This is a genomic window from Ornithinimicrobium pekingense DSM 21552, from assembly GCF_000421185.1.
Taxonomy (GTDB): Bacteria; Actinomycetota; Actinomycetes; order Actinomycetales; family Dermatophilaceae; genus Ornithinicoccus; species Ornithinicoccus pekingensis.
The window spans coordinates 229,379-283,924 of the sequence record NZ_ATWJ01000013.1; the positions used below are offsets into that span (position 1 = coordinate 229,379).

General features: G+C 73.7%; 53 protein-coding genes (1 of these 53 running past the window's edge). 22 read left to right on the plus strand and 31 right to left on the minus strand.

The features are described 5' to 3' along the window. The 4 genes in view from K330_RS21720 to fdh are tightly spaced (at most 48 nt apart) and all read right to left on the minus strand, a layout consistent with a single transcriptional unit that may run on beyond the window. A protein-coding gene (locus tag K330_RS21720) for an L-lactate MFS transporter (protein ID WP_022922711.1) crosses the window boundary here: on the minus strand, window positions 1-499 show its 5' end (the start). The gene continues 893 nt to the left of window position 1, outside the view; 499 of the gene's 1,392 nt are visible here — the first part of the coding sequence; its start codon is at window positions 497-499; its stop codon lies off the left edge, out of view. A gap of 48 nt (window positions 500-547) precedes the next feature. After that, a complete protein-coding gene (nrfD, locus tag K330_RS0115400; RefSeq protein ID WP_022922712.1) occupies window positions 548-1,690 on the minus strand; it encodes an NrfD/PsrC family molybdoenzyme membrane anchor subunit in 1,143 nt (380 codons plus the stop codon). Beyond that, window positions 1,687-2,838: a 4Fe-4S dicluster domain-containing protein gene (locus tag K330_RS0115405; RefSeq protein ID WP_022922713.1), complete on the minus strand. Its 1,152-nt coding sequence runs from the start codon at window positions 2,836-2,838 to the stop codon at window positions 1,687-1,689. The genes nrfD and K330_RS0115405 overlap by 4 nt, the downstream gene beginning before the upstream one ends. Beyond that, window positions 2,838-6,215 (minus strand): formate dehydrogenase, encoded by a 3,378-nt coding sequence (gene fdh, locus K330_RS21725; RefSeq protein WP_084617638.1) that lies wholly within the window; start codon window positions 6,213-6,215, stop codon window positions 2,838-2,840. The genes K330_RS0115405 and fdh overlap by 1 nt, the downstream gene beginning before the upstream one ends. A gap of 169 nt (window positions 6,216-6,384) precedes the next feature. On the opposite strand from fdh, the gene K330_RS0115420 reads away from it, so the two are divergent. Continuing rightward, window positions 6,385-6,816, plus strand: coding sequence for a pyridoxamine 5'-phosphate oxidase family protein (locus tag K330_RS0115420; protein WP_022922716.1), 432 nt, complete (start codon window positions 6,385-6,387; stop codon window positions 6,814-6,816). 118 nt (window positions 6,817-6,934) lie between these two features. Next, entirely contained in the window at window positions 6,935-8,116 is a 1,182-nt protein-coding gene (gene metB, locus K330_RS0115425) for a cystathionine gamma-synthase (RefSeq protein ID WP_022922717.1), read from the plus strand. A 47-nt stretch (window positions 8,117-8,163) separates the two neighbouring features. On the opposite strand, the gene acs is transcribed toward metB, so the two are convergent. After that, entirely contained in the window at window positions 8,164-10,149 is a 1,986-nt protein-coding gene (gene acs, locus K330_RS0115430; RefSeq protein WP_022922718.1) for an acetate--CoA ligase, read from the minus strand. Window positions 10,150-10,570: 421 nt separating this feature from the next. Between acs and K330_RS21730 the strand changes: the two genes are divergently transcribed. Then, window positions 10,571-11,734, plus strand: a complete 1,164-nt coding sequence (locus K330_RS21730; RefSeq protein ID WP_051145636.1) for a ScyD/ScyE family protein — start codon at window positions 10,571-10,573, stop codon at window positions 11,732-11,734. A 73-nt stretch (window positions 11,735-11,807) separates the two neighbouring features. On the opposite strand, the gene K330_RS0115440 is transcribed toward K330_RS21730, so the two are convergent. The 5 genes from K330_RS0115440 to K330_RS0115460 are packed head-to-tail and all read right to left on the minus strand — an operon-like array spanning window position 11,808 to window position 16,374. Further along, on the minus strand, window positions 11,808-12,383 hold the full coding sequence (locus K330_RS0115440) for a DinB family protein (RefSeq protein ID WP_022922720.1): 576 nt from the start codon (window positions 12,381-12,383) through the stop codon (window positions 11,808-11,810). 10 nt (window positions 12,384-12,393) lie between these two features. Further along, window positions 12,394-13,908, minus strand: coding sequence for a sodium/solute symporter (locus K330_RS0115445; protein WP_022922721.1), 1,515 nt, complete (start codon window positions 13,906-13,908; stop codon window positions 12,394-12,396). 5 nt (window positions 13,909-13,913) lie between these two features. Then, window positions 13,914-14,306: a hypothetical protein gene (locus K330_RS0115450; protein WP_022922722.1), complete on the minus strand. Its 393-nt coding sequence runs from the start codon at window positions 14,304-14,306 to the stop codon at window positions 13,914-13,916. Then, window positions 14,303-15,130, minus strand: coding sequence for a LytR/AlgR family response regulator transcription factor (locus K330_RS0115455; RefSeq protein ID WP_022922723.1), 828 nt, complete (start codon window positions 15,128-15,130; stop codon window positions 14,303-14,305). Before K330_RS0115455 ends, K330_RS0115450 begins: the two co-directional genes overlap by 4 nt. 35 nt (window positions 15,131-15,165) lie before the next feature. Continuing rightward, the gene (locus K330_RS0115460) at window positions 15,166-16,374 is read right to left on the minus strand and encodes a GAF domain-containing sensor histidine kinase (RefSeq protein WP_022922724.1); all 1,209 of its coding nucleotides are present in this window, start codon (window positions 16,372-16,374) and stop codon (window positions 15,166-15,168) included. Between the two features lie 117 nt (window positions 16,375-16,491). Here K330_RS0115460 and K330_RS21735 point away from each other — a divergent pair, with 117 nt between their 5' ends. Next, entirely contained in the window at window positions 16,492-16,860 is a 369-nt protein-coding gene (locus K330_RS21735) for a carboxymuconolactone decarboxylase family protein (RefSeq protein ID WP_022922725.1), read from the plus strand. Between the two features lie 124 nt (window positions 16,861-16,984). On the opposite strand, the gene K330_RS0115470 is transcribed toward K330_RS21735, so the two are convergent. From K330_RS0115470 to K330_RS21745, 3 genes are read right to left on the minus strand one after another with little or no spacing between them, the layout of a single operon-like run. Continuing rightward, window positions 16,985-18,196, minus strand: a complete 1,212-nt coding sequence (locus K330_RS0115470) for an alpha-amylase family glycosyl hydrolase (protein ID WP_022922726.1) — start codon at window positions 18,194-18,196, stop codon at window positions 16,985-16,987. Further along, the gene (locus tag K330_RS21740) at window positions 18,196-20,262 is read right to left on the minus strand and encodes an MDR family MFS transporter (RefSeq protein WP_022922727.1); all 2,067 of its coding nucleotides are present in this window, start codon (window positions 20,260-20,262) and stop codon (window positions 18,196-18,198) included. Before K330_RS21740 ends, K330_RS0115470 begins: the two co-directional genes overlap by 1 nt. After that, window positions 20,259-20,711 (minus strand): MarR family winged helix-turn-helix transcriptional regulator, encoded by a 453-nt coding sequence (locus K330_RS21745; protein WP_169448595.1) that lies wholly within the window; start codon window positions 20,709-20,711, stop codon window positions 20,259-20,261. The genes K330_RS21740 and K330_RS21745 overlap by 4 nt, the downstream gene beginning before the upstream one ends. A gap of 155 nt (window positions 20,712-20,866) precedes the next feature. Here K330_RS21745 and K330_RS21750 point away from each other — a divergent pair, with 155 nt between their 5' ends. Together K330_RS21750 and K330_RS0115490 are read left to right on the plus strand one after the other, a co-directional pair. Further along, window positions 20,867-21,349, plus strand: a complete 483-nt coding sequence (locus tag K330_RS21750; RefSeq protein WP_022922729.1) for a VOC family protein — start codon at window positions 20,867-20,869, stop codon at window positions 21,347-21,349. Beyond that, complete coding sequence (locus K330_RS0115490; protein ID WP_022922730.1) at window positions 21,346-22,359, plus strand: sigma-70 family RNA polymerase sigma factor; 1,014 nt, start codon at window positions 21,346-21,348, stop codon at window positions 22,357-22,359. Before K330_RS21750 ends, K330_RS0115490 begins: the two co-directional genes overlap by 4 nt. 106 nt (window positions 22,360-22,465) lie before the next feature. Here the strand turns inward: K330_RS0115490 and K330_RS23765 are convergent, their stop codons facing one another. Next, on the minus strand, window positions 22,466-22,642 hold the full coding sequence (locus tag K330_RS23765; RefSeq protein ID WP_022922731.1) for a hypothetical protein: 177 nt from the start codon (window positions 22,640-22,642) through the stop codon (window positions 22,466-22,468). Window positions 22,643-22,788: 146 nt separating this feature from the next. On the opposite strand from K330_RS23765, the gene K330_RS0115500 reads away from it, so the two are divergent. Then, a complete protein-coding gene (locus tag K330_RS0115500; protein WP_022922732.1) occupies window positions 22,789-23,718 on the plus strand; it encodes a LysR substrate-binding domain-containing protein in 930 nt (309 codons plus the stop codon). Between the two features lie 169 nt (window positions 23,719-23,887). On the opposite strand, the gene K330_RS0115505 is transcribed toward K330_RS0115500, so the two are convergent. From K330_RS0115505 to K330_RS22925, 4 genes are all read right to left on the minus strand, one after another. Next, window positions 23,888-24,496 (minus strand): DUF5701 family protein, encoded by a 609-nt coding sequence (locus tag K330_RS0115505; RefSeq protein WP_022922733.1) that lies wholly within the window; start codon window positions 24,494-24,496, stop codon window positions 23,888-23,890. Window positions 24,497-24,589: 93 nt separating this feature from the next. Continuing rightward, window positions 24,590-25,453, minus strand: coding sequence for a glucose 1-dehydrogenase (locus tag K330_RS0115510; protein WP_022922734.1), 864 nt, complete (start codon window positions 25,451-25,453; stop codon window positions 24,590-24,592). A gap of 50 nt (window positions 25,454-25,503) precedes the next feature. Then, window positions 25,504-27,702 carry a catalase gene (locus K330_RS0115515; RefSeq protein ID WP_022922735.1) on the minus strand — a complete coding sequence of 733 codons (2,199 nt, stop codon included), beginning with the start codon at window positions 27,700-27,702 and terminating at the stop codon, window positions 25,504-25,506. Window positions 27,703-27,794: 92 nt separating this feature from the next. Continuing rightward, complete coding sequence (locus K330_RS22925) at window positions 27,795-28,403, minus strand: LiaF domain-containing protein (RefSeq protein ID WP_156875842.1); 609 nt, start codon at window positions 28,401-28,403, stop codon at window positions 27,795-27,797. Between the two features lie 59 nt (window positions 28,404-28,462). On the opposite strand from K330_RS22925, the gene K330_RS0115525 reads away from it, so the two are divergent. After that, entirely contained in the window at window positions 28,463-29,467 is a 1,005-nt protein-coding gene (locus tag K330_RS0115525) for an aldo/keto reductase family protein (protein WP_022922736.1), read from the plus strand. A 4-nt stretch (window positions 29,468-29,471) separates the two neighbouring features. Here K330_RS0115525 and K330_RS0115530 read toward each other — a convergent pair whose 3' ends face one another. Next, on the minus strand, window positions 29,472-30,083 hold the full coding sequence (locus K330_RS0115530) for a hypothetical protein (RefSeq protein ID WP_022922737.1): 612 nt from the start codon (window positions 30,081-30,083) through the stop codon (window positions 29,472-29,474). Between the two features lie 44 nt (window positions 30,084-30,127). On the opposite strand from K330_RS0115530, the gene K330_RS0115535 reads away from it, so the two are divergent. Beyond that, window positions 30,128-31,279: a MalY/PatB family protein gene (locus K330_RS0115535; protein WP_022922738.1), complete on the plus strand. Its 1,152-nt coding sequence runs from the start codon at window positions 30,128-30,130 to the stop codon at window positions 31,277-31,279. Window positions 31,280-31,288: 9 nt separating this feature from the next. On the opposite strand, the gene K330_RS22930 is transcribed toward K330_RS0115535, so the two are convergent. Next, complete coding sequence (locus K330_RS22930; protein ID WP_022922739.1) at window positions 31,289-32,419, minus strand: zinc metalloprotease; 1,131 nt, start codon at window positions 32,417-32,419, stop codon at window positions 31,289-31,291. 77 nt (window positions 32,420-32,496) lie between these two features. On the opposite strand from K330_RS22930, the gene K330_RS22935 reads away from it, so the two are divergent. Beyond that, window positions 32,497-33,381, plus strand: coding sequence for a response regulator transcription factor (locus K330_RS22935; protein ID WP_202804536.1), 885 nt, complete (start codon window positions 32,497-32,499; stop codon window positions 33,379-33,381). On the opposite strand, the gene K330_RS0115550 is transcribed toward K330_RS22935, so the two are convergent. Continuing rightward, window positions 33,341-33,823, minus strand: a complete 483-nt coding sequence (locus K330_RS0115550; RefSeq protein ID WP_156875843.1) for a hypothetical protein — start codon at window positions 33,821-33,823, stop codon at window positions 33,341-33,343. The two genes, K330_RS22935 and K330_RS0115550, sit on opposite strands and share 41 nt — an antisense overlap. A gap of 73 nt (window positions 33,824-33,896) precedes the next feature. Between K330_RS0115550 and K330_RS0115555 the strand changes: the two genes are divergently transcribed. The 4 genes from K330_RS0115555 to K330_RS0115570 all read left to right on the plus strand — a co-directional run bounded on the left by K330_RS0115555 (window position 33,897) and on the right by K330_RS0115570 (window position 37,438). Next, window positions 33,897-34,934, plus strand: a complete 1,038-nt coding sequence (locus K330_RS0115555; RefSeq protein ID WP_022922742.1) for a saccharopine dehydrogenase — start codon at window positions 33,897-33,899, stop codon at window positions 34,932-34,934. A gap of 189 nt (window positions 34,935-35,123) precedes the next feature. Continuing rightward, a complete protein-coding gene (locus tag K330_RS21770; protein ID WP_022922743.1) occupies window positions 35,124-35,996 on the plus strand; it encodes a transporter substrate-binding domain-containing protein in 873 nt (290 codons plus the stop codon). Between the two features lie 12 nt (window positions 35,997-36,008). After that, window positions 36,009-36,677 (plus strand): amino acid ABC transporter permease, encoded by a 669-nt coding sequence (locus K330_RS0115565; RefSeq protein ID WP_022922744.1) that lies wholly within the window; start codon window positions 36,009-36,011, stop codon window positions 36,675-36,677. After that, window positions 36,674-37,438, plus strand: coding sequence for an amino acid ABC transporter ATP-binding protein (locus K330_RS0115570; RefSeq protein ID WP_022922745.1), 765 nt, complete (start codon window positions 36,674-36,676; stop codon window positions 37,436-37,438). The genes K330_RS0115565 and K330_RS0115570 overlap by 4 nt, the downstream gene beginning before the upstream one ends. Window positions 37,439-37,460: 22 nt before the next feature. On the opposite strand, the gene K330_RS0115575 is transcribed toward K330_RS0115570, so the two are convergent. Next, on the minus strand, window positions 37,461-38,258 hold the full coding sequence (locus tag K330_RS0115575; protein ID WP_022922746.1) for a PIG-L deacetylase family protein: 798 nt from the start codon (window positions 38,256-38,258) through the stop codon (window positions 37,461-37,463). A gap of 112 nt (window positions 38,259-38,370) precedes the next feature. On the opposite strand from K330_RS0115575, the gene K330_RS0115580 reads away from it, so the two are divergent. The 4 genes from K330_RS0115580 (at window position 38,371) to K330_RS21780 (ending at window position 43,068) form a co-directional block, all read left to right on the plus strand. Further along, complete coding sequence (locus K330_RS0115580) at window positions 38,371-38,994, plus strand: hypothetical protein (protein WP_022922747.1); 624 nt, start codon at window positions 38,371-38,373, stop codon at window positions 38,992-38,994. Between the two features lie 194 nt (window positions 38,995-39,188). Further along, entirely contained in the window at window positions 39,189-40,289 is a 1,101-nt protein-coding gene (locus K330_RS0115585; RefSeq protein WP_022922748.1) for an iron ABC transporter substrate-binding protein, read from the plus strand. A gap of 53 nt (window positions 40,290-40,342) precedes the next feature. Continuing rightward, window positions 40,343-41,911, plus strand: a complete 1,569-nt coding sequence (locus K330_RS21775) for an ABC transporter permease (RefSeq protein ID WP_022922749.1) — start codon at window positions 40,343-40,345, stop codon at window positions 41,909-41,911. Next, entirely contained in the window at window positions 41,908-43,068 is a 1,161-nt protein-coding gene (locus K330_RS21780; protein WP_022922750.1) for an ABC transporter ATP-binding protein, read from the plus strand. Before K330_RS21775 ends, K330_RS21780 begins: the two co-directional genes overlap by 4 nt. A 19-nt stretch (window positions 43,069-43,087) precedes the next feature. Here the strand turns inward: K330_RS21780 and K330_RS0115600 are convergent, their stop codons facing one another. Further along, on the minus strand, window positions 43,088-43,801 hold the full coding sequence (locus K330_RS0115600) for a matrixin family metalloprotease (RefSeq protein ID WP_022922751.1): 714 nt from the start codon (window positions 43,799-43,801) through the stop codon (window positions 43,088-43,090). A gap of 71 nt (window positions 43,802-43,872) precedes the next feature. Here K330_RS0115600 and K330_RS0115605 point away from each other — a divergent pair, with 71 nt between their 5' ends. Continuing rightward, window positions 43,873-44,241 (plus strand): hypothetical protein, encoded by a 369-nt coding sequence (locus K330_RS0115605; protein WP_022922752.1) that lies wholly within the window; start codon window positions 43,873-43,875, stop codon window positions 44,239-44,241. On the opposite strand, the gene K330_RS0115610 is transcribed toward K330_RS0115605, so the two are convergent. Further along, the gene (locus tag K330_RS0115610; protein ID WP_022922753.1) at window positions 44,222-44,683 is read right to left on the minus strand and encodes an NUDIX hydrolase; all 462 of its coding nucleotides are present in this window, start codon (window positions 44,681-44,683) and stop codon (window positions 44,222-44,224) included. The genes K330_RS0115605 and K330_RS0115610 overlap by 20 nt on opposite strands. Before the next feature lie 242 nt (window positions 44,684-44,925). On the opposite strand from K330_RS0115610, the gene K330_RS21785 reads away from it, so the two are divergent. Beyond that, window positions 44,926-45,879 (plus strand): type IV toxin-antitoxin system AbiEi family antitoxin domain-containing protein, encoded by a 954-nt coding sequence (locus K330_RS21785; protein ID WP_022922754.1) that lies wholly within the window; start codon window positions 44,926-44,928, stop codon window positions 45,877-45,879. Between the two features lie 133 nt (window positions 45,880-46,012). On the opposite strand, the gene K330_RS0115620 is transcribed toward K330_RS21785, so the two are convergent. From K330_RS0115620 to K330_RS0115635, 4 genes are all read right to left on the minus strand, one after another. Next, window positions 46,013-46,684: an FMN reductase gene (locus K330_RS0115620; protein WP_022922755.1), complete on the minus strand. Its 672-nt coding sequence runs from the start codon at window positions 46,682-46,684 to the stop codon at window positions 46,013-46,015. A 53-nt stretch (window positions 46,685-46,737) separates the two neighbouring features. Next, window positions 46,738-47,877 (minus strand): LLM class flavin-dependent oxidoreductase, encoded by a 1,140-nt coding sequence (locus K330_RS0115625; protein ID WP_022922756.1) that lies wholly within the window; start codon window positions 47,875-47,877, stop codon window positions 46,738-46,740. Between the two features lie 61 nt (window positions 47,878-47,938). Then, window positions 47,939-48,688, minus strand: coding sequence for an NAD-dependent epimerase/dehydratase family protein (locus K330_RS0115630; RefSeq protein ID WP_022922757.1), 750 nt, complete (start codon window positions 48,686-48,688; stop codon window positions 47,939-47,941). Window positions 48,689-48,706: 18 nt separating this feature from the next. Next, window positions 48,707-49,129: an ankyrin repeat domain-containing protein gene (locus K330_RS0115635; RefSeq protein ID WP_022922758.1), complete on the minus strand. Its 423-nt coding sequence runs from the start codon at window positions 49,127-49,129 to the stop codon at window positions 48,707-48,709. Between the two features lie 88 nt (window positions 49,130-49,217). Here K330_RS0115635 and K330_RS0115640 point away from each other — a divergent pair, with 88 nt between their 5' ends. Then, window positions 49,218-49,985: a HEAT repeat domain-containing protein gene (locus K330_RS0115640; protein WP_022922759.1), complete on the plus strand. Its 768-nt coding sequence runs from the start codon at window positions 49,218-49,220 to the stop codon at window positions 49,983-49,985. 31 nt (window positions 49,986-50,016) lie between these two features. Here K330_RS0115640 and K330_RS0115645 read toward each other — a convergent pair whose 3' ends face one another. Beyond that, on the minus strand, window positions 50,017-50,550 hold the full coding sequence (locus K330_RS0115645) for a hypothetical protein (protein ID WP_029202751.1): 534 nt from the start codon (window positions 50,548-50,550) through the stop codon (window positions 50,017-50,019). A gap of 139 nt (window positions 50,551-50,689) precedes the next feature. Between K330_RS0115645 and K330_RS0115650 the strand changes: the two genes are divergently transcribed. Then, the gene (locus K330_RS0115650) at window positions 50,690-51,901 is read left to right on the plus strand and encodes an AAA family ATPase (RefSeq protein ID WP_022922761.1); all 1,212 of its coding nucleotides are present in this window, start codon (window positions 50,690-50,692) and stop codon (window positions 51,899-51,901) included. A gap of 24 nt (window positions 51,902-51,925) precedes the next feature. Here the strand turns inward: K330_RS0115650 and K330_RS0115655 are convergent, their stop codons facing one another. Together K330_RS0115655 and K330_RS22940 are read right to left on the minus strand one after the other, a co-directional pair. After that, complete coding sequence (locus K330_RS0115655) at window positions 51,926-53,587, minus strand: bifunctional 3'-5' exonuclease/DNA polymerase (protein ID WP_022922762.1); 1,662 nt, start codon at window positions 53,585-53,587, stop codon at window positions 51,926-51,928. Window positions 53,588-53,696: 109 nt separating this feature from the next. Further along, window positions 53,697-54,546, minus strand: an 850-nt coding sequence (locus tag K330_RS22940; RefSeq protein ID WP_022922763.1) for an HNH endonuclease signature motif containing protein, incomplete at its 5' end; no start/stop codon positions are given.

The window sequence follows — 54,546 nt, forward strand, 5'->3', positions numbered from 1 at the left end:
TCATCGCCTGCGCCAGCGGCGAGGTGATGACCGCGCCGAAGCCGAAACCGCCCACGGCGATGCCGGTGATCAGGCCCCGCTTGTCCGGGAACCACTTCTGCAGCATCGAGATCGGGACGATGTAGGCCAGCCCGAGGCCGACCCCGCCGAGCACGCCATACCCGAGGATGAGCAGCCACAGGTCGCCCGCGTCGCGGGCGAGGCTGGCCAGCATGATGCCCCCGGAGTAGACCGTCACGCCGGCGAGCGCGACCGGGCGGGGGCCCCGCCGGTCCTGCAGGCGCCCGCCGAGGAAGGTCCCGACGAAGATCATCCCGATCGCGACCTCGAAGGGGATGGCGGCCTGCACCTTGCTCAGCTCGAAGGCCGACGCCTCGGACTGGAGGGCCTTGGCGAAGGTGCTCCAGGCGTAGACGGCACCGATCGCCAGCTGGACCAGCACCCCGCCGGCGAGGACCAGCCAACGATGTCCGGAGGGGGTGTCGCTCGCGTCGCTCATGCCATCTCCTGGGTGGGCGGACCGGAGGCCGTGGCGGCCGGACCGGGGTTACCGGACGGTGACGATGCTGTCGTGGACGGCACCCTGGGCCCGGCGCTGCTCCAGGCGGCGCTTCTGGGGACCGACGGTGTAGCGGGGGTCGCGCGCGGACTCCATACCGGCCTCGACGACGCCGAAGCGGGTGAGCGCCGACGCGGCGGCGAGGGCGACCCCGGAGGCCACCGACACCAGGCGGCTGCGGCCGGCCAGCAGGGTGCCGAGGCCGCCGGCGACGGTCAGGAGCCTGGCCAGGCGCAGCGTGCGGCCGGCCTTGCCGGTCTCCAGCGGCTCGACGAGCTCGAGGCCGTGCAGGTGCTGCTCGAGCCGCTGCATGGCGACGAGGTCGGTGGCCGCCCCGATGAGGGCGAAGCGTCGGGCCGGACCGGCCTCGGTCACCGGGCTGAGCGCCATCTGCACCCCGCCGGAGGCCATCGCGGCCGAGGCGACGAAGACGAAGGGCAGCTGCGAGCGGCTCTCGAACCAGACGGGCGTGACGGTGTCGGACAGCAGCACCGCCGTGTATGCGGCCAGGGGCGGGGCGAAGAGCGCCTGCCCCGCCGCCGCCGGCGCGTCCATCAGCGCGAGCGTGCGCTGGGCCGTGCCGAGCACGCCGCGCTCGGGCACGTCGACCGCCCGGGCCACCTCCGCGGCCGTCGCCACCCCGGCGAAGGCGGCGTAGCCGGACAGGATCCAGGTGCCCACGCTCATCGGCGAGGTCAGCTTGACGGTGCGCAGCATGTTGAGGAAGCGTTCGGGCCTCCCCAGGTCGGCGACGAGGGCCGCCCCGCTGAGGACCACGGCGGTCATCGCGGTGTAGCGGCTGTTGCGGCGCAGCACGTGCCGGCCGGTCGCCGCCGCTCCCGTGGCGATGAGTCCGGAGCCCGCCGCGACGCCGCCCAGGAAGAGGTAGAGCGGGATCTCGTGCTTCCAGGGCACCGGCTTGATGACCGGCTGGCCGTAGTAGTCGGAGAACTCGGCGTCGGGCACCGCCGGGGCCTCGCGGCGTCCTCCCCCGTCCCGGTTCAGCCAGCTCCGGCCGGTGCGGGCCAGGTCGCGGGCCGCGCCCGTGGCGTGGCCGCGCACGGAGCTCCGCCGGCGGCGCCGACCCCCCTCCTCCGGCGGGCGGTAGCTGTCGAACCTCGAGGTGGTCACGGGCGTCTCCCGACGAAGGCCAGCGCCGCCGCACCGAGCAACCCCACCCCGGCCAGGCCGGCCTTGCGGAACATCTCGGCCAGCTTCGCCGTGGGGACCACCGGGTCCGGCGGCAGGCCGTAGACCTCGGGCTCGTCGAGCAGGAGGAACACCGACCCGGTGCCGCCGACGCCGTCGTCGTCGTTGGCGCCGTAGAGCCGGGCCTCGGTAAAACCCTGCTCGTGCAGCTCGGTCACGCGCTCCCGGGCGATGTCGACCATCTCCTGGCGCGTGCCGAAGCGGATCGAGGTGGTCGGGCAGGTCTGGGCGCAGGCGGGCGTCTGGTCGTCGGTGAGCCGGTCGTAGCACAGCGTGCACTTCTGGGCGATGCCGACGTCGGGCACGTGCCCGTCCTCCCGCACGGAGACGGCCGCGTCGGTGCGCCGCTCGATGACCCCGAACGGGCAGGCCCCCACGCAGTAGCCGCAGCCGTTGCAGACGTCGGCCTGGACGACCACCGTGCCGTGCTCGCTGCGGAAGAGCGCACCGGTGGGGCAGACGTCGAGACAGCCGGCGTGGGTGCAGTGCTTGCACACGTCGGAGGCCATGAGCCAGCGGAAGTCCGGCAGGGCGCCGACCATCGGCGTGCCGTCGACGGTGGTCCCCGGGCTCGCCGCGCCCGAGGCGCCGGCCGTGCCGGCCGCGATGGACGTGCCGGCCCGGCTCGCCGTGCTGGACGCGAGCATGTCGCGCAGGTCGGGGCCGTGCCCGTCCGCCGGGGCGGGCGGGGTCCCGTAGCCGGCGGGCGAGCCCCCGGCCGGGGCACCGCCGACGGCTGCCGGGGGCGCCCCCATCCCCGGCATCCCCAGCTCGACCAACCGACGCCCCGACTCCCGCGCCTCGGCGATCCGCTCGCGGCTCTGCTCCACGAAGGCGACGTGCCGCCAGGTGCTCGCGCCCAGCCCGCCGGTGTTGTCGTAGGAGTTGGCGCTGAGGGTCAGCCCGTCGAGCGGGATCGCGTTCCACTCCTTGCACGCCACCTCGCAGGCCTTGCACCCGATGCAGATCGAGGTGTCGGTGAAGAAGCCCTTGCGCTCGGGAGCCTCCTGCCAGCCCGCGTCGGGGGCCGGGTCGGTCCGCCCGGCCAGCTGGCGTGCGAGGTAGCCCATCAACCCGTTCCTTCCGTGTCGGCCGTCGCGCTGGTGGAGCCGGTCTCCCCGGGAGCGCCCGCCGCGGCCCGGCGTCGCGCCATCTCCGGCGGCACCTCGTCGACGCGCTCGTGGGCGGTGGCGGCGGTGGTGCCCGCCCGGGACTGGTACTCCGAGACGAGGCGGAGCAGCTCCTCGCCGCGCGGGCGCCGCCCGGGCCGGATGTCGCAGGAGGCGACCTTGGACTCCTGGATGTGCACGTTGGGGTCGAGCACCACGCCGAGCAGGTCGTTGGCGGAGTCGCCCTCGACCACGGCGTCCCGGCCGATGCCCCAGTGGTAGGGCAGCCCGATCTGGTGCAGGGTGCGGCCGGCGATCGTCAGCGGGCGGACCCGGTCGGTGACCAGGACACGGGCCTCGATGGCGCTGCGCGCCGAGATGATCGTGGCCCACCCGCCGTTCTCCAGCCCGACCTCCTGGGCGAGCTCGGGCGAGACCTCGCAGAACATCTCGGGCTGCAGCTCGGACAGGTAGGGCAGCCAGCGGCTCATCCCGCCGGCCGTGTGGTGCTCGGTGAGACGGTAGGTGGTGAAGACGTAGGGGTAGACGTCGCTGCCCGGCTCCTCGCCCGAGGGGCTCCACAGGTTGTCCTTGCGCGGGAAGATCAGCCGGCTGGGGTTGCGCTGCTGGGCGTAGAGCGGGTTGTCGACGGGCGACTCCTGCGCCTCGTAGTGCGTGGGCAGCGGTCCGTCGACCATGCCCTTGGGCGCGAAGAGCCAGCCCTTGCCGTCGGCCTGCATGATGAACGGGTCGTCACCGGCCAGGGCGGCCGGGCCACCGTCGTCGGGGGCCGGGCGGAAGGACGGGTCGCGGTCGACCGGGAAGTCGGGGACGTCCTTGCCGACCCACCGGCCCGCCTCCTCGTCCCACCAGACGTACTTCTTGCGCTCGCTCCAGGGCCGCCCCTGCGGGTCGGCCGAGGCACGGTTGTAGAGGATGCGCCGGTTCATCGGCCAGGCCCAGCCCCACTGGGCGGCCACCTCGTCCTGCTCGTGCCGGGGCACCCGGTTGGCCGACCGGTTGACCCCGCCGGCGAAGACACCGGTGTAGATCCAGCAGCCGCCGGACGTCGAGCCGTCGGCCCGCATCTGCGTGAAGGAGCTCAGCAGCTCGCCGGCCTTCTCCCCGGTCAGGTGGGAACCGTTGATCTCGCGCAGGACGGCCTCGCCGTCGACCTCGCCGTGCTCGTCCTGGGGGTAGTCCCAGGTCAGGTCGAGCAACGGACGGTCGCGCTCGTCCGTCGAGCCGGCGAGCTTGTCGCGCATCCGCCGGCCCAGCTCGTAGAAGAAGTCGAGCTCGCTCTGCGCCTCGCCCGGCGGCCGGACCGCCTGGTGGCGCCACTGCAGCATCCGCTGCGTCTGGGTGAACGTCCCGGACTTCTCCACGTGGGTCGCCGCGGGCAGGAAGAACACCTCGGTCTGGATGTCCTCGGTGCGCACCTCGCCCGTGGCGATCTCCGGGGAGTCCTTCCAGAAGGTGGCGGTCTCGATGAGCTGGAGGTCGCGGACCACCAGCCACTTCAGGTGGCCCAGCGCGAGCCGCTGCATCCGCGCGTGGGCCGAGCCCACCGCCGGGTTCTGGCCGACGACGAAGTAGCCCTCGACCTCGCCGTCGAGCATCGCCATGGTCGTCTGGTAGGTGCCGTGGGCTCCCGTCAGGCGCGGCAGGTAGTCGAAGCAGAAGTCGTTGTCCGGGGTGGCGGCGTCGCCGAACCAGGCCTTGAGCAGGCTGGCGGTGTAGGCCGGGGACTCCGTCCAGAAGCCCTTCTGCAGCGGCGAGGCGATCTGGGACAGGTAGTCCTCGAGCGTGTCGTGCTCGCCGGCCACCGGCATCGGCAGGTAGCCGGGCAGCAGGTTGAACAGCGTCGGGATGTCGGTCGAGCCCTGGATGCTGGCGTGCCCGCGCAGGGCCATGATGCCGCCGCCGGGGCGGCCCATGTTGCCCATGAGCAGCTGCAGGATGGCGGCCGCGCGGATGAACTGGGCCCCGAGGCTGTGCTGGGTCCAGCCCAGCGCGTAGGCGAAGCAGGTCGTGCGCTCACGCCCGGAGTTGTCCGTGATCGCGCGGGCGACCTCGTAGAACTGCTCCTCGGGTATGCCGCACACGTCGCGGACCATCTGCGGCGTGTACCGGCGGTAGTGCCGCTTGAGGATCTGGAAGACGGTCCGGGGGTGCTGCAGGGTCTCGTCCCGCACCACGCGTGCGTGCTCCAGGGGGGCGCCGTACGAGCCCAGCTCCTGTCCCGCGGCCCGGGCGCGCGTGCGCGACTCCGGCTCGTCGTCACCGGCCGGTTCCTGGATCTCGCCGTCGGTGTCCGCCCGCGCCTCGTAGGCCCAGGAGGCGTTGTCGTAGGTGCCGGTGCGCGGGTCGTAGCCGGAGAACACGCCGTCGAGGTCCTCGGTGTCCACGAAGTCCTCGTTGACCAGGGTCGCGGCGTTGGTGTAGGCGACGACGTAGTCGTGGAAGTACAGGTCGTTGCTCAGGACGTGGTTGATGATCGCGCCGAGCAGGACCACGTCGGTACCCGCCCGCACGGGGACGTGCGTGTCAGCGATCGCCGAGGTGCGGGTGAAGCGGGGGTCGATGTGGATGACGCGCGCACCGCGGGCCTTGGCCTCAGAGACCCACTGGAAGCCCACGGGGTGGCACTCGGCCATGTTGGACCCCTGGATCACCACGCAGTCGGCGTTGGCCATGTCCTGCAGGGCCTGGGTCGCACCGCCGCGCCCGAACGAGGCTCCCAGACTGGGAACCGTGGAGCTGTGTCATATCCGGGCCTGGTTCTCGATCTGGATCGCCCCCGACGCCGTGTACAGCTTCTTCATGAGGTAGTTCTCCTCGTTGTCGAGGGTGGCTCCCCCGAGCGAGGCGATCCCCATGGTCCGGCGGACCCGGCGGCCCTTGGAGTCGAGCTCCTGCCAGGTGTTGCGGCGGGACTCCAGGTAGCGCTCGGCGATCATGTCGATCGCCGTGTCCCGGTCGAGACGCTGCCACTGCGTGCCGCCGGGTGGTCGGTAGAGCACGTGCGTCTGGCGGGACGGGCTGTTGACCAGCTGCTCGCTGGCGGCGCCCTTGGGGCACAGGCGGCCCCTGCTGACCGGCGAGTCCGGGTCGCCCTCGATCTGCACGACCTTCTCGTCCTTGACGAAGACCTTCTGCCCGCATCCCACCGCGCAGTAGGGGCAGACGCTCTGGACCACCCGGTCCGAGGTGGAGGTGCGTGGCGTCACCTCGCGCGTGCGGCGTGAGGTGACCGAGGCTCCCCGTCCGAGCAGGTCACCGGTCGCCAGCTGCCGCAGCACGGGCCAGCCCAGGAAGGTCGAGTCCTTGCGTGCCATGGTCACCGCCGCCTCGTGTCGTGGAACGTCCGCGTCCGACTGCCCATACCGTAGCCCGGCCCGCGACGTTCGCCACCCGAGGCGACCCGGGGCCGCCGGACCGTGCGGGCGTACGACATATGGTCGTAGAATGGGGCCACCAGCGTCCCGAAGAGAAGGAGGCGGGAGCATGCAGCAGGTGCGCCCCATGCAGATCCTGTCCGAGGCCGAGTGCTGGGCCCGGCTCGAGGCGACGGAGTTCGGCCGCATGGCCTACCACCTCGCCGACGAGGTCCACATCGCACCGGTCAACTACGCCGTCACCGACCGACGGCTGGTCTTCCGCACGGCCGAGGGCTCCAAGCTGCTCGGCGTCGTGATGAACGAGGACGTGGCCTTCGAGATCGACCGCATCGACGACGGCGACGAGCGCGCCTGGAGCGTCATCGCGCGCGGCAAGGCGCGGATCCTCGAGGGCGAGGAGGCCAGGGCAGCGGACAACCTGCGGCTGCGGCCGTGGGTGTCCTCGGAGAAGCACAACGTGGTCGCGATCGACGTCGACGAGGTGAGCGGGCGGGAGTTCCACCTGGCACGCCCCTGGCAGCACATGCTGCCGGACTAGGTGGCTACTGCCGAGGATCCTTCGTAAGCCATGGCGCGTTCGGGCCGAGCATGCTCGGATCGTTCGGTCGGTGTGCTAGTTTCGCGGCTCATCCGCCGACGCTTCTCGAGGACCGCTCATGACCACGCCCCCGACCACCCGGCTCACCCGTGCCGTCCGAGCGGGCATCGACACCGACCCCTCGGAGGGAGCGGTCATCCCGCCGCTGCACCTGTCCTCCACCTACAGCTTCACCGGTTTCGACGAGCCGCGGCGCTACGACTACTCCCGCTGCGGCAACCCGACCCGGGACGTGCTGGGCGAGGCCCTGGCGACGCTCGAGGGCGGGCACGGGGCGACCGTCACCCCCAGCGGGCTCGCGGCCGTCACCCTCGTCTGCTCGCTCCTGCTGGGCCCGGAGGACACTGTGCTCGTGGCCCACGACTGCTACGGCGGCAGCTGGCGGCTCTTCGACACCCTCGCCGCCCGCGGGCACCTGCGCTACCGCACCGTCGCCCTGGGTGACCTCGCCGCGGTCGAGGCGGCGCTGGCCGGCCCGACCCCGCCGGCGGCCGTGTGGCTGGAGACGCCGTCGAACCCGCTGCTGCGGATCACCGACATCGCCGCCGTGTCCGCGCTCGCCCACCGCGCCGGGGCGCAGGTGGTCGTGGACAACACCTTCCTCTCACCGGTCCTGCAGCGCCCGTTCGAGCACGGTGCCGACCTGGTCGTGCACTCCACGACCAAGTTCATCAACGGGCACAGCGACGTGGTGGGCGGCGCCGTCGTGGCCCGCACCGCGTCGCAGCACGAGGCCCTGCAGGACCTGGCCAACGTGCTCGGTCTCGTCGGCAGCCCCTTCGACGCCTACCAGACGCTGCGCGGCCTGCGGACGCTCCATACCCGGCTGCGGGCCCACGACGAGAACGCGCAGGCGCTCCTCGGCGTGGTGCTCGGGCACCCCGCCGTCGCGGCGGTCCACCACCCGAGCCTGCCCGACCACCCGGGGCACGCGGTGGCCGCGCGGCAGCAGGACGGCTTCGGCTCGATGCTCTCCGTGGACCTGGCCGGCGGGGTCCCCGCGGTCCGCGCGTTCGTCGACGGGCTGCGCTGCCTGACGCTGGCCGAGTCGCTGGGTGGCACGGAGAGCCTGGTCGCGCACCCGGCCACGATGACGCACGCCTCCATGACGCCCGAGGCGCGGGCCGCCGCCGGCATCGGCGAGGGGCTGCTGCGCCTGTCGGTCGGCATCGAGCACCCCGACGACCTGCGCGCCGACGTGCGGGCCGCGCTCGACCGGGCGGTGGCGGCCGCCGGCTGACCGGCCGACCGGCTAGGACTCAGCCCCGCCGGCCACTCGCGGGGCTGTCAGTCGCCCTTGTTCAACCCCGCGCTGATCATGCTCATCACCGACGAGTCGGCCAGGGTGGTCACGTCGCCGACCTCACGGTGCTCGGCGACGTCCTTGAGCAGGCGGCGCATGATCTTGCCCGAGCGGGTCTTGGGAAGCTCGGGGACGACCATGATCTGCCGCGGCTTGGCGATCGGGCCGATCTCCTTGGCCACGTGCTGGCGCAGCTCGGCGATGAGCTCGGCGCCCTCGCCCTCCTCGTCGGCCTCCGCGACCGCGTCGGCGCGCAGGATGACGAAGGCGCAGATCGCCTGGCCGGTGGTCTCGTCGGCGGCGCCCACGACCGCGGCCTCGGCGACCTTGGGGTGGGAGACCAGGGCGGACTCGATCTCGGCCGTGGACATCCGGTGGCCGGAGACGTTCATGACGTCGTCCACCCGCCCGAGGACCCAGATGTTGCCGTCCTCGTCGAGCTTGGCGCCGTCACCGGCGAAGTAGACGTTCTCGAACCGGCTCCAGTAGGTCTCCTTGTAGCGCTCCGGGTCGCCCCAGATGCCCCGCAGCATCGACGGCCACGGCTCGGTGAGGACCAGGTAGCCGCCGGACCCCTTCTCCACCGGCTTCCCGGTGTCGTCCACGACCGCGGCGGAGATGCCCGGGATCGGGCGCATCGCGGACCCGGGCCGGGCCGCGGTGACGCCGGGCAGCGGGCTGATCATGATCGCGCCGGTCTCGGTCTGCCACCAGGTGTCCACGATCGGGCAGCGGTCGCCGCCGATGACCTCGCGGTACCACATCCACGCCTCGGGGTTGATCGGCTCGCCCACCGAGCCGAGCAGGCGCAGCGAGGACAGGTCGAACTTCGCCGGGATGTCCTTGCCCCACTTCATGAACGTGCGGATCGCCGTCGGCGCGGTGTAGAGGACCGACACCTTCTTGTCCTGCACGATCTCCCAGAACCGGCCCTGGTGCGGGGTGTCGGGGGTGCCCTCGTACATCACCTGGGTGGCGCCGAGCGTCATCGGCCCGTAGACGATGTAGGAGTGGCCGGTGACCCAGCCGATGTCGGCGGTGCACCAGTAGACGTCGGACTCGGGGTGGATGTCGTGCACCACCGAGCTGGTGTAGGCCGTCTGCACCAGGAACCCGCCGGTGGCGTGGAAGATGCCCTTGGGCTTGCCCGTGGTGCCCGAGGTGTAGAGGATGAACAGCGGGTGCTCGGCGTCGAAGGCCTCCGGCTCGTGGGTGTCGGCGGCCGCCCCCAGCGCCTCGTGCCACCACAGGTCACGATCGTCGTCCCAGTCGACGTCCTGCTCGGTGCGCCGCACCACGAGCACCTTCTCGACGGGGGACTCCCCCACGGCCAGCGCCGCGTCCACGGCGGGCTTGAGCGCACCGGGCTTGCCGCGGCGCCAGCCGCCGTCGGCGGTGATGACCACCTTCGCGCCGGCGTCGTCGATGCGGCTGTGCAGCGCCTCGGCGGAGAACCCGCCGAAGACCACCGAGTGCGGGGCGCCCAGGCGGGCGCAGGCCAGCATCGCCACGACCGCCTCGGGGATCATCGGCAGGTAGATCGCGACCGCGTCACCCTTGCCGACGCCGAGGTCGGCCAGGGCGTTGGCCGCCTTCTGCACCTGGACGTGCAGGTCGGCGTAGGTGATGTCGCGGGTGTCACCCGGCTCGCCGACGAAGTGCAGCGCGACCCGGTCGCCGTGGCCCGCCTCGACGTGCTTGTCGACGGCGTTGACGCAGGCGTTGACCCTGCCGCCCACGAACCACTTCGCGAACGGGGCCTGCGACCAGTCGAGGACCTGGTCGAAGTCGGTCTCCCACTGCACGTACCTGCGGGCCTGCTCGGCCCAGAACCCCTCCCGGTCCTGCGCCGCGCGGTCGTAGAGCTCGGCCGTGCCGTTGGCCTGCGCCCCGAACTCCTCGCTCGGCGGGAAGGTCCGCTCCTCGTGCAGCAGGTTGGACAGGCCCTCGGACGTGGTCTCGGTCGACATCGTGCCTCCTTGCGTCGTTGCGTGGTCTGGGTTCGAGTATGCCGTGCGGCCGGGGTCGGTGGTCGACCGATGCGGACACCCGTGCCCGGGCAGGCTCCCGACCTCCACCTCGGCCCCGTCCCCCGGAGCACGCTGCCCGCTGGACACCGCGACCACTGTGCGGGCCCGGTATGCCGTGACGGAAGGCCTGCCGGGCCGGCCACCGGCGAGAGGCGGGCGGGGCGCGCCGAGCGGTCGTCCGGTCACGACGAGCGGCGGACCGGTGGTGCGGCGCGACGAACGGTCCCCCCGGTCCGCCGGGGCGGCAGTGTAGAGCCACCGCGCCGGCGCTGACCAGTGGGCAATATTGCCCATGTCCTCCGGCCCCCCGGCGCTCCTAGCGTGGGGACACCCACAGCCGACGACCCACCGGAGGTCCATGATGTCGTCCACGCCCACGCGCGCCCTTGTCGGACTGGCCCTGGCCGGCCTGGTGACCGCCTCGGTGGTCCCGGTCGCGACGGCCGGAGAGCGCAAGGGGGGTGATGACCGGGGCAGGGTCGTGGCGACGGGGCTGGACAGCCCGCGCCACCTGTCCGCCTCCGCACGCGGTGACCTCTACGTCGCCGAGGCGGGCGAGGGCGGCGACGACTGCGTCCTCGGCGAGGCACCGGGCGAGCCGGAGCCGGTCGAGGTGTGCGGCGGCACGACCGGGGCGGTCACCCGGGTGACCCACCGGGGCCACCAGAGCCGCGTCGTCACGGGCCTGCCGTCGTTGCGGCTGGGCGAGGACGTCATCGGCACCTCGGACGCCGAGCTGCACGGCCGGACCCTGATGATCTCCGTGGGCCTGGGCAACCCGCCCGAGACCCGGGACCACCTCGTCGAGGAGCACGGACGTGCCTACGCCCGCCTGGCCACCGTGCAGTCGGCCCGGCTCAAGGGCTCGCACACGACCAGGCTGCGCACGGAGGCCGACCTCGCCAGGTCCGAGACCCGGCGCAACCCCGACGGCGGCCTGCTCGACACCAACCCCAACTCGATCGCCCGTGACCGCGGGGGCTGGGTCGTCGCCGACGCCGGCGCCAACGACGTGCTCCGCCTCACCGACAAGGGCCGGCTGCGGCTGGTCACCGTGCTGCCCGAGGGCATGGCCGAGGCACCGCCCTTCCTCGAGCTGCCGCCCGGCACGCAGATCCCCTTCCAGCCGGTGCCGACCTCGGCCGTGCGCGGCCCGGACGGGGCGATCTACGTCAGCCAGCTGACCGGCTTCCCCTTCCCGCAGGACGGCGCCGGCATCTGGCGGGTCGGCCGCGACGGCGTGGCCCGCCCGTGGGCCACCGGCCTGACCAACGTCACCGACCTGGCCTTCGACCACAAGGGCCGGCTCTACGCGGTCCAGCTCTCCGACGTCGGGCTGCTCAACGAGACCGGCCTGCCCTCCGGGTCGCTGGTCCAGGTGCGCAAGAACGGCAACCACCGGACCGTCGTCGACGACCTCGACGCGCCGTTCGGGGTGGCGCTGCACCGGGGCGACGCCTACATCACCACGTGCACCGTCTGCGCGGACGGCGGCCAGGTGATGAGGTTCGACCTCGACCGCTGACGGCGGGGGCGCTCCCGCCGTCCGACCCGACCGGTCGTCGGTCCTCACGGGGGACCGGCGGCCGGCCGGTGCGTCAGGAACGGTTGCCGAAGCTGTCGGCGATGCGCTGCAGCCGCGCCCGGTAGTCGGCCCACCACCGGGCGTCGCCGGTGGCCATGTTGGTGTTGCGCGCGGAAAGTCCCACGGCCCCGTCCAGCTCCTCCCGCAGGATGTCGGCGTGCCCGGCGTGCCGGGCCAGGTCGCCGGTGACGTGCACGAGGACCTCGCCGAGCGTCGTCGTGGGCCTGCCCCACCACGGGACGTGGCCGGCTGCGGCCAGCGGCAGCTCGGTGATCGTCGCGTCGGCGTGCTGCTGCACGCGGGCGTAGAGGTCCAGGACGTCCTGCGTCGACTCCTCCGCGGGCACCCAGAAGTCGGCGTTGTCCTCCCCGTCCATGTCCCAGCCGAGCTCGAAGGGCACCGGCCGCCCGAAGACCAGGCCGAAGTACTCCGCCTCCACGCCCGTCGCGTGCCGCACCAGGCCCAGCAGGTTCGTGCCGGTCGGGGTCATCGGCGAGCGCACCTCGCGCTCGCCCAGGCCCTCCAGCTTCCAGATCAGGGCGTCGCGCTCGAGGCGCAGGTAGCGGTGCAGGGTGTCCTTGAGCTCCATACCCGCGAGGCTAGCGAGAGGTGATCTCCTCGGGGGTGTGCAGGCGCACCAGGGTGCGCGTGGCGGTGCGGGGTATGCCGTGCGGCGTCGCCAGCGAGACCACGACCGCCGTGAGCACGGCGGTCGGGACCGTCCACGCGGCCGGGTGGGCCAGGAGGGCCGCCGGCCATCCCGACCCCGGTCCGAGCACCACGCTGGCGACGAGCGAGCCGGTGGCCAGCACCGCCCCGGTGACCAGCCCCGCGGCCGCGCCGTGCACCGACAGCCGTGACCACCACACCCCGAGCGCGAGCAGCGGGAAGAAGGTCGAGGCGGCGACCACGAAGGCCAGCGTGACGAAGGCGGCGAGGGGGACCTCGGGGAAGAACCGGCTCACCGCGTAGGGGACGACGACCGCCACGACCGCGGCCAGGCGGAAGCCGGTGACCTCCGAGTGGTCGCCGGCGGTGACCCGGCCGAGCAGCGGGCGGAGCACGTCCTGGTTGAGCACGCCGGTGACCGCGACCGCCAGGCCGGAGGAGGTGGACAGGAAGGCGGCGAAGGCGCCACCGGCGAGGGCTGCCGTGAGCACGTCGGAGCCCAGTCCGGGCACGACCTCGGCCGGCAGCCGCAGCACGACCGTGTCGGCGCGGACCCCCGCGTCCAGGACCGGCAGGTAGGCGCGCCCGAGCACGCCGTAGACGATCGTGAAGACGTAGAACAGGCCGAGCAGCGCCAGGACGTGGACCGTCGTGCGGCGGGCGGCCGTGCCGTCGGGGTTGGTGTAGTAGCGCACCACGACGTGCGGCAGCCCGGTGGTGCCGAGCGCGAGGCCGACGACCAGCGAGAGCGTGCGGTAGAGGTGGTGCTCCTCGGGCGCGCGGCCGGTGAACGGCTGCGTCCAGCCCACCCCGACCTCCGGCGTCGGGCCCTGGGTGACCCACCACACCGCGAGGATCATCCCGGCGGGGATCGCGAGCGCGCTGAGCTTGAGCCAGTACTGCACGGCCTGGACCAGGGTGATCGAGCGCATCCCGCCGGCGGCGACGGCCAGGACGACCACGACCAGCACGACGAACGCGCCGACCCACAGCGGAGCCCCGGTGACCAGGCGCAGGGTGAAGGCGGCACCCTGGAACTGGGGGATGAGGTAGAGCCAGCCGATGAGGACGGCCAGCACCGAGCACAGGTGGCGCACCGCCCGCGACTCCAGGCGGGCCTCGGCGAAGTCGGGCAGGGTGTAGGCCCCGGAGCGGCGCAGCGGGGCGGCGACGAGGACGAGCAGCACGAGGTAGCCGACGGTGTAGCCGATCGGGTACCACAGCGCGTCGACGCCCTGGTCGTAGATGAGGCCGGCGACCCCGAGGAAGCTGGCGGCCGAGAGGTACTCCCCGCCGATCGCCGCGGCGTTGCGGCGCGGTGAGACGACACGGCCGGCGACGTAGAAGTCGCTGGTGCGCCGCGCCCACCGCAGCGCGAAGACGCTCAGCCCCAGCGTGACGAGGCAGACGGCGGCGATCGTGCCGACGGACAGCGGTCCGGCCACCGACCTCAGCGCTCCTGGGTGACGATGTCGGCGAACCGGCGCTCGGTCCGCTCGGCCTGCCGGGAGTAGACGGCGGCGGCGGCGATCATCGCCGGGTAGAGCAGCACCCCGAGGACGAGCCACGGGAAGGGCAGCGGGCCGAGGTGGAGCTCGCGGGTGGCGGGGACCGCGGCGAAGAGCAGCGGGAGCCCGAGCAGGGTGGTGGCGACCACGCCGAGCACCGCGAGCGCCAGGCGGAGCTGGGCCCGGAGCAGGCCCCGCAGGTAGAGCTCGCCGACCTCCGTCTGCTCGACGAGGGCGCTGGTCGCGGTGCGGCGCCGCGGGGCGCTGGCCCCGCGGCGGGAGGAGGTCACCCGGACCCGCTGCGTCGGCGCGCTCCTCGGCGCCCTCGAGGTCATGCCCCGAGCACCCGTTCGCGCACCTCGCGCACGTGCCGGCGGGCGACCGGCAGCTCGGTGCCGTCCGGGGCCAGGACGAGGCTGAGCTTGCCGTGGCCCTGGCGCACCTCGGCCACGTGCGCCAGGCTCACCAGGGTGGAGCGGTGGATGCGCACGAAGCCGGCGTCGGACCAGCGCTCCTCCAACGCGGCCATCGGGGTGCGCAGCAGGTGGGAGCCGGTGGCGGTGAAGAGCCGGACGTAGTCGCCCTGCGCCTGCACGTAGCGGACGGCCGAGCGCTGCACGAAGCGGGTCACGCCCCCCAGCTCCACGGGGATCCGCTCCTCCGCCGGCGGACCGCCGGGTGCGCCGGTGCCCGAGCCGCCCGTGGGAGCAGCCGGGGCGGGCCTGTCGGGACCGGTGTCGTCAGCGGCACCGCCCGGGGGTGCGCCCGGGGGTGCGCCCGGGCCCTCGGCGCCGGCGCGCGGCATACCCGCGACGACCCGGTCGACCGCCTGGGCCAGGCGCGCGGCGGACACCGGCTTCATGACGTAGTCGGTCGCGTGCACCTCGAAGGCGTCGACGGCGTGCTCGTCGTGGGCGGTGACGAAGATGATCTGGGGGCGGTCGGCGAAGCGGGCGATGACGCGGGCCAGCTCCATGCCGTCCAGCCCGGGCATCGAGATGTCGGAGAAGACGACGTCGACCGGGCCCGCCTCCAGGGCGCGCAGGGCGTCGGTGCCCGATCCGACCGCGACCACGGCCGAGAACCGCCCGTCCTGCTCGAGCAGGTAGGCCAGCTCGGAGAGGGCGGGCGGTTCGTCGTCGACGACGAGGGCGCGCATGGTGCCATCGTAGGCATCCGCCCTCCGGCGACCCGCTAGGTCGAGGGGTGCACGCCGGGCGCGTACTTCGGCACCCGGAAGCTGACCCGGGTGCCGAGCCCCGGGGCGGTCTCCACCACCAGCCCGTGGTCGTCGCCGTAGACCCGGCGCAGGCGGGCGTCGACGTTGCCCAGGCCGACCGACTCGCCGGAGCCGTCGCCCCCGGTCTCGCCGTCGAGCGCCCGGCGCACGTCCTCGGGGTCGGAGCCCGCCCCGTCGTCCTCGACGCTGATCTCGGCCAGGTCGCCGCGGTCGGTGGCGGTGATCGTCACGGTGCCCGTGCCCACCTTGTCGGCCAGGCCGTGGCGCACGGCGTTCTCGACGAGCGGCTGCACCGCCAGGTAGGGCACCGCGACGGTGAGCACCTCCGGGGCGACCAGCAGGTTGACCTGCAGCCGCTCGCCGAAGCGCGCCTGCTCCAGCACGAGGTAGCGCTCGACGTTGCGCAGCTCGTCGGCGAGGGTGGTGAAGGTGCCTCCGCGGCGCAGGGCGTAGCGGGTGAAGTCGGCGAACTCGAGGAGGAGCTCGCGGGCACGGTCGGGGTCCGTCCGCACGAAGCTGGCGATGGCGCCCAGGGAGTTGTAGATGAAGTGCGGGCTGATCTGCGCGCGCAGGCTGCGCAGCTCGGCCTCCATCGCCCGGGTGCGCTCCCGGTCGAGCTCGCCCAGCTCCAGCTGGCCGCTCACCCACGTCGCCACCTGCTCCGTCGCCCGCGCCAGCCCGGCCGACGGACGGTCGGAGTATGCCGCGAGCGTGCCGATCACGCGGTCCTCGACCACGATCGGGGCCACCACGCCGGCGCGCACGTCGCACTCCGGCCGGTCGCACGGCAGGTCGCGACGGCCCAGCACCACGACGTCACCGGTCGTCAGCACGCGCCCGGCGTGGTCGAAGGCCCGGTCGCCGTGGTGCTCGCCGTGCCCGGTCCACACGAGCAGGCCCTGGGTGTCGCAGAGGGCGAGCGCCGACCCGCCGAGCATGAGCCGCAGGTGCCGGGCCGCCTTGGTCGCGTTGTCCTCGGTCAGCCCCTCGCGCAGGTGGCGGCCGGCCTGGGCGCCGGTGCGCAGCGTCTCGTAGGTGATGCGGTCGGCCTCGGACAGGAAGCCCCGGGCCACCCGGCGGCGGCGCAGCCACAGCCAGGCCTGCAGCGCCACGAAGACGGTGGCGACGAGCAGGGCCGTCGGGAGGTGGAGGCCGTCCTGCATGGACGCAGACTAGGGCGCACGAGGCGGCGGGGCGCGCACCCGGCAGGTGACGTCATACCCCACGGGGTATGATGGCGGTGTTGTCCCCCACCACCCCGCACCACCAGGAGCGACCCCATGTCCTACGGCAAGCACACGCTCGACGACCTGCGCGGCCCGGCGCGTGAGCTGCGCTCGCGCATCCCCGAGGTCTACGCCGGCTACTCGGCGACGCACAAGGCGGCCCTGGCGCCGGGCGAGCTCGACGTCGCGACCAAGGAGCTCATCGCCCTGGCGATCGCCGTCAGCAGCCAGTGCGACGGGTGCATCGCCAGCCACGCCCGCGGCGCCGCCCGGGCCGGGGCCACGGAGCAGCAGGTCGCCGAGGCGCTCGGCGTGGCGATCCTCATGAACGGCGGGCCCTCGACGGTCTACGGCCCGCGGGCGATGGAGGCCTTCCTGGAGCTCGCCGGGCCCGCGCAGCCGCAGGAGCCGGCCTCGTCCTGACCGAGGCACCCGGTCGCACCGGCCGCACCGGTCACGTCGCCATCGCCCTTGGGCGGTGGACCTCGTCCAGCTGGGCGATGTCGACCGTCCGAGGGCGCGGTCGTCGTGCCGGGGGGAGCCTGGTTCAGCGCTCCTCGTCGGTCCACCACCCGGGCTCGCGGCCGTCCTCGCCGGCGTCCAGGGTCAGGGTGAGCCGCTCGTCGCCGGCGGAGAGCAGCAGCGCGATCCGGGTGCCGGTGACCTCGGTCACGCTGACCTGCGCACGGGTCAGCCACGGGTGGCGGCGGCGGAGCGAGACCAGGTGACGGTGGGTGTCCAGGACCTCCTGCCCCCGGCCGTCGAGCTCGTCGGGCCCGGCCGGGAAGCGCGGGCGGATCTCGTCGTCGCCGCCGGGCCGGTCGTGCTTCGTGCCGGTCATGCCGAACTCGTCCCCGGCGTAGACGGACGGCACGCCGGGCAGGAGCATGAGCAGCGCCACCGCCAGGGGCAGGTGGCGCTCGTCGTGCAGCCGGGTGGCGATGCGGGTCACGTCGTGGTTGCCGACGAAGGTCTGCGGCACGAAGGCCCGGCACAGGTCGGCGTGCCGGCCGACCGTCCACGCGAGCTCGTGCAGGTTGCGGTCGTTCAGCGAGCTCCAGACCGACTTCCACAGCTCGTACTGCGTCACCGAGTCCACGCCGGAGGCCGCCACGAAGTCCTCGTAGGGGCCGTGGATGACCTCGGCCAGGATCCACACCTGCGGGTATGCCGCGCGCACCCGCTCGACGATGCCGCGCCAGCTCTGCGCCCCCGGCGCGTAGGCGGCGTCGAGGCGCCATGCGTCGACCCCGCGGGAGAGCCAGTGCGTCATCACCTCCACCACGTGGTCGGCGACCGGGGGGTGCGTCAGGTCCAGCTCGACCAGGTCCAGGTGGCCCTCGAAGCAGAGCGGGTAGCCCTCGCTCCACCGCAGCCAGCGGCCCTCCTCGCTGTCCGGACCTGCGGCGAGGGCACGCTGCACGACCGGGTGGTCACGGCTGACGTGGTTGAAGACCCCGTCCAGGCAGACCCGCACACCGCGGGCCCGCGCCTCGCGCAGCAGCTCGTCGAGGTCGCGGTCGTCGCCGAGCCGGGGGTCGACCCGCAGGTGGTCGAGGGTGTCGTAGCCGTGCGTGCGGGAGGCGAACACCGGGCCCAGGAGCAGCCCGTTGGCGCCGAGACGGACGACGTGGTCGAGCCAGCCGGTCAGCCGGCCGAGCCGGTGCCGCACCGGCTCGTCGTCCGCGGCGGTCGGCTCGGCCCCGACGAAGCCCAGCGGGTAGCAGTGCCACCAGATGACGTGGTCGGCCCAGCCCATCAGCGCACCTGCGACGGCTGCGGACGGACGACGTCGACGAGCAGCACGGCGGACAGCTCGGTCGCGGCCTGACGCACCTGGTCGAGGTCCACGGCCGCGTGCCGCTCGGCCACCGAGGGCTCGACGCTCGTGAGCACCGCGTCACCACCGCGCTCGGCCACCCGGACGGCGAGGTCCTGGCGCAGCTGCTCGCTGAGCAGGCCGCCCTCCCCGCCCGCGCGCCGGGCGAGCTCGACGGCATACCGCTCGGCGTCGGTGACCGCCTGCTCGTCGTCGCTGGTGAGCATGAGCGCGGCACGCTCGAGCAGGCAGGTGCCGCGGCCCACGTCCCCGTCCCCGAGCTCGGCGACGGCCCGGGTGAGCAGCGGGCGGTCGTCGCGCCCCGCCTGCGCCGCGATGAGCGCCAGCTCGATGCCGAGCACCCGCTCCCGGGTGCGCGCGCCGACGTCACCCTGGCGCAGCCCGGGCGTGTAGTGCTCCGAGGGGGCGCTCTGGGCCATCGTGTCAAGGTACTCGCGCTGGGCCTCGTCCGGGGTGTGGACGGTGTCGCGCAGCGGGATCGCGCGGATCGCGAGCGTGGCGAGGAAGACGACGGCCATGATGGGCAGGCCGAGCACGAAGACGTCGTGCAGCTGGTCGGCCAGGCCGGCCCGCACGGCGGCGAGCACCTCCGGGGGCAGGTCGGCGGTGGCGGCCGGGTCGAGCGCCGCACCGGCGCCCAGCTCGTCGAAGGCACCGCCCGCCTGCTCGGCGACGTCGGCCGGAAGGCGCGAGGCGATCGCCGGGCCCATGCCGATCGTCATGACGGCGCCGAAGAGCGCGATCCCGACGGTGTTGCCGACGTTGCGGAAGAACTGCAGCGCGGCCGTGCCGACGCCCAGGTCGGCCCGGGACACGGCGTTCTGCACCACGAGGGTGTACTGCTGCATCGACAGCCCCAGCCCCGTGCCCATCACCGCGATGGCGGCGGTCAGCTGCCACTCGGTGGAGCCGGCGTCGAGCCGGGTCAGCATCCACAGGCCGACGGCGATGACGACGGTGCCCAGCAGCATCAGCTCCTTGTAGCGGCCGGTGAGCGTGACCAGGTAGCCGGACACGATGCCGATGACGATCAGCCCCAGCATCATCGGCATGAGGATCAGGCCCGACTCGGTCGCGCCGACCCCCAGCACGCCCTGGGCGTAGACCGGGACGTAGATGATCGCGCCGAACATCACCATCGCCAGGCCGAACGCCGCGACGTTGGCCCAGGTGAAGATGCTGTTGCGGAACAGCCCCAGCGGCAGCAGCGGGTTCTCCGCGCGCAGCTCGACCAGGACGAAGAGCGCCAGCAGCACGGCGCCGCCGGCGAGGAGGCCGACGATCACCGGCGAGCCCCACGGGTAGGTGACGCCGCCGAAGGAGATCGCCAGCAGCACCGCCACCAGCGCCGGGGTGAGGGTGACGATGCCGAGCACGTCGACCCGTCCCCGCGTCGCGGTGTGGTCCAGGTGCAGGAAGCGGGCGATGATGAACACCGCCGCCACCCCGATGGGCAGGGCCGCGAAGAACAGCCAGCGCCAGCCCCAGTGGTCGGTGATCCACCCGCCGGCGATCGGGCCGGCGACCGAGGTCACGCCGAAGACGGCACCCATCAGGCCCTGGTACTTCCCGCGCTGCCGGGCGGGGATGATGTCGCCGATGATCGTCTGGGACAGCGGCATCAGCGTGCCCATCCCCAGACCCTGGACCGCGCGTCCCGCGACGAGCGTCCAGAAGTTCGGCGCGAGCCCGGAGATGACCGAGCCGACCATGAAGACCACCAGACCGCCCAGGTAGAACCGGCGGCGGCCGAAGATGTCGGAGAGCTTGCCCACGATCGGGACCACGATGGCCGAGACGAGCATGGCGGCCGTGGCGACCCAGCTGTAGTGGTCCATCCCGCCGAGCTCGACGACGATCCGCGGCATCGCCGGGCCGACGATGCCCTGGCTGATGGAGGCGACGAACATGCCGAGCATGAGGCCGACGAAGACGCGGCGGTGCTCGGGCGAGAGGCGGTAGGGGGCGGGGGCGGTCGCGGTCACGGCGCGCTCCGCTCGCGCCGGTCGGCCCGGCGGGCCTCGAGCGAGTCGGTCAGCTGGGAGAGCAGGCGCGCCAGCTCGGCCCGGTCGTGCTCGGCCCAGCCGTCGAGGGCGTCGGTGACCAGGGCCACCCGCCGCGCGCGCTCGCGCCCGACGGCGGCGGCGCCGGCGTCGGTCAGGGACAGCAGCGAGGCGCGGCCGTCGGCGGGGTCCGGCCGGCGGCCGATCAGGCCACGGTCGGCGAGCGAGCCGAGGCGGCGGCTCATGGTGGAGGGGTCCAGGCCCTCGGCCCGGGCCAGGTCGCGCGAGCGCACCTCGGCCCCCTCGGTGCCGGGCAGGGCGAGCCGGACGAGCACGATGAAGTCGGTGCGGGACAGCTCCTCGCCCTGGAAGTCGTGGATGAGGCGGCCCATCGAGGTGATGGCGCGCGCCAGCTGCTCAGAAAGTTGCATGATGCACACATCATCGTCGTCCGGGCGTGGTTTATTCCGCTCCCCCTGTCCACCGGTCGGTGACGGCGATGACTTCGGGGCGCCGCCCGGGTCGGACCTGGTGACGGCGCCCGCGTCGGCGGCGCACGGCATACCCGACCCGGAGGAGACCCGACATGCCTCAGCACCACCTGCTCTTCGTCAACCTGCCCGTGGCCGACCTCGGGCGCAGCCGGGCGTTCTTCGCGGGCCTGGGCTACCCCTTCGACGAGGACTACTGCGACTCCGACGCGCTGTGCCTGCGGCTGGGCCCCACCCACTACGCGATGCTGCTGCGCGAGGACTTCTTCGCCGGCTTCCACGACCGGCGGAGGGCCCCGCGCGGCTCGGTGGAGACGCTGCTGTGCCTGTCGGCCGACTCGCGGGAGGCGGTCGACGAGCTCGTCGACCGGGCCGTCCTGGCCGGCGGCCGCGACGTGCGGACCGAGGACCACGGCTTCATGTACGGCCGGTCCTACAGCGACCTGGACGGTCACATCTGGGAGGTCATGTGGATGGACCCGCAGGCCGCGGGGGCTGGACCGGAGGCGCTGGTCGGTGCCAGTGTGGACGGCGGGCCCGGTGCGGCCGGGCCCCGCGACGAAGGGGAGATGCGATGACCGTGCTCGACGGCGGACGGACCGCGACGGCGCAGGCCGCCACCGACACGACGTTCGAGGAGCTGACCGCACCGCTGCGGGGTGAGCTGCTGGCGCACTGCTACCGGATGCTGGGGTCGGCCGGGGAGGCCGAGGACATGGTGCAGGAGACCTACCTGCGCGCCTGGCGGGCGTTCCACTCCTTCGAGGGCCGCTCCTCGGTGCGCACGTGGATGTACACGATCGCCACCAACACCTGCCTGACCGCCCTGAAGCGGCAGTCGCGACGCCCGCTGCCCAGCGGCCTGGGCCAGCCGCCGGGCGACCCCCGCGTGCCCGTCGTGGAGGACCGCTCGCGGGACTGGCTCGAGCCCCTGCCCGACCGGATGGTCTGGGGCGAGGCGCAGCCGGACCCGGCCGAGGCCGCCGTCGCCAGCGAGGGGGTGCAGCTGGCGGTCGTCGCCGCGCTCCAGGACCTGCCCCCGCGCCAGCGCGCCGCCCTCGTGCTGCGCGACGTGCTGCAGCTGTCGGCGGCCGAGACCGCCGAGGCGCTGGGGTGCACGGTCGCCGCGGCCAACTCCGCGCTCCAGCGGGCCCGGGCCACCCTGGGCGACGGCGTCAGCAGCGCCGGGCGCCGGGTGCACGAGCTCACCGAGGGCGAGCGCGAGATCTTCGCGCGCTTCTGCGAGGCCTTCGAGCGGTATGACGTGCCCGCGGTGGTCGGGGTGATGGCCGACCAGGCGCGCTGGCAGATGCCGCCGTTCGACCGCTACTACCTGGGCCGGCAGGCGATCGCCGACCTCATCGGCACCCAGTGCCCGGCCAGCGGGCCGCTCGACCTGCGCATGGTGCCGACCGTCTCCAACGGCCAGCCCGCCGCGGGGATGTACCTGCGCGGCCCCGACGGCGTCCACCGGCCCTTCCAGCTGTGCGTGCTGGACATCGTCGACGGGCAGGTGACCTCGGTGGTGGGCTTCTTCTCCCCCGACGCGTTCGAGCAGGCCGGGCTGCCGGGGGAGCTGAGCAGCTGAGCGGCCGGGTCCGGGGACGACGAAGGCCGCACCGTGCGCCGAGGAGGTCGGCGGGCGGTGCGGCCCGTGTCGTGCTGCCGGAATCCCGGCGTTGCCGGCGGGGGCGTCAGCGGGGCAGGTGCTCCACCGGGCGCCAGGAGGCGCCGACGCGGCCCAGGGTGTGGGCGCCGCGGGCGACACCACGCCCGAGGTCGGCGGGGGCGGCTCCGCGCGCACCGGCCGCACGGCCGATCACGAGCAGGGAGATCAGGGACAGGGCGACCAGCAGGGTCAGCTCGAGCATGGGTCAACCTCCTTGGGTCAGATCGTGGTTCAGGGTCCGACCACCGGTGACGACCGAGGTCGTCTGGTGATCTGTCATCTAATCTGACAGGCTTTTTTCATAAGGACAAGTCACGGTTTCTGCCGGGTACCTGTAAGAATGCCTACATGTTCAACCCCGACCACCTGATCACCCTGCGTGCCGTCGTCGAGGAGGGCACGGTGCTCGCCGCGGCCGACCGGCTGCGCCTCACCCCCTCGGCCGTCAGCCAGCAGCTGGGGCGCCTCCAGGAGCAGGTCGGACAGCCCGTGATGGTGCGTCAGGGCAGGGGTCTGGTGCCCACCGACGTGGCCGCCGTCCTGGTCCGTCTGGCCCACGACGTGGAGGAGCTGGACGAGCGGGCCCGGGCCGAGCTGGACCGCCTGCGCGAGCAGGTCTCGGGGCCGCTGGTTGTCGCCGCGTTCGCGACCGCCCTGCGCGGCCTCGTCGCGCCGGCCACGCGGCTCCTGGCCCAGAGGTACCCCCACCTGGAGGTGACGATCCGCGAGCACACCCCCGAGGAGGCGATGCCCGCGCTGCGCCGCGGCGACGTGGACCTGGTGCTGGTGCACGACTGGACCGACCGGCACGTCTCGATCCGGACCGGGCTGCTCGCCCACCTGCTCGGCCTCGACCCGGTCGACCTGGCCACCCTGCGCGACGAGCCGCTGCAGGTCGGCCCGGAGGGGGTCGACCTCGACGACCTGGGCGGCCGGGTGTGGATCGACGACACCCCGGGCGTCTTCAGCGACTGGCTGCGCGGGGCGCTCCAGGAGCGCGGGCTGCCGCACCGCATCGGGGCGACGGTGGACAACCCGACCGCCCGGCTGGAGCTGGTGGCCCACGGCTTCGGCATCTGCCTGCTCCCCCGGCTCGGCCGCGACGTCGTGCCGGCGCAGGTCGTCACCCACCCGCTCATCGAGGCCCCGACCCGCCGGGTCCACGCGGTCCACCGCGACGCCAGCGGACGCCGGCCCGCGGTCGAGGCGGCCGTGGAAGCCCTGCGGGACGTCTGGCGGGCCCGCGAGGAGCTGCCGGACGACCCCAACGGCACGTGAGGCCGCGCACGACCCACTCACGCGAGTGCGCTGTGCACGCCATACCCCGCGAGGGCGTGCAGGCACCTGACTTCGATGGTGGCGCCGGAGAAGGTCGCTCGCGCGGGGGTAATTTCCCTCGCACGAGCACTGTTCCCCCGCGCGAGCACTGTTCCCCCGCAGGCGAGGCTCAGGCGCTGCGGCCGGCGACCGAGGCGATGCCCAGCCAGGTGTGGTGGTTGCCCGCCCAGCACCAGCCGAGCTTGGGCGCGCCACGACGGTCGCGCCCGTCGCGACCGGTGCCGTTGCTGATCCACAGCGCGGGCACCCTGCGGTCCAGGCGACCGGGGCGCGAGGCTGGCCGGCGTGACCCGGACGTCATGAAGCAGCGGTTGCGCTCCAGCAGCGCGGGCACCTGCAGCGCCCAGGCGACACCCTCGGCGGCCGTCATCAGGCTGCGGCCACGGTCGCGGATCTGCGGGTCCACGGTGTCGGGGCTGAGGTCGACGTACTCGTCGCCGCGCTCGGGCCCGGCCACCGCGTAGAGGTCGGCATCCGGCAGCTCGACGCCCTCGGCCGGGCCGAACTCCTCCAGGTCGGTGAGGTCCTCGACCACGAACCCGCTGCGCCCGCCCAGCCGCAGCAGCGGCACGAGGTCGGCCACCGGGGTGTGCCGTGGGTGCACGACGAGCAGGTCGCCCCGCAGTCCCTCCGGCAGGGGCGGGACCTCCAGCCCGAGCCGCAGCAGGTGGGCGTGCTGGTCGGCCAGCGAGGGCAGGGTGGGGACGGGTGCGGACACGGGCGGCCTCCTGGGTCGACGACCCCGGTCAACGCCGCAGCGGCACGCGGGCATTCCCGCGCGCCGCCGGCGCCGTCCCGCGTCGCAGCGGCGTCAGAAGACCGGCTTGCCCCCGGTCACCCCGAGCACCGTGCCGGAGACGTAGCTCGCCTCGTCGGAGGCCAGGAAGACGTAGGCCGCCGCCACCTCCACCGGGTGTCCCGCTCGCCCGAGCGGGGTGTCCGAGCCGAAGCCCTCGACCTTGTCCGCCGCCATCGTCGCGGGGATGAGCGGCGTCCAGATCGGGCCGGGCGCGACGGCGTTGACGCGGATGCCGCGCGGCCCGAGCTCGGCGGCCAGGTTGACCACGAGGTTGTTGAGCGCCGCCTTGGTCGCCGCGTAGTCGAGCAGGTGGTCCGAGGGCGAGTAGGCCTGGACCGAGGTGGTGATGACGACGCTGCCGCCGTTGCCCTCCAGCTCCGAGGCCAGCTCGCGCACCAGCCAGAACGGCGAGAACACGTTGGTGGCGAAGGTCCGCTCGACCTGCTCGGGCGGGAACTCCTCGAGCGTGTCGTGGGTCATCTGGTAGGCCGCGTTGGCGACGAGCACGTCCAGCCCGCCGAGCGCCTGCACGGCGTCGCGGGCCAGTTGGCGGTTGGCCTCGAGGTCGCGCAGGTCGACGGCGAAGAGGTGGGCCGTGCCGCCCGCCTGCTCGACCAGCTCCTTGGTCCGCTGCGCGTCCGCCTCCTCCTCCGGCAGGTGGGCGACCGCGACCTGGGCACCCTCCTTGGCGAAGGTGATGGCGACCGCCCGGCCGATGCCGGAGTCGCCGCCCGTGACCAGTGCGCGGCGGCCGCTGAGCCGCTCGCGGCCGGTCCACGACTCCTCGCCGTGGTCGGGGGCAGGCTCCAGCTCCCCGACGGTGCCGGGCCACTCCTGGGTCTGGCCGGGGATCGAGGTCAGGTCAGGACGGGTCATGCTTCCTCCTTGGGTATGGGGTGTGGTGCCGGTCGGGTGTGCCGCCTGCCTCACACGTCGCGCTCCCAGCGACGTAGCGCCGCGCAGGCGGCGAGGAACTGCTCGGAGGTGGTCGTGGACAGGTCGAGGCAGGCCTCGTCGAGCCGGTCGGCGATGCCACCGGCCTGCAGCAGCGGCTGGGCGCCGGGGACGTAGCCGATGTACTTGTAGTGCGAGAACGCGTCGGAGACGAAGTCGCGCGTGGCCGGGTGGCCGGCGAGCTCCTCGGCCCCCGCGCCCTCGCCGAGCAGCGCCACGGCGTCGAAGAGCACCGACGGGCCGCCGTCGATCTTGTGGTCGACCGGCCGGCGTTCGCCGCCGGCCAGCGTGACCCCGCCGACCTTCAGGCCGATCGTCTCGACGATCGCACCCCCGTCGGAGAAGGCCTTCGTCAGCGCGTCGAGCGCGGCCCCGTCGACGCCGTCGGTGACCAGGACGCCGAGCTTGCGGCCGGCGAAGCTCTCCGGCGCCCGGGCCGTCATGCTCAGCGCGGGCGAGGGCGCCAGGTCGTGGTCGGGCTGCACGTGCGGGGTGGTGGCCTCGGGCAGCTCCATGCCCAGCCCGTCGGCGACGCCGGCGGCCAGCTCCTCGTCGACGTTGCGCAGGTTGGCCACGATCCGCTCGCGGATGACGGGGATCTCGCACTTGGACAGCTCGAAGACGAAGGCCATCCGGATGTGGTCCTGCTCGGGCGCGCTCTGGCTGCGCCAGAACTGCCCCGCCTGGGAGTAGTGGTCGGCGAAGGACTCCGCCCGTACCCGCCGGGTGTCGCCGCTCTCGGGGCGCTCGACCGTGCGGAAGCCCGCCTCCCGGTCGGCCCGCGGCCCGGCGGCGGCGCCGGTGAAGGAGTTGGGCTCGTAGTTGGCCCGGCCCGCCTGGCGGCCCATCTGCATGTGGCCGTCGCGCTGGAAGTGCGCCACCGGGCAGCGCGGGGCGTTGACCGGCAGCTGGGTGAAGTTGGTCGAGCCCAGCCGCTTGAGCTGGGTGTCCAGGTAGGAGAAGTTGCGCCCCTGCAGCAGCGGGTCGTTGGTGAAGTCGATGCCGGGCACGACGTTCTGCGTCATGAACGCCACCTGCTCGGTCTCGCTGAAGACGTTGTCGACGACCCGGTCCAGGCGCATCGTGCCGATGACGCGCAGCGGCACCTGCTCCTCGGGGATGATCTTCGTCGCGTCGAGGACGTCGAACTCGAAGGAGTCGGCGAAGTCGTCGTCGAAGGTCTGGACGCACAGGTCCCACTCGGGGAAGTCGCCGTTGTTGATGGCGGTCCACAGGTCACGCCGGTGGAAGTCGGGGTCGGCGCCGTTGATCTTGACCGCCTCGTTCCACACCACCGACTGCAGGCCCTGCCGGGGCACCCAGTGGAACTTGACGAAGGTGCTGCGCCCCTGGGCGTTCACGAACCGGAAGGTGTGCACCCCGAAGCCCTGCATGAAGCGGAAGGACCGCGGGATCGCCCGGTCCGACATCTGCCACAGCAGCATGTGGGTCGACTCCGGCATCAGCCCGACGAAGTCCCAGAAGGTGTCGTGCGCGGACTGGGCCTGGGGCCAGCCGCGGTCCTGCTCCTCCTTGACCGAGTGCACCAGGTCGGGGAACTTCAGGGCGTCCTGGATGAAGAAGACCGGGATGTTGTTGCCGACGAGGTCCCAGTTGCCCTCGTCGGTGTAGAACTTCGTGGCGAAGCCGCGCACGTCGCGCGCCAGGTCGAAGGAGCCCAGGTTGCCGGCGACCGTGGAGAAGCGCACGAACACCGGCGTCTCCTTGCCGGCCTGCGCGAACAGCGACGCCCGCGTCAGGTCGGAGAGGTCCTCGGCGGCGGTGAAGGTGCCGTGCGCGCCATACCCCCGGGCGTGCACGACGCGCTCGGGGATCCGCTCGTGGTCGAAGTGGAACATCTTGTCCCGGAAGACGTGGTCCTCCAGGAGGGTGGGGCCCCGGTCGCCGGCCTTGAGCGAGTTCTGGTCGTCCGAGAGCACCTGTCCCTGGGAGGTCGTCATCGCCGGGATGCCGTCACCCGGCAGCTGGTGCAGCTCGCCGCCCTCGCCCGGCTCGGTCGCGTCGGTGTAGAGCGGGTTGTCGGCGGCGGCACCGGCGTTGCTCGGCGTGGGCGGCTGCGGCGGGGCCGGGTCCTGCGGGTAGGAGGGCAGCTGCGGACCACCGTCCTCGACGGCGGGCGCGGCACTCGTGGCGGGGTCGGGCTGGGACATGGCAGGGCCTCTCCGGCGGAGTCGTGGACGCCTCCGACGGTATGGAGTCCCTCCCGCCCCCGCGAGGCGAACGGTCCTGGCGGCGCGGTGCCTCAGCGCTTGGGGTTGACCCACCGCCAGCCGCGCGGCGGCTTGCCCGGGTCGGCGCCCATCTCCCGCACGACGACGTCACCCATGAGCGTGTAGCCGCGCACCACGAGCCGGGCGCCGGTGCGCTGCGCCGGCTCGCGAGGGTCGGTCTCGGTCTTGACGTCGCCCAGCAGCGTCCCGCCGTTGACGACCACGTCGGTCCCGGGCGGCACGACGATCTTGACGTCGCCCATGAGCGACCAGGTCTCGACCTCGAGGGTCTCCCCCGGGGTGATGACCTCGCGCAGGTCGAGCTTGAGGTCGCCCATCAGCTGCAGGGCGTTGGTCCTGCGGGCCGCCTGCCACCGGCCGGTGCGCACGATGTCGCCCATGAACGCCACGAGCGGCTCCGACTTCTCCTGGCGGGCGGGCGGCGGGGCGCCGCGGTAGGGCGGCAGGACCTCTCCCGAGACCGGCACGACCTCCGGCAGACCCGACCCCGGGCTCTGCGGCCCCGGCAGGGGAGGGGGTGGGGGTGCGTCCTGCGGGCCGCCGGCTGCTGCACCACCGACCTCGCTCGGGCCGGGCCACCGCTGCGGCTGGTCCTGCTCTCCCCCTGGCCCGTACGTCATACCTCCACGGTAGTCGCCCGACCGCGCCGCTGTCGGCGGGGCCACCTACGCTGACGCGCATGGAGTTTCGATACCTCGGCAACAGCGGACTGAAGATCAGCGAGATCACCTACGGCAACTGGCTCACCCACGGGTCCCAGGTGGAGAACGAGGTCGCCCACCGGTGCGTCCGGGCGGCGCTCGACGCCGGCATCTCGACCTTCGACACCGCCGACGTCTACGCCAACACCAAGGCCGAGAGCGTGCTGGGGGAGGCGCTGAAGGGCGAGCGCCGCGAGAGCCTGGAGATCTTCACCAAGGTCTACTGGCCGACCGGCCCGGGCGGCAAGAACGACACCGGCCTGTCCCGCAAGCACGTCATGGAGTCGATCGACGGCTCCCTGCGGCGGCTGCAGACCGACTACGTCGACCTCTACCAGGCCCACCGCTACGACACGGAGACGCCGCTGGAGGAGACGATGCAGGCCTTCGCCGACACCGTGCGGCAGGGCAAGGCTCTCTACATCGGCGTCTCGGAGTGGACCGCCGACCAGATCCGCGAGGGCCACCGGTTGAGCACCGAGCTCGGCTTCCAGCTCATCTCCTCCCAGCCGCAGTACTCCATGCTCTGGCGGGTCATCGAGCCCGAGGTCGTGCCGGCGTGCGAGGAGCTGGGCATCTCCCAGATCGTCTGGAGCCCGATGGCCCAGGGCGTGCTCTCGGGCAAGTACCTGCCCGGGCAGCAGCCCACCGAGGGCCGCGCCGCCGACGAGAAGATGGGCCGCGGCATGAAGGGCTTCATGTCGGAGGAGACCCTCACGGCCGTCCAGAACCTCAAGCCGCTCGCGGAGGAGGCCGGCCTGACGATGCCGCAGCTCGCCGTCGCGTGGGTGCTGCAGAACCCCAACGTCGCGGCGGCGCTCGTCGGCGCCTCCCGGCCGGAGCAGGTGGAGGACAACGTCAGGGCCGCCGGCGTGAAGCTGGAGTCGGACCTGATGGCGAAGATCGACGAGGTCCTCGGTGGGGTCGTGGAGCGTGACCCGGCCAAGACCGCGCAGAACGCACCGCAGGAGCGGGTGGCCTGAGGACTCACCCGCGGATCGTCGTCACCACCTCGGTGAGGGACGGTCGGCGCGGGGTCGAGGAGAAGCCGAAGCGGGCGGGCGGGTCGACCGGGGTCAGCGTGCCCAGGTCGACACCGTCCAGCCTGGCCGTCGCGCCGGTGACGGCGCGCACGTCGGTCGCCCCGTAGTACTCGCGCCGCCCCTGCCCGGCGCTCCCGCGGGTCCGCACGCCCCGCAGGACGACCCGGGCCACCGGGTCGGTGAGGGTCGACAGCAGCGGGCTGGCGGCGAGCCTGCCGGGTATGCCGCTCAGCAGCCACCCGAGGGCCGTGCGCGGGCCCAGGGTGGCGTCGAGGGTGAGCGAGGGCGTCGCGACGCGCAGCCGCCCACCGCTCCTGTCGCCGGTCACCGCGACGTCCTCCACGCGCGTCTCGTCGAAGGTGTAGGTGCCGGTGACGAAGTCGGCCACCTCGTGCGACGGCGCGAGCAGCAGCCGGTGCCCGTCGGCCCGCTCGACCATGACGTCGGCGAAGGCCCCCAGCGGGGAGCCGTCCCACATCCCGACGACCAGGCGCACCCCGCTGCTCGTCCCCACCCCGAGGATGCGGCCGGTGAAGGTCCACCTGCGCGACGTCATACCCCCATCCTGTGCCCTGACCGGCGTGCTGACAGGCTGAAGCCATGACCGCCCCGTTCGACCTGACCCTCGAGCAGATGCGCGAGCACCGCTCCGCCAAGTGGAGCCGCGTGCCGGAGGACGTGCTCCCGGCCTGGACCGCGGAGATGGACGTGCGCACCGCGCCCGCCATCGCCGAGGCGCTGCGGACCGCGGTGGACCGGTGCGACCTGGGCTACGCGGGCGACCCGGGGCCGGTCACCGAGGCCTTCGCACGCTTCGCCCGGGACGCCTGGGACTGGGACCCGGGCGCCGGGGACGGCCGGCTGCGGCTCTTCTCCGACGTCGGCCACGGGGTCAAGGAGGTGCTGGCGGCGCTCACGGAGCCGGGTGACCGGGTCGTGCTCAACCCGCCCGTCTACCTCTCCTTCTACCCCTGGCTGCGCTCGCTGCGCCTGGAGGCGCACGAGGTGCCGATGCTCGACGTGGCCGCAGGCGGACGCCTGGACCTCGAGGGTATGGAGCGCGCGCTCGCCTCGGGCACCCGCGTGGTGCTGCTGTGCAGCCCGCACAACCCGCTCGGCCACGTCTACCCCCGGGAGGACCTGGCGGCGCTGGCCGACCTGGCCGTCCAGCACGGCGCGGTCGTCGTGTCCGACGAGATCCACGCCCCGCTCGTGCACCCCGGCAGCCCCCGGCCCTTCGTGCCGTGGCTGACCGTCTCCGACGCCGCGCGGGAGGTGGGCATCGCGCTCCACTCGCCCTCCAAGGCCTGGAACACCGCGGGGCTCAAGCTCGCGGTCGGCGTGACCGCCTCCGCCGGGCGCTGGCCGGACATCCGCCCGGAGGCCGACTGGGCGCCCTCGATCATGGGCCAGTACGCCGCGGTCGCGGCCTACACCGAGGGCCGCGACTGGCTGGCCACGGTCACCGCCGCGCTGGAGGAGCGCACCGGCCAGCTGGTGGACCTGCTCGCCGACGTGCTGCCGGACGTGCGCTTCGCCCCGGGCAGCGCCTCCTACCTGGCGTGGCTGGACTGCCGGGAGCTGGGCCTGGGCGAGGACCCCGCGCGGACGTTCCTGGAGCGGGGCCGAGTGCTGCTCTCCCCCGGGCCGGCGTTCGGCGCCGGCGGCGAGGGGTTCGCCCGTCTCAACATCGGCACCAGCGAGGAGCTGATGGTCGAGGCGGTGCGCCGGATGCGGTCCGCCCTGGACTGACGGGGCGGGCTACTCCCCGGGGCAGCGGATGGCCCCGACCCGGGCCAGCCCGGCCAGGTCGCCGGGGCCGAACCCGACGCGGCCGGTGGTGTTGACCCCCGCCATGAGCTCCCCGTCGTCGTCGACGTGGTCCAGGCCCAGCACGTGGCCGAGCTCGTGGTCGAGGACGGCGGCGTGCTGCTCCCACCGGGTCAGGTCGCTGGTGTCCAGCACGACCTGGCCGCTCGCGTGCCACAGGCGGCCGTCCGGTCCCTCGACGTAGGTGGCACCGCCCAGCCCGGCCGACCGGCCCTCGAGGGAGGGGACCGACACCGGGTCTGCCCACGACACCAGGACGGAGGCCCCGAGCTCGCGGGGGCGGTCGCTCCAGACCTCGTCCGTCTCCCCCACCAGCGTCAGGTCGAGCCCGGAGGCGGCGCTGACCCGGCCCAGCGAGGCCAGCACGATCTCGGCCCAACCCTCCGGCGCCCCGTCGGGGTTGACCGCCACGGGGACCGACCCGCACGGGGAGAAGCCCACCGGCTCGTCGGTGCCGGGCTGGGTCTGGAGGAAGGCGTAGGAGCCGCCGGCGCCCGGGTCGACGGCGGGCAGGACCCGCACCCCTCGGGCCGGCTCCCAGCCCCAGAAGGACGACCCCGCAGGGGGCGTCCACCGCTGGACGACCTCGTCCAGGAGCCCGTCCTGCCACCGTCTCCCGGCGTCCGTCTCCGCCCCGGACGCCGCGTCCTGCTGGTCCGCCGCGGTCGCGCCACCGGCCAGCCCGGGGTCGGCGCCCGGCAGGCCGAGGACCGACCGTCCGGTCGCGGCCACCCACCCGCGCAGGGCTGTCGTCTGCTCGGCGAAGGTGACCACGCCTCCCGCGAGGAGCAGCGCCACCAGGAAGAGGACGAGCGGCCCGCGCCGGCGGCGGGTCCGACGCGGGGCCCGGTGCGAGCCGCGCACCGGGACCGGGTCGTGGGCCCGCAGCGGTGCGACACCCTCCGGGGAGTGGTGGCGCCAGGTCGTGTCAGGCCGTTGGGACGGGTGGCCCGGCGGCGCACCCCCCAACCCGTAGCGGCGGTCCCACTCGTCCAGCTGGGCGAGCCGTCGCTCCAGCTCCTCGGCCCGCCGCCTCCGCGCGGCCCTCTCGAACAACCCCATCAGCGCATTCTGGCCTACCGCGGCCCGCCGTGGGGAGGTTACGCCGGACCCGCACCCGGCCGCCCGGAGCGGAGGGTGTGGACAGGGCGTGGCACCGGTGGAATCCTGTGCTGGCCTGCGAGGAGAGTGAGGCGGTCACGGACACGACGGCGTGGTGGATGGAGGTCGCGGCGGAGGTCCTCGCCGAGAGCGAGGTCGGGACCGCCCGCGGCGTCCTGGCGGCCGCCCTGCTGACCCGGACGGGAGCGGCCAACGCGGCGCGCGTCCACGTCGACTGCGAGGGACGGGTCCGCTGGTTCCGCACCGGACCCGCGCCGGACGTCCCGCCGGAGGAGATGCCCACCCCCGAGGACATGCGACGCCACCCGCTCTTCCACCACCACGTCGTCTCGCGCCGCATGGCCCCGGTGCTGCTGACCGACCTCATGGCCGGCGGTCTGAGACTGGACCCCGACACCCTGGCCATCATCGACCGGCTCCGCATCACCGTCCACCAGCTCTCGGTGCCGGTGGAGCCGCCGACACCCGAGGCCGGCTACGACGGGTGGCTCCTGGTCGGCGAGGCCGTCCTGTCGAGGGCGGCGGTGGAGGAGATGACCCGGATGCAGCCCCTGCTGCGCGGCCTCGACCGGCACCTGCGCCTGCTCGGGGACCTGGTGCCCCGCGCGGCGTGTCCCCTGCTCACGCCGCGCGAGGCCGTCGTGCTCGCCATGCTCGCCGAGGGCTCGACGGTCACGGCGATGAGTCGCCGCCTGCTCATCTCCCCGCGCACCGTGCACAAGCACCAGGAGAACCTCTACCGCAAGCTGACGGCGGTCGACCGCCTCTCTGCGGTCCTGCGGGGCCAGGAGCTCGGGCTGCTACCCCGTCGGCAGCCCGCGGCCCCCGGCCCCCCTTCCGGCCCCGGTTCCGTGGTGGCGCCTACATCGGCGGCATCATCGGCACGCAGCCGGCCTCCATGATGTGGGCGACCGCCAGCTCGGCGAGGGCCCCGAAGTCGTCGTCGGAGAGGTACTCGAACGGCGTCGGCGCCTTGCCCTTGCCCATCGCCCCGCTGCCCACGATGGCGCGGCTGTGGATGAGCGGCTCCTGAGTCAGGCCCTCGTCCACCATCCACGCCGCCACGGCGTCGTCGACGGCCCCCCCGCACTTCTCGACGTCACCGGGCGCGAGGAAGATCATCGTCCCGAGGTCGCTGAGCGGCGTCCACGCGGTCCCACCCGCGAGGTGGTGCTGGTAGGCGGCGTCCGCCCACTGGTCCTTGTAGCAGTGATGGGCCGATGCTGCGCCGGCACTGGTGACCAGACCGGCCGCGGCGAGCGCCGCGGCATACCTGACCCGGGTCGACATCCGCATGACAGTTCCTTCCACGTCCGGGCGCCCACCGGGACCGGTGGCGCTCACGCGCACCACGGTCCCGGAGGGCGGACCGAAGGGCCATACGCACGAGTGCGTATGGACTGCATACCCTTGCCCCATGTCCCGACCCCACCTGTGGATCCGCGCCGAGGCCCGCCCCACCGAGCAGCGCGTGCCCATCGTCCCCGCGCACGCCGCCCAGCTGATCTCCGACGGCTTCGAGGTCACGGTCGAGGAGTCGCCGACGCGGGTCGTCCCCCTCGAGGACTATGTCGCGGCCGGGTGCGCGACCGTCCCGGCCGGCTCCTGGCCCGACGCGCCCGAGGGCGCGGTCGTCGTCGGCATCAAGGAGCTGCCCGAGGACCCCGCCGACCTGCGGCACACCCACGTCTTCTTCGCGCACGCCTACAAGGGCCAGGAGGGCTCGCAGGAGGTGCTCGACCGCTTCCGCCGCGGCGGTGGTGAGCTGCTCGACGTCGAGTACCTCACCGTCGGCGGCAAACGGGTCGTCGCCTTCGGGTTCTGGGCGGGCTACGTGGGCGCGGCGCTCTCCGTGCTGCGCCACCGCGGCCTGCTCGACGGCGCCGTCGCACCGATGACGCGCGAGGACCTCGACGACCGGCTGCGGGGCAGCGCCGGCGAGACGCCCGAGCGCGCCCTGGTGATCGGCGCCCGGGGCCGCTCTGGCCAGGGGGCCGTCGAGGCCCTCACCGTGGCCGGCTGCGCCGTCACCCGGTGGGACCGTCCGCAGACCGCGCGGCTGGACAAGGCGGCGTTGCTGGACCACGACCTCCTGGTCAACTGCGTCGTCAGCGCCGGCGCCGGCGGCCAGGAGGCGTTCGTGACGGCTGCCGACCTGGACGCGCCGCGGCGGCTGCGGGTGGTCGGGGACGTCACCTGCGACGTCACCTCCGAGGCCAACCTCGTCCCGGTCAACACCGCGGTCACGACCTGGACCGAGCCGGTGCGTCGTCTCGGCCCCGAGGAGCACCCGCTGGAGGTCATCGCCATCGACAACCTGCCCTCCCTGCTCCCGCGGGAGTCGAGCGAGAGCTTCTCGGCCGAGCTCACCCCGCTGCTGCCCGACCTGGCCGACCGTGCGGGCCCGTGGGCAGCGAGCCTGGAGTGGTTCCGCCGGCACGTGCACCAGGGCTGAGGACGCCCGGGGCACCGTGCGGCGTAACGATTGCGTAACGGACGACCCGCCGCCGCGGCGGGGCGTCCGGCCGTCCCAAGGCGCGCGCGCGTAGCAAACCGCGCCCGCCACTCGCAACACGGCACGACAGAACTCCCGGCCCTCGCTACGTTGGCAGGAAAGACCCCCGACGACCCGAGGAGCAGACCCATGCCTGTCAACCCCACCACCCGTCGCCGCACCCTCGCCGTGGCCGCCGCCAGCGCCCTCGCCCTCACCCTGAGCGCCTGCGGTGACGGCGGCTCCGAGGAGGCCGGCGGGGAGGGCAACGAGCTCAACCTCGACCAGGAGGGCACCCTGGTCGTCGCCATGAGCGGCGAGTTCCAGCCCTTCAGCTACTTCGAGGGCAACACCCTCACCGGCTTCGACTACGACATCGGCGCCGCGATCGCCGAGGAGATGGGCCTGGAGCTCGACGCCCAGACGGGCGCGTTCGACACCCTGATCCAGGGCGTCGACGCCAACCGCTACGACGTGCTCATCGCCTCGATGACGCCGACCGAGGAGCGCGACGAGCAGGTCGACTTCACCGACAGCTACTACGTCTCCGGCGCCCAGGCCTTCGTCGCCCCGGACACCGAGTGCACCGACATCTCCGAGCTGGACTCCCCGACCATCGGCGTGGCCAGCGGCACGACCTACCAGGACTGGCTCAACGAGAACGGCGGCGACTGGGTGGGCGAGATCCGCACCTTCTCCTCCGACGTGACCGCCCTGCAGGACGTCTCCACCGGCCGCCTGGACGCCGCGATGACCGACCGCAACGTCGGCCTCTACCAGATCCAGGAGTCCGGCCTGGACCTCGTCGAGTGCGGCGAGCCGGTCTTCACCGAGGAGCCCGCCTTCGCCGTCGAGGAGGGCAACACCGCCCTGCGCGACGCACTCAACGACGCGCTGTCGACCATCAAGGAGAACGGCACCTACGCCGAGATCTCCGAGGAGTACTTCGGCAAGGACATCTCCACCACCGGTGGCGACTCCTCCGGTGCCACCGACGACGCGGCCGAGACGACCGAGGGCTGAGGACCACCGCCCGTGTCCGACTTCCTCGAGCTGTTCGCCGAGTACTCGCCGCTCTTCCTCGAGGCGACCTCGGTCACGCTCCGGCTGACCGCCGCCGCCCTCCTCATGGCCATGGTGGGCGGCGCGGTCGTGGCCGCCCTGGCCATGAGCAAGGTGCGGCCGCTGCGGTGGCTGGCGACGGCATACATCGGCGTGGTGCGCGGCACCCCGCTGATCACCCAGATCTTCATCATCTACTTCGGCCTCACGGCCGTGGTCACGCTCGAGGCCTTCTGGGCCGGTGCTCTCGCGCTGGCCTTCCACAACTCGGCCTACATCGCCGAGATCATCCGGTCAGGCTTCCAGGCGGTGCCGAAGGGGCTGACGGAGGCCTCCCGGTCGTTGGGCATGTCCAAGGTCAAGACGCTCAAGCGGGTGCAGGCGCCGCTGGCGCTGCGCACCACGCTGCCCGTGCTGGGCAACCAGTACATCATCGCGGTCAAGGACTCCTCGCTGGTCTCCTTCATCGGGATGACCGAGCTGTTCCAGACCTCGCGCAACATGGCGGCCACGACCTACGAGCCGCTGACCGCCTACATCGTGGTCGCGATCTACTACCTCGTCATCGTGCTCGCGCTGACGGCCCTCGTGGCCTGGCTCGAGCACCGGCTCAGCGCGCACAGGAGGCCGGCCCAGGCATGAGCGAGCACACGACACCCACGGACGGGCAGCCCATCGTGCAGATGCGCGGCATCGTCAAGCGCTTCGGCACCACGACCGTCCTGGACGGCATCGACCTCGACGTCGCCCAGGGCGAGGTGGTCACGCTCATCGGTCCCTCCGGGGCGGGCAAGAGCACCCTGCTGCGCTGCGTCAACGGCCTGGAGCGCATCACCGACGGCACCATCGAGGTGGCCGGCGAGCGGCTGTCCTACACCGAGAAGAGCCTCAACCACCTGCGGGCCCGCATCGGGATGGTCTTCCAGTCCTTCAACCTCTTCCCGCACATGACGGTCATGGAGAACGTGGCGGTCGCCCAGCGGGAGGTGCTCGGGCGGGGCAAGGACCAGGCGCGCTCGCGCGGGGCCGAGCTGCTCGAGCGGGTCGGGCTGGGGCACAAGGCGGACGCCTATCCCGACAACCTCTCCGGCGGCCAGCAGCAGCGCGTGGCGATCGCCCGGGCGCTGGCCATGGACCCCGCGGTCATGCTCTTCGACGAGCCCACCTCCGCCCTCGACCCCGAGCTCGTCGGCGAGGTGCTCGACGTCATGCGGGCCCTGGCCGACGACGGGATGACGATGATGGTGGTGACCCACGAGATGCGCTTCGCCCGGCGGGCCGCCGACCGCGTCGTCCTGCTGGCCGACGGCGGCATCGCCGAGCAGGGGCCGCCCGAGCAGGTCCTCGACTCGCCCACGAGCGAGCGGGGCCAGGCGTTCCTGCAGCAGCTGGCCGAGCACTGAGCCGCCGGCGCACCCGCGGCCGTCAGGCCAGCGGGTGCGCCGCCGTCAGACCCGGCTGACGCCCCGGCTCGACGTACCACTCGTCGCCGAAGGCGAGGGCGAACTCCTGCGCGCCCATCGCCAGCATCCACCGCACGTCCTCCTGCGAGGCGTGGCAGGCCAGCGCCTCCCGCTTGGCGTCGATCACGCCGCGCACGTCGACGCGCCAGTGCAGCTCCGCCTCGGGCGTGCCGAAGGGGTTGCCGTCGTCGGCCGGCGCGTCCGGGTCCCAGTCGAACTCCTCGCCCACCTGGCCGGCCTCCTTGGCCAGGGCGTAGCCGCGGCGCAGCTCGTCGCGGTTCATCGTCGCCTCGAGCACCCGCGGCGTACGGGCCGCGCGGGCAGCCGCGCGGTGGACGACGTGGTGCACCTTGACGTGGTCGGGGTGCCCGTAGCCGCCGTGCCAGTCGTAGCCCACGACCACGTCCGCGTCCTCCTCGTCCAGGACCGCCACCAGGCGTCGGGCCGCCTCGTCGGTGGCGGCCGTGTGGAAGGACTGCTCGTGGGCGTTCTGCTCCCACCCGCTCATCCCCGAGTCGGCGTAGCCGAGCCAGGCCACCCGGGAGGTGCCGAGGACGCGCGCCGAGGCCTCCGCCTCCGCGCGGCGGCGGCTGACGACCGTCTCGCCCTCGGCGAGGTCGTCGGGGACCGTGCCGTGGTCGCCGTCGGTGGCGTAGACGCAGACCACCCGGTGCCCCGAGTCCACCGCCAGGCGCATGGTCCCGGCCGTCTGGGACGCCTCGTCGTCGGGGTGGGCGTGCAGGAAGACGATGGTGCTCATGGGGGTCCATCCTCACACCCGCACCTGCCGCTGCGGGTCTGGAGCGCCGGTGTGACAGGTATGACGCGGGTGATCCGTTGTGCGCCCCTGCCCGTCGTGGCAGGCTGAGGCCATGGGCCTCGCAGACGTGTTCCAACGACGCAGCGACGGAAGCTCGGAGCCCCCGACACCTGTCCCGCCGCCCGTCCGCCCCTCGGTCGCCGAGCAGTTCGCGACGCTGTCCCGGCTCGGGCTGGAGCCCCAGGACGGCGTGACCGCCACCGACGTCAGCGCCGACCGCGAGGCGGCGATCCTGCTCAAGCGCCATCCCTACACCGCGGCGCTGCACTGCCTGGCCCGTGACCCCGGCGGCGGTTTCACCTCCCACCCGCGCGTCACCACCGTCGACCTCGAGCACGTGGTCGGCCCCGACTCCTACCCCGCCCTCGTGCGCAAGCTCGCGGACGCCGCGGGCACCGCGCACCTGCTCGGCGACGTCGTGGGCGGCGTGGACCGCGAGCGCGGGCGCTGGGTGCTGCGGTTCACCTTCGACGGCGTGACCCGGGAGATCCACCCGAGGCTCGACCACGACCGCGCCGACGCCGGCGTGATGCCCGAGATCTTCGACGCGGTGGCCGGCCCCGGCCAGCGCGCCGCGCAGGTGCGCCACGGCCAGACCATCTCCGTGGCCTACGTGCCGAGCCGCCACGAGGGCGAGCTCCAGCGCGTGCTCGACCGCTGGGCCGAGCTGGCCTGACCGCTCGGCCTGACCAGCTCGGCTGACCCGCTCGGCTGACCCGCACCCCGCCTGACCGCTGCGGGCCGTCTCTCTGCGTGCCCGATCTCCGCGTGCCCACGAGCCGTCCTCGACGTGCGATTTTGCACCCGGGGCCATTGCCGTGATGCACTTAGGCGTACCTAAGTTGGTTCTTCTCCTTCAAGGACGTGCACATGGCTCTGCCCTCCCGCCTTCTCCCCGTCGCCACCGCCGGCGCCCTGGTGCTGACGCTCGCCGCCTGCGGAGGCGGTGACGAGCCCGACGCCACGCCGGGAGGGGACACCACCGAGGGGTCCGGCACCACCGGTGAGCCGGCCGCCGGCGGGGCCGAGGAGGGTGACGGCACCCTGACGCTGTACTCGGGCCGCAACGAGGAGCTCGTCCAGCCGGTCCTCGACGCCTTCACCGAGGAGACGGGGATCGAGGTCGAGGTCCGCTACGGCGACACGGCCGCGATGGCCGCCCAGATCCTCGAGGAGGGGGACAACTCCCCCGCCGAGGTGTTCCTCGCCCAGGACGCCGGGGCGCTCGGGGCCGTCTCCCGCGAGGGCCGCCTGGTGGCGCTGCCGCAGGAGACGCTCGACCTCGTGCCCGAGACCTACCGCTCCGTCGACGGCGACTGGGTCGGGCTCACCGGCCGCTCGCGCGTGCTCGTCTACAACAAGGACGCGGTGAGCGAGGAGGAGCTGCCGCAGACCGTCGAGGAGCTGACCGGCCCGGAGTGGACCGGCCGCCTGGGCATCGCCCCCACCAACGCCTCCTTCCAGTCCTTCGTCACCGCGCTGCGGGTCCTCGAGGGCGACGACGCCGCGCAGACCTGGCTCGCCGACCTCGCGGCCAACGACCCGCAGATCCGCGAGAAGAACGGGATGATCGTGGCCGACGTCGACGCCGGCGCCATCGACGCGGGCCTGGTCAACCACTACTACCTCTACGAGCTCGCCGAGGAGCAGGGCGTGGCCCCCGAGGAGCTCACCGCCGCGCTGCACTTCTTCGGCGCCGGTGACGCGGGTGCGCTGGTCAACATCTCCGGCATCGGGCTGGTCGACGAGCAGGCCGACGGCGACGCGCAGGCCCTGGTCGACTACCTGCTCAGCGAGGCCGGCCAGACCTACTTCGTCGAGGAGACCTTCGAGTACCCGATGATCGAGGGGGTCGGAACCCCCGCCGACCTGCCGCCGCTCGAGGAGCTGGAGACGCCCGAGATCGACCTCAACGACCTCGACGACCTGCAGCGCACCATCGAGATGATCACGGAGGCGGGTCTGCTCTGAGCGCCTCCCGCCCGCACGCCGCGCTCACCGCCGGGGCCCTGGCCGCCACGGCGGTGGCGCTGATCCCCCTCGCCTACCTGCTCTTCAGGACGGCGCAGGGGGGTCTTGGCGCGTGGGTCGAGGCGGTCGCCACCGAGCGGACCGCCCGGCTGGCCACCACCTCGCTGCTGCTGGCCGGGGTCGTGACCGCCGCGTGCCTGGTCATCGGGGTGGCCAGCGCGTGGCTGGTCACCCGCAGCAACACCCCCGGGCGCCGCGCCTTCGCGGTGCTGCTGGCGCTGCCGCTGGCGGTGCCCAGCTATGTCGCCGCCTTCACGTGGGTCTCGGTCGCCGACCTGTGGACGGCCACCCCGGGCACCCGCTTCGAGGGCTTCGTCGCCGCGGCGGTCGTGCTGACGCTCTACACCTACCCCTACGTCTACCTCCCGGTCGCGGCCGCGCTGGTGCGGGCCGACCCGGCGCAGGAGGAGGTCGCGCGCTCCCTCGGCCGCGGCCCGCTGCACACCGTGCTGACCGTCACCCTGCCGCAGGTCAGGCCGGCCGTCGTCGGCGGGGGGCTGCTCGCCGCGCTCTACGTCCTCGCCGACTTCGGGGCCGTCTCGATCCTGCGTCTCGACACCTTCACCCGGGCGATCTTCACGGCGTTCAGCGCCGGCTTCAACCGGCAGGGTGCACTCACCCTGGCGACCCTGCTGGTGCTCGTCACGACCGTCATCCTGCTGCTCGAGGGGCGCACCCGCCGCGCGGGGGCGCGCTTCTCCGGCACGCACGTCACCCGCCCGGCCCGCGCCGCCGACCTCGGGGTATGGCGCTGGGCCGGGGCCGCCGGCCTCGGCGCCGTCCTCCTCGCGGCGCTCGGGGTGCCCGCCCTCTCGCTGGCCCGGTGGATGGCCCGGGGCACCTCGGCCGGTGACGCCACCGGCCGGCTGTGGGACGCCGCCGTCGGATCCCTGACCGCGTCGCTGCTCGGGGCCCTGCTCACGATCCTGCTGGCGCTGCCGCTGGGCATCCTGGCCGCGCGCCACCCCGGGCGGCTGAGCCAGGCCCTCGAGCGCACGGCATACCTCGCGCACAGCCTGCCCGGTGTCGTCGTCGGCCTGTCGCTGGTGTTCTTCGGGGTGACCGTGGCGCTGCCGTTCTACCAGACCACCTGGCTGCTGGCGCTGGCCTACGCGACGCTGTTCCTGCCGCTGGGCGTGGGCGCCGTGGCGTCGGCCGCGAGCCAGGCCCCGCGCTCGCTCGAGGAGGCCGCAGCCGCGCTCGGCCGGTCCCCCGCCCAGGTGTTCCGCCGGGTGACCCTGCCGCTGACCCTGCCCGGCATCGGCGCCGGTGCCGCGCTCGTCTTCCTCACCGCGATGAAGGAGCTGCCGGCGACGCTGCTGCTGCGGCCCACGGGCATGGACACCCTCGCGACGCGGCTGTGGAGCGCGACCGCCATCGGCCGCTACGCCGAGGCCGCCCCCTACGCCCTGGTCCTGGTCGCGCTCGCGGCCGTCCCCACCTGGCTCATCGTCCGGCGCACCGGCATCCTGCCGGCGGCGGGCGAGCGGGAGCCCCTGCGCCCGGTCGAGGTCGAGGACCCGACCGGCGCGTCCGACCTCCTGGAAGGCGTGAAAGCATGAGCCTGAGCAGCCTGTTCCGCACGGAGGGCGACCGAGGCCAGATGACCGGGAGCACGACCGTCGACCCCGGCGGCGCCCAGCACGCCGTCACGGTCGTCGACGTGGCCAAGCAGTTCGGCGCCGTGCAGGCCCTCGACCGCGTCAGCCTGACGATGGAGGCCGGCGAGTTCCTGGCGGTGCTGGGGCCCTCGGGCTGCGGCAAGACCACCCTGCTGCGCTGCCTGGCCGGCTTCGAGCGGATCGACGCCGGCCGGATCGCCCTGGGTGGGCGCGCCGTGGCGCTGCCCGGCATCCACCTGCCGCCGCACCGGCGGCACGTGACGGTCGTGCCCCAGGAGGGCGCGCTCTTCCCGCACCTGTCGGTCGCCGACAACGTCGGCTTCGGTCTCGACGGCTCGGGGACCGGACGTCGGGGGGCCAGGGGCGCCCGGAGGGCGGGCCGGGTGGAGGAGTGCCTGGAGATGGTCGGGCTGGCGGGCATGGGCGCCCGGATGCCGCACGAGCTCTCCGGCGGGCAGCAGCAGCGGGTCGCCCTGGCCCGCGCCCTGGCGCCCCGACCCCCGCTGGTGCTGCTGGACGAGCCGTTCAGCGCGCTGGACGCCTCGCTGCGCACCGAGCTGCGGGCCGACGTACGCACGGCGCTGCGCGAGGCGGGCGCCACCGCGATCCTGGTCACCCACGACCAGGGTGAGGCCCTCTCGATGGCGGACCGCGTGGCCGTCATGTGCGACGGCCGGATCCGGCAGGTCGGCACGCCCGAGGAGGTCTACGCCCGGCCCGAGGACGCGTGGGTGGCGACGTTCGTCGGGGAGGCCGACCTCGTCGAGCTGCCGCACGGGCAGGGTGGCCCCGGCTCCGTCGCGACGGGCCTGGGCCCGGTGCTGATGACGCAGGGCCGAGCCGACGCCTCCCACCTGGTGGTGCGCCCCGAGCAGGTGCGCCTGGTGCCGGAGACGTCCACCGACGCGCCGGAGTGGGCGGTCGCCACGACCGTGCGCAGCGTCGACTTCCACGGCCACGACGCGCTCGTGACGCTGGGTCTGCCGGACGGCGGCGTCGCCCGCGCCCGCACCGGTGCCACGCCGCCCCACCCCGGGGAGCGGGTGCTCGCCTGGGTCGAGGGCAGCTGCCGGGCGGTCCCCTCCGGCGACGCCTGAAGGGCGCACCGAGCAGGGCTCAGGAGCAGGCGGCGTCGCGCAGCGCCTGCAGGCCCGCGAGGTCGCCGTCGCCGAGGCCACGCTGAGAGCTGTACTCCGGCGCCATCAGCTGCGAGGGGTCCTCGGTGTGGCCGAGGCCGATGACGTGCAGCAGCTCGTGCACGAGCACCGGTCCGGGGTCGGTGCGTCGCAGGAGGCCACCCGGCATGTCGGTGTCGAGCACGACCATGCCGCCCACGGCACGCCCGCCCCCGCCCGGACCCTGCACATAGCTGGAGCCTCCGATGCCCGCGGTGCGGCCCGCGAGCTCGGGCACCTCGCTCTCGTCGGCCCACATCAGCAGCACCGGCCCGGCCCCCCGCTCCTGATACTCCCGGTCGTCGGTCTCGCCCACGACCTCCAGGACGAAGCCGCTGGCGTCGTTGACCTGCGCCACCGCCGAGGCGACGAGCTCGGCATACCCCTCGGGCGCGTCCTGCGCGTTGACCTCGAGCTCGATCGTGCCGTCGCACGGCCAGGTGACCGGCGTGCCGCGCGGCGTGGTGGCCATGAAGGTGTAGCCGTCGCCGCCCGAGCCGGGCACGCCGACGATCGGGTCGATCGCGGCGTCGCGCAGGTCGGTCAGCGCCAGGCTCGGGGACAGCGCGACGGTGCCGACGATGACCGCCCCGACCACCAGGAGCGTCCCCAGCACACCGCCGCACGAGCGGCGCTGGCGGACGGGCTCGGTCATGGGCCCAGTCTCCCCCACCCGCCTGGGCGTTCCGGCGGGACGACCTGCGGCGGCCGCGCGACCATGACGCCATGGCCAGCTACGAGGTGAACGAGGCGGGCGTGGCCCGGTGCCGCGAGCTCATCGATGCCCGGCAGTACGTCCTGGACTCGGAGTGGTCGGAGCGGCAGCCGGACGCCGCGGCGCAGAACGCCTTCCTGGATCGGCACCCGATGGAGGAGTATGCCGCGTGGCACCTCGGGCTGACGGTCGGCGCCACCGACGGGACCAAGGGTCGCTACGCCTTCGGCTACGGCGACTTCCGGCGCGTGCACCGCTCGGCCCTCATCGCCTGCGTCTTCCGGGCGGCGCAGTGGCGGCACAAGGCGGTGGAGCTGGCCGCCCACGACCTGCTGCAGCGTCTCGACAGGCGGTCGGGCGTCACCTTCCCGGGCGGCTGAGCCGCGCGGCGGCCCACTCCGCCGCGGCGTCGACGAGCGAGACGGTGTGCAGCGCGGGCAGGTCGTGCACCGGCACCCACCGGACGTCGTCGGTGGTGCCGTCGACCTCGACCGTCAGCGTGCCCCCGGTGACCGAGGCCAGGTAGACGACCTGGAGGGCGTGCAGCGGCCGGCCCTGGCGGCGCGTGCGCCGCCGCTCGGTGGGGATCCAGTGGTTGCGCACGCCGAGGAGCCCCTCGAGCCGGACGGTGAAACCGGTCTCCTCCCGCACCTCGCGCAGGCAGGTGGCCTCCGGTGACTCGCGGTGCTCGAGGCCGCCCCCCGGCAGCGTCCAGCCGGCGTACTCCGTGCCGTCGGCGTCACGCTCGCGCCAGTGCGGCAGCAGCACCCGGCCGTCCTGCTCGATCCATGCGTAGCACCCCACCCTGGTGTCGAAGTCCACCGGCCCAGGGTAGGGGCGGAGGGCCACCCGGCGCGGGCGAACCCCATACCGCGCCCCCGCCCACCCGCTGCAGCCGCAGGTCGAGGATCACCAGACGCGCTGGTCGCACCCGCCACGGCGTGGTCGTCCTTGGCCGGCCGGCCTCGCCCAGCTGGGCGATGTCGACCCGCCGAGGGCGAGGCCGGGGGGTCCTGTGGACAACGACGGCACTCCCGATCGCTTCCCGGGCAGGCTGTGGCGGCATGGAGCCGACGACCTGCCTCGCACCGGGCCAGCGCGACGAGGTGCTGCACCTGCTCGCCGCCCAGCACCACACGCTCAGCAGCCGCGACCTCAAGGGGCTGCGGATCGGCAGCGAGGGCGTGCGCGCCCTGACCCGGACCGGGGTGCTCACCAGGGTGGCCCGGGGCGCCTACGTCTCCACCACGGTGCTCGCCGCGGCCGATCCGGACGAACGGCACCGGCTGACGGCTCTCGCGGTGGCCCGCACGTGGCCGGAGGGTGTCGCGGTGAGCCATGCCAGCGCGGCGATGCTGTGGGGGCTGCCGGTCCTGTCCCGTCCCGACCGGGTCCACGGCAGCCGCACGGGGGCCGGGCAGTTCCGTCGGGCTGCCCGCTACACCATCCACACCGGCTACTCCGCCGCCCGGACCTCCTCGGTCCGCGGGGCTCCTGTGGTGGAGCCGGCGTTCGCGGTCGTCGGCGTCCTCGAGAGCTCCGGCGTGCAGGAGGCGGTCGTCTGCGGCGATGCAGCCCTGCACCGTGGCCTGGCGGTGGTCGACGACCTCGAGCGAGCCGCGTCTGCAGCCGGACACCCGTCGGCACGACGCCTGATGCAGCGCGCCGCTGGCCTCATGGACCCAGCCTGCGAGTCCGCGGGCGAGACGCTCTCGCGCCTCCTGCTGGGCAGGCTCGGGTATGCGGTGACCTCGCAGGTCGCCGTCCACGCTCCGCACGGCGGCTTCGTCGGACGGGTGGACTTCCTGGTCGACGGCACCAGGGTGGCCGTGGAGTTCGACGGCATGGTGAAGTACGGCGAGCGCAACGCCCTCGTCCTCGAGAAGCGGCGTGAGCTTGCGCTCCAGCGCGCGGGCTACACGGTCGTCCGGATCGTCTGGGCGGACCTGTCGCGACCGGACCGGGTGCGTGAGCTCCTCGAGACCGCCATCGCGGCCGACCGGGCTCGGTCAGCCTGACCCCCGGCCGCGGCACAGCAGGGTCGACATCGCCCAGCTGGGCGATGTCGAGCCCAGCTGGCCGATGTCGACCGGTGCATGGCGAACCCACCAGGACTCCCGGAGGCGCGGCGACCCACGGACCTGCCGTGCCTTACTGGCCGAGACCGCCCAGCATCGTCTCGAAGTCGGTCACGTCCGTCGGCAGGTCGTTGCCCGAGCGGCGGCGGCGGACCCCGTCGAGGTCCTCGGAGCTGGGCGCGAAGCCCGCCACCGAGCCGGTCTCGGCGACGACCAGCGCCGCCAGCTCGGAGGCCGCCCGCGTGATGCGCGCGGTCAGCGAGTCGTGCTCGCCCCCGCCGAAGTCCTCCGTGGCCGCGAACACGCCGGTGGGCACGACGACCGCCCGCAGGTAGCCGAACAGCGGCCGCAGGGCGTGGTCGAGGACCAGCTGGTGGCGCGCGGTCCCGGCCGTCGCGGCGATGATCACCGGCATCCCGGTGAGGGCGTCGGTGTCGAGGATGTCCACGAACATCTTGAACAGCCCTGAGTAGCTGGCGGTGAAGACCGGCGTCACGGCCACCAGCCCGTCGGCGGAGCTGACCAGGTCACGAGCGCGCCGGACCGCGGGGGTCGGCATACCCCCGGTGGTCATGGTGGTGGCCAGGTCGACGGCGAGCTCGCGCAGCTCGATGACCTCCACCTGCGCGCTCTCGCCGCGCGCGCTGACCTGCGTGCCGACGGCCTCGGCGATGCGGTCGGCGAGCAGCCGGGTGGACGACGGCCGGGACAGGCCTGCGGTGATGACGACGATGCGACGGGACACGTGCGGCTCCCTGGGTCGGGGACGTTCGGGTGGTTCGAGAGGGGTGTGGGCGGTCAGCGCGCGACTGCGGCGGCCTGCTCGGCGGCCCGGACGGGCGCGACGAGGTGGTGCGGCGCGTCGGGGCCGGCGGCGACCAGGCTGGCGTGGGTGGGCGGGTCGCTGGGCACGTGGGCCGGGCGCCGCGCCTCGAACTCCCGCCGCAGCACGGGCACGACCTCGCGACCGAGGATCTCCATCTGCTCCAGGACCATCTCCACCGGCAGGCCGGCGTGGTCGATGAGGAACAGCTGGCGCTGGTAGTCACCGACAGCGTCGGCGAAGCCGAGGGTCCGCTCGATAACCATCTCCGGGGTGCCGACCGTCAGCGGCGTCGCCCGGGTGAACTCCTCCAGGCTCGGGCCGTGACCGTAGACCGGGGCGTTGTCGAAGTAGGGCCGGAAGACGCGCTTGGCCTCCGCCTCGGTGGCACCCATGAAGACCTGCCCGCCCAGACCGACGATCGCCTGGTCGGCACCGCCGTGGCGGTAGTGCTCGAAGCGGCGGCGGTAGAGGTTGACCATCTGCGCCGTGTGCTCGATGTTCCAGAAGATGTGGTTGTGGAAGAAGCCGTCCCCGTAGTAGGCGGCCTGCTCGGCGATCTCGGTGGAGCGGATGGAGCCGTGCCACACGAAGGGCGGCGTGTCGTCCAGCGGGCGCGGCGTCGAGGTGAAGCCCTGCAGCGGCGTGCGGAACTTGCCCTGCCAGTCCACGACGTCCTCGCGCCACAGGCGCCGCAGCAGGTGGTAGTTCTCGATGGCCAGCGGGATGCCCTGGCGGATGTCCTTGCCGAACCACGGGTAGACCGGGCCGGTGTTGCCGCGGCCCATCATCAGGTCGACCCGGCCCTTGGCCAGGTGCTGGAGGAAGGCGTAGTCCTCCGCGATCCGGACCGGGTCGGTCGTGGTGATCAGGGTCGTCGACGTGGACAGGAGGAGACGCTCGGTCTGCGCGGCGATGTAGGCCAGGTGGGTCGTCGGGGCCGACGGCACGAACGGCGGGTTGTGGTGCTCACCGGTCGCGAAGACGTCCAGCCCGACCTCCTCGGCCTTGAGGGCGATGCGCGTCATCGCCTCGATGCGCTCGCCCTCGCTGGGCGTGCGTCCGGTGGTGGGGTCGGTCGTGACATCGCCGACGCTGAAGACACCGAACTGCATGGGGCTCACCTTCTCCGGGGTAGTTGATGTATCAACTTTACCAACAGGGGCCCGTCCGGGTCTATTCCAGGGTGCCTCGGTCGGCCACGTGCCGCCAGTCGTCCTGCGGCCGGTAGCCGAGGTCGACCAGGGCGCCGGTGAGGTCCCAGCGCCGGGCGGCGTTGTCGGAGGTGACGTAGTAGATGCCGAAGCGGACCGGCGCCTGGACCGCCCGCCGCAGCGCCTGGGCCATGTCCCGGGGGCTGGTCCACATCCCCTGGGTCAGCTCGTCGTCGGCCGCACCGAAGTCGCCGCTCTCCCAGCCGATCCGCAGCGCGATCACGTCCAGCCCGTGCTCGTCGTGGTAGAAGCGGCCCAGGACCTCACCGAAGACCTTGGACACCCCGTAGAGCGAGTCGGGGCGGGGCGGCTGGTGGTTGTAGACGGGCCACTGGCGGTCGCGGTCGTACATGCCCATCGCGTGGTTGGAGGAGGCGAGCACCACCCGTCGCACGCCGGCCTGCCGCGCGCCCTCCAGCACCGTGCGCGTACCGACGATGTTGAGGTCGAGCACGTCCTCCCACGGAGCCTCCGGCGAGGCGGCCCCCGCGAGGTGGATCACCGTGTCCACGCCCTCGAGCGCGGTCGTCACCGCCTCCAGGTCGCGCACGTCGAGGTCCTCCACGGGCGGGTCACCGTCAGCGTCGGCGTCGGCGTCGCTGAGACGGAGGTCGAAGTCTGTCTCCTCGTCCTCGCGCAGCAGCCGCAGCACGTCGTGGCCGATCGTGCCGGCGGCGCCGGTGACGAGGACGGTCGTGCGTGGTCGGTCCATGGGCGCGACGCTAGGCCGTCACTGCCGGGCAGGCCCGTCGAACAGCCCGGCCCGGCCGAACATCTGCGCGGTGTCCCGCGCCGACGGCATACCCGCGTCGGGGTCCGCGCCGTGCTCGAGCAGGGCGTCGACCACCTCCGGCTCCCCCTTGAACACCGCGCCCGCGAGGGGCGACTGCCCCCGGTCGTTGAGACGGTCGACGTCCGCTCCCCGCCTGGCCAGCTCGCGGACCAGGTCGGCGTGCCCGTGGTAGGCAGCGAGCATCAGAAGGGTGTTGCCGGCCGGGTCGGTCAGGTCGGCGGGGGCGCCGGCGTCGACGTAGGCCGCGAGCTGCTCGGTCCGCCCCTGCCGGGCGAGGTCGAGGAGGGCGTGCGCCAGGTCGATCGTCTCCTGGTCAGGTCCCGGGGACGGCGGGGGGTATGGGGTGTCAGGCTCGGTCATCGGTGCTCCTCCTCGCCGCCGCCTCGCTCTGCAGCGGCCGTAGGCTCTCCCGTCCGAGCCTAGGGGAGGGCCGGGGTAGCGTCGGAGGATGACCACCTCCCCCGCCCGGCTCGAGGAGGCCCTGCGGGCCGCCTTCTCCTCCGACCCGAGCGTCCGCCAGGAGGCGGCGCTGCGGCTGGGGACCCTGGCCGACGCGGCGTCGGCGCCGCAGCTGGTCGCCCTGCTCGTCTCCGAGCCCGACTTCTACGTCCGCGAGACCCTGACCTGGGCCGTGGTCAACCAGGCGCAGGCGGCCCTGCCGCACCTGCTCGCGGCGCTCGAGGGCGGGGAGCCGTCGAGGGTGCAGGTGCTGCACGCGCTGAGCAAGATCCGCGACCCTCGCGCGGTGGCCCACGTCCTGCCGCTCGCGGACGACCCGGACGACGCCGTGGCGGCCAAGGCGTGGTGGGCGCTGGGGCGCACGGGCACTCCGGAGGCGGCGCCCGCGCTGCTGGCGCACCTGGGCGACCCGGACGAGGCACGTCGCCGCGAGCTGACCCGGGCGCTCGAGCAGCTCGGCGAGCCGGCGGTGCCCGGCCTGGCGGCACGGCTTCGCGACGGCGACGCCCTCACGCGCAGGCACGCCGCCGAGGTGCTCACGGTCATCGGCGACCCCGGTGCGCGCGGCGCGACCGTGGCCCTGGTCGGCGCGGTCGAGCACGACGACAAGGAGGTCGCGCTGGTGGCGGTGGAGGCTCTGGCCCGGCTCGACGTCCCCGAGGTCGACGAGGCGCTGGAGCGGCTGCGGGGCTCGGGCGACCGGTGGCTGGCGATCATCGCCGACTGGCTGCTCTCGGACCGGGCGGACCGGGCGTAACGGTCACACCGTCCTGGAGCCGGCAGCAGCCTCAGGCCGCGAGGAGGAGCGCCAGGGCCGCGGTGTCGACGTCGGAGCCGGGGTCGGCCAGCACCTTGCTGGTGAGGCGTGCGATGTGACCGTGGGCGTCGACCTCGACCCAGGCGGCGCGGTGCTCGAGGCCCAGGTCCGGCACCCCTGGGAGCAGGATGCAGCCCGAGGCGGTCTCGTACTCCGGCACCGAGGAGAGCGTGCTGCGCGGCGGGTGCAGCACCGCCAGGCCGGGTGGGGTCCGGTCGGCGAAGCGGCCCGGCTGCAGGTGCTCCTCGCCCAGGATCGGGCCCTCCGCCAGGACCAGACCCACCGCCCCCTCGGGCGGGCCGTCCGGGACCTCCTCGGCGACGCGGAAGACGGTGCTGCCCTGAGGCAGCATGCCGGGGACGGCGGCGAGCTGGACCGCGAGCAGGAGGAAGTCGGCCCACTCCAGCGTGTCGTCCGGCCAGCGCCCGATCAGCACGAACCCCGAGAGCTCGCCGTTGCGCTGCAGCGGCGCGACCTCGACCGGCGGCAACCCGCGATCCGACATCCGCGCGACCTCCTCGCCCTCGTCCGGACAGGCACCAGATGGTGGTCCCTCCAAGACTGCCACGGAAGAGGCGCCGACGGGCAGTGCTCGGACGGGGATCGCGTCGGGCGTGTCGGCGCGCACCTCTACGCTGCCCGATGTGTACAGCACCGTGGCGATCAGCGGCTACCGCTCCCTGCGCGACGTCCGGCTGCCGCTGGGGCGGCTCACGGTCGTCACCGGGGCCAACGGGACGGGCAAGAGCAGCGTCTACCGCGCCCTGCGGCTGCTCGCCGACTGCGGCGCCGGGCGGGTGGTCGGCTCGCTCGCCCGCGAGGGCGGGCTCGGGTCGGCACTGTGGGCGGGCCCGGAGACGCTGGGCGGCGCCCGGCGGGGGTATGACGTGCAGGGCACGGTGCGCAAGGACCGGGTCGGGCTCCGCCTGGGGGTCGGTGGTGACGAGCTGTCCTACCTCGTCGACCTCGGCATACCCGTGCAGTCGGGCTCGGCGTTCGACCGCGACCCGGAGGTCAAGCGCGAGGCTGTCTGGACCGGGCCGGTCATGCGACCGGCGACGCTGGTGGCGCGGCGCCGGCACCACAGCGTGGAGCTGCGCGACGACGCGGGTCGCTGGGCCAGGGCACCGGTCAGCGTCCCGGCCTGGGCCAGCATGCTCACCGAGGTCGTCGACCCGCTCGCCGCGCCGGAGCTGTGGGCCGTGCGCGAGGCGCTCCGGTCGTGGCGGTTCTACGACGGCTTCCGCGTGGACGCGGCCAGCCCGGTGCGCCAGCCCCAGGTCGGCACCCGCACGTGGGCGCTGGCCGAGGACGGGGCCGACCTGGCCGCCGCGCTGCAGACCATCGCCGAGGACGGGCGCTCCGCGCTCGACGACGCGGTGGCCGACGCGTTCGACGGCGCCAGGGTCGACGTCGTGCCGACCGACGGACTCTTCGACGTGCGGCTCCACCAACCGGGGATGCTGCGGCCGCTGCGCTCCGCCGAGCTCTCGGACGGCACGCTGCGCTACCTGCTCTGGCTGGCGGCCCTGCTGACCCCGGTGCCACCGCGGCTCATGGCCCTGAACGAGCCGGAGACGAGCCTGCACCCGTCGCTGGTCGGGCCTCTCGGCCGTCTGGTCGCCGCCGCCGCACGGCGCACCCAGGTCGTCGTGGTGACCCACTCCGAGCCGCTCCTGAGCGCGGTGGCCGACGCGCTCGGCACCGACCCTGACGCGGCACGCGACGGGGAGGACCTCGCGCCGGGAGAGGTGGCCCCGCTGCGCCTCGTCAAGCTGACCAAGGACCTGGGCGAGACCCAGGTGGCCGGTCAGGGCCTGCTCAGCACGCCGCCGTGGGAGTGGGGCCGACGGTAGCGGCGCCCGGGGCGTCGCAGGTCGTCAGCGCGCCTGGTCGTAGGAGTCGACGACGGCGACCGAGAGGGGAAACTCCACGGGGAAGGTGCCGAACAACAGCTGCCCCGCAGCGCGCGCGGCCTCTCGGACGGCGTCGGCGACCGCGTCGGCCACCGCGGCCGGGGCGTGGACGATCACCTCGTCGTGCAGGAAGTAGACGAGCTCGGGGTGTGCCCCGGCCATCGGTTCGTCGTCGAGGAGACGGCGGAGGTGTCCCATCCAGCACAGCGCCCACTCGGCGGCCGTGCCCTGGACGACGAAGTTGCGCGTGAACCGGCCCCAGTCGCGAGCCACCTGCCTGGCCCGCTTCTCCGCCCCTGGCCCCGATCCGGGGCGCTGGGCCGCGTCCTGGGCCTCGCGCCACGATGACGGGGGTAGGGGTGAGGTCCGCCCCAACCAGGTCCGCACCCGTTCACCCCGTTCACCTGCGCGCGCTGCCGACTCCACCAGGTCGATCGCGCGGGGGTAGGCACGCTGCAGCTGCGGCATGAGGGCCCCGGCCTCCCCGGTGGTGGCGCCATACATCGCCCCCAGCATGGCGATCTTCGCGTGCTGGCGAGACGGCACCACCCCCTGGTCGACGAGGGCCTGGTAGAGGTCCGCCCCGGCGGCCGCCGCGGCCATGCGCCGGTCACCGGACATCGCGGCGAGCACACGCGGCTCGAGCTGGGCGGCATCGGCCACGACCAGCCGCCAGCCCGGGTCCGCCCGGACGGCCGCGCGGATCTGCCTGGGCAGCTGCAGGGCGCCACCGCCACGGCTGGCCCACCGCCCGGTGACGACGGCACCGGCCACCCAGTCCGGCCGGAACCGGCCGTCGCGCACCCACGCCTGCGACCAGGCCCAGCCGTTGGCGGTGTGCAGCCGGCTGAGCTTCTTGTAGCGCAGGAGCGGTTCGATGACCGGGTGGTCCAGCTGCTCGAGCTCCCCCTGGCGCGTGCTGGACACGTCGAGCCCGGCCCGGCGCAGGGCGCCGACGAGGTCGACAGGTGAGTCGGGGTTGAGCCTCGGGGCGCCCAGAGCCGCCTGCACCTCGCCGCACAGCTGCGCCATGACCGCGGGCCGCCCGCCGTAGCTGTCGCGCGTGCCGAGCAGCTCGGTGAGCTGGGCGTCGTGGACCTCGACGCTGAACGGCACTCCTGCGGAGTTGAGCTCCTGGGCGACCAGCCCGCCGACCGACTCGGCATGACAGAGCAGCGCGAGCCGGCCGTCGTCGTCGGTCTGCGCCAGGCATCGCTGCTGGGCAAGGTGCTCGACGACACACTCGTCGATGCCGAAGCGGTGGACCGTCAGGTCGAACAGCCGCTCTCCCTGGTCGGGGTGTCCAGCCACGTCGGGCCCCGGAGGTGGGGCGTCCCAGGAGGACGGGACTGCTCGGGCGTAGTCGGTATGCCGGACCGCGTCGGCCCGGCGCAGCAGCGTCCGGACCAGGCGGAGGTCCACCGCCCGGCGCACCCGCACGCCCGCGCGGAGCAGCGTCGGGTAGAGGGCGGCGCTGTCCGCCCACACCCACCGCGTGCTCACGGGCTGGGCGGCGACCCAGGCAGGCAGGTCGGCGAGGAGGACCCGTGTCCGCTGTCCTGGCGCTCCCTGCTCGACCGCCACGACCTCCACCGCCTCACCGGCAGCGGCGATCACCAGGTCCATGGCGGGCAAGCGTAGGCGGGACCGGCCCCGACCAGCCGCAGCGCCGCTGGCACACCACCACAGGGCATGGTTGTGGGCCCGGTCGTGGTGGCCGGGCTGGGGGGCGGGGTCATCGCAGGTGCCAGGTGACGCCGGTGGCGTCGATGCTGGCTCGTAGGTCGTTCTGGTGGACGTGGGTGTGGTGGCGTTCGCAGAGCAGGGCGAGCTTGTCCAGGTCGGTCGCGCCGCCGTTTGACCACCAGGGGTCGTGGTGGGCGATGGTCCACTGCGCGGGCACGGTGCACCCGGGGAAGGTGCACCCGCCATCACGCAGGTACAGGGCCTTGACCTGCTCGGGGCTGGCCAGGCGCCGGGCCCGCCCCAGGTCCAGGACCTGGCTCTCGCCACCGAGGATCACGGGGATGACCTCGGCCTCGCACGCGGCCTGACGCACCTGCGCCGCGCTCAGCAGGTCCCCGCCCAGGCTGACCCCGTGCCCCGGGGTCTCCTCGCGCAGGTCGTCCAGGTCCATCGTGACGAACAGGGTGGCCCGGGCCATCTGGGGTGTGCCCTGCGGGCAGGACAGGCCCCTGGAGAACACGGTCACGAACGCATCGAAGCGGCGCTGGGTCGCGCTGCGCTCATCCGGTTCGCCCTCGGGACCTGGGGTGGGGGCGGCCAGGCGGGAGGTCAGCGCGCCGGTGATCATCGCGGCCTGCCCGGGCGGGGCGTCGATGACGAAGCGGGTCATCCCCCCGGACCGGCGGAGCACGGCCACGCCCCGCTGGGCGTGCGCGGCCCGCTCGGCCCGCTCCCGCTGCGGGCGGTCCAGCACCAGCTCCAGCAGGCGCTCGGTGGCCCGCCGCAGCTGCAGATCGGACAGGTCCGCGTTGGCCGCGGCGTCGGTCAGGATGTCCACGTAGGCGCCGTACTGGTCAGCGTCCAGCACCCCGCGGACCTTGCCCAGCGCCTCGCAGATG

Excerpts from the sequence above, each read along its gene's own strand:
- K330_RS0115405 (WP_022922713.1), bottom strand. The coding sequence starts at position 2,838 with ATGGGCTACCTCGCACGCCAGCTGGCCGGGCGGACCGACCCGGCCCCC.
- K330_RS0115420 (WP_022922716.1), top strand. The coding sequence starts at position 6,385 with ATGCAGCAGGTGCGCCCCATGCAGATCCTGTCCGAGGCCGAGTGCTGG.
- metB (WP_022922717.1), top strand. The coding sequence starts at position 6,935 with ATGACCACGCCCCCGACCACCCGGCTCACCCGTGCCGTCCGAGCGGGC.
- acs (WP_022922718.1), bottom strand. The coding sequence starts at position 10,149 with ATGTCGACCGAGACCACGTCCGAGGGCCTGTCCAACCTGCTGCACGAG.
- K330_RS21730 (WP_051145636.1), top strand. The coding sequence starts at position 10,571 with ATGTCGTCCACGCCCACGCGCGCCCTTGTCGGACTGGCCCTGGCCGGC.
- K330_RS0115440 (WP_022922720.1), bottom strand. The coding sequence starts at position 12,383 with ATGGAGCTCAAGGACACCCTGCACCGCTACCTGCGCCTCGAGCGCGAC.
- K330_RS0115450 (WP_022922722.1), bottom strand. The coding sequence starts at position 14,306 with ATGACCTCGAGGGCGCCGAGGAGCGCGCCGACGCAGCGGGTCCGGGTG.
- K330_RS0115455 (WP_022922723.1), bottom strand. The coding sequence starts at position 15,130 with ATGCGCGCCCTCGTCGTCGACGACGAACCGCCCGCCCTCTCCGAGCTG.
- K330_RS0115460 (WP_022922724.1), bottom strand. The coding sequence starts at position 16,374 with ATGCAGGACGGCCTCCACCTCCCGACGGCCCTGCTCGTCGCCACCGTC.
- K330_RS21735 (WP_022922725.1), top strand. The coding sequence starts at position 16,492 with ATGTCCTACGGCAAGCACACGCTCGACGACCTGCGCGGCCCGGCGCGT.
- K330_RS0115470 (WP_022922726.1), bottom strand. The coding sequence starts at position 18,196 with ATGGGCTGGGCCGACCACGTCATCTGGTGGCACTGCTACCCGCTGGGC.
- K330_RS21745 (WP_169448595.1), bottom strand. The coding sequence starts at position 20,711 with ATGCAACTTTCTGAGCAGCTGGCGCGCGCCATCACCTCGATGGGCCGC.
- K330_RS21750 (WP_022922729.1), top strand. The coding sequence starts at position 20,867 with ATGCCTCAGCACCACCTGCTCTTCGTCAACCTGCCCGTGGCCGACCTC.
- K330_RS0115490 (WP_022922730.1), top strand. The coding sequence starts at position 21,346 with ATGACCGTGCTCGACGGCGGACGGACCGCGACGGCGCAGGCCGCCACC.
- K330_RS23765 (WP_022922731.1), bottom strand. The coding sequence starts at position 22,642 with ATGCTCGAGCTGACCCTGCTGGTCGCCCTGTCCCTGATCTCCCTGCTC.
- K330_RS0115500 (WP_022922732.1), top strand. The coding sequence starts at position 22,789 with ATGTTCAACCCCGACCACCTGATCACCCTGCGTGCCGTCGTCGAGGAG.
- K330_RS0115510 (WP_022922734.1), bottom strand. The coding sequence starts at position 25,453 with ATGACCCGTCCTGACCTGACCTCGATCCCCGGCCAGACCCAGGAGTGG.
- K330_RS0115515 (WP_022922735.1), bottom strand. The coding sequence starts at position 27,702 with ATGTCCCAGCCCGACCCCGCCACGAGTGCCGCGCCCGCCGTCGAGGAC.
- K330_RS22925 (WP_156875842.1), bottom strand. The coding sequence starts at position 28,403 with ATGACGTACGGGCCAGGGGGAGAGCAGGACCAGCCGCAGCGGTGGCCC.
- K330_RS0115525 (WP_022922736.1), top strand. The coding sequence starts at position 28,463 with ATGGAGTTTCGATACCTCGGCAACAGCGGACTGAAGATCAGCGAGATC.
- K330_RS0115530 (WP_022922737.1), bottom strand. The coding sequence starts at position 30,083 with ATGACGTCGCGCAGGTGGACCTTCACCGGCCGCATCCTCGGGGTGGGG.
- K330_RS0115535 (WP_022922738.1), top strand. The coding sequence starts at position 30,128 with ATGACCGCCCCGTTCGACCTGACCCTCGAGCAGATGCGCGAGCACCGC.
- K330_RS22930 (WP_022922739.1), bottom strand. The coding sequence starts at position 32,419 with ATGGGGTTGTTCGAGAGGGCCGCGCGGAGGCGGCGGGCCGAGGAGCTG.
- K330_RS0115555 (WP_022922742.1), top strand. The coding sequence starts at position 33,897 with ATGTCCCGACCCCACCTGTGGATCCGCGCCGAGGCCCGCCCCACCGAG.
- K330_RS21770 (WP_022922743.1), top strand. The coding sequence starts at position 35,124 with ATGCCTGTCAACCCCACCACCCGTCGCCGCACCCTCGCCGTGGCCGCC.
- K330_RS0115570 (WP_022922745.1), top strand. The coding sequence starts at position 36,674 with ATGAGCGAGCACACGACACCCACGGACGGGCAGCCCATCGTGCAGATG.
- K330_RS0115575 (WP_022922746.1), bottom strand. The coding sequence starts at position 38,258 with ATGAGCACCATCGTCTTCCTGCACGCCCACCCCGACGACGAGGCGTCC.
- K330_RS0115580 (WP_022922747.1), top strand. The coding sequence starts at position 38,371 with ATGGGCCTCGCAGACGTGTTCCAACGACGCAGCGACGGAAGCTCGGAG.
- K330_RS0115585 (WP_022922748.1), top strand. The coding sequence starts at position 39,189 with ATGGCTCTGCCCTCCCGCCTTCTCCCCGTCGCCACCGCCGGCGCCCTG.
- K330_RS21780 (WP_022922750.1), top strand. The coding sequence starts at position 41,908 with ATGAGCCTGAGCAGCCTGTTCCGCACGGAGGGCGACCGAGGCCAGATG.
- K330_RS0115600 (WP_022922751.1), bottom strand. The coding sequence starts at position 43,801 with ATGACCGAGCCCGTCCGCCAGCGCCGCTCGTGCGGCGGTGTGCTGGGG.
- K330_RS0115605 (WP_022922752.1), top strand. The coding sequence starts at position 43,873 with ATGGCCAGCTACGAGGTGAACGAGGCGGGCGTGGCCCGGTGCCGCGAG.
- K330_RS21785 (WP_022922754.1), top strand. The coding sequence starts at position 44,926 with ATGGAGCCGACGACCTGCCTCGCACCGGGCCAGCGCGACGAGGTGCTG.
- K330_RS0115625 (WP_022922756.1), bottom strand. The coding sequence starts at position 47,877 with ATGCAGTTCGGTGTCTTCAGCGTCGGCGATGTCACGACCGACCCCACC.
- K330_RS0115630 (WP_022922757.1), bottom strand. The coding sequence starts at position 48,688 with ATGGACCGACCACGCACGACCGTCCTCGTCACCGGCGCCGCCGGCACG.
- K330_RS0115635 (WP_022922758.1), bottom strand. The coding sequence starts at position 49,129 with ATGACCGAGCCTGACACCCCATACCCCCCGCCGTCCCCGGGACCTGAC.
- K330_RS0115640 (WP_022922759.1), top strand. The coding sequence starts at position 49,218 with ATGACCACCTCCCCCGCCCGGCTCGAGGAGGCCCTGCGGGCCGCCTTC.
- K330_RS0115645 (WP_029202751.1), bottom strand. The coding sequence starts at position 50,550 with ATGTCGGATCGCGGGTTGCCGCCGGTCGAGGTCGCGCCGCTGCAGCGC.
- K330_RS0115655 (WP_022922762.1), bottom strand. The coding sequence starts at position 53,587 with ATGGACCTGGTGATCGCCGCTGCCGGTGAGGCGGTGGAGGTCGTGGCG.